This window comes from Rhodoferax sp., from assembly GCF_028688795.1.
In the GTDB taxonomy this organism is placed as follows: Bacteria; Pseudomonadota; Gammaproteobacteria; order Burkholderiales; family Burkholderiaceae_C; genus Rhodoferax.
Genome location: NZ_JAQTXM010000030.1, coordinates 1 through 56,248, shown reverse-complemented (window position 1 = coordinate 56,248; position 56,248 = coordinate 1). Strand labels below are relative to the sequence as shown.

At 56.7% G+C, this 56,248-nt stretch carries 57 protein-coding genes, 2 tRNA genes and 2 pseudogenes (1 of these 61 cut by a window edge); 37 read left to right on the top strand and 24 right to left on the bottom strand.

Annotated elements, in window-relative coordinates; genetic code table 11:
* Together hrpA and PHQ58_RS18800 are read right to left on the bottom strand one after the other, a co-directional pair.
* Positions 1–658, bottom strand: the start of a protein-coding gene (hrpA, locus tag PHQ58_RS18805) for an ATP-dependent RNA helicase HrpA (protein WP_300114093.1). It extends 3,404 nt beyond the left edge of the window; 658 of the gene's 4,062 nt are visible here — the first part of the coding sequence; its start codon is at positions 656–658; its stop codon lies off the left edge, out of view.
* 119 nt (positions 659–777) lie between these two features.
* Positions 778–2,394, bottom strand: coding sequence for a methyl-accepting chemotaxis protein (locus tag PHQ58_RS18800; RefSeq protein WP_300114091.1), 1,617 nt, complete (start codon positions 2,392–2,394; stop codon positions 778–780).
* A gap of 174 nt (positions 2,395–2,568) precedes the next feature.
* On the opposite strand from PHQ58_RS18800, the gene PHQ58_RS18795 reads away from it, so the two are divergent.
* The 5 genes from PHQ58_RS18795 (at position 2,569) to ppk2 (ending at position 9,026) form a co-directional block, all read left to right on the top strand.
* Positions 2,569–4,470, top strand: coding sequence for a PocR ligand-binding domain-containing protein (locus PHQ58_RS18795; protein ID WP_300114088.1), 1,902 nt, complete (start codon positions 2,569–2,571; stop codon positions 4,468–4,470).
* A gap of 180 nt (positions 4,471–4,650) precedes the next feature.
* Positions 4,651–5,475 (top strand): TlpA disulfide reductase family protein, encoded by an 825-nt coding sequence (locus PHQ58_RS18790; RefSeq protein WP_300114084.1) that lies wholly within the window; start codon positions 4,651–4,653, stop codon positions 5,473–5,475.
* Between the two features lie 120 nt (positions 5,476–5,595).
* Entirely contained in the window at positions 5,596–6,945 is a 1,350-nt protein-coding gene (gene argA, locus PHQ58_RS18785) for an amino-acid N-acetyltransferase (protein WP_300114081.1), read from the top strand.
* An 81-nt stretch (positions 6,946–7,026) separates the two neighbouring features.
* Positions 7,027–7,728: a mobilization protein gene (locus PHQ58_RS18780; RefSeq protein WP_300114078.1), complete on the top strand. Its 702-nt coding sequence runs from the start codon at positions 7,027–7,029 to the stop codon at positions 7,726–7,728.
* Between the two features lie 107 nt (positions 7,729–7,835).
* On the top strand, positions 7,836–9,026 hold the full coding sequence (gene ppk2, locus PHQ58_RS18775) for a polyphosphate kinase 2 (RefSeq protein ID WP_300114075.1): 1,191 nt from the start codon (positions 7,836–7,838) through the stop codon (positions 9,024–9,026).
* 85 nt (positions 9,027–9,111) lie between these two features.
* Here the strand turns inward: ppk2 and PHQ58_RS18770 are convergent, their stop codons facing one another.
* Positions 9,112–9,342, bottom strand: coding sequence for a hypothetical protein (locus tag PHQ58_RS18770; RefSeq protein ID WP_300114072.1), 231 nt, complete (start codon positions 9,340–9,342; stop codon positions 9,112–9,114).
* 85 nt (positions 9,343–9,427) lie between these two features.
* On the opposite strand from PHQ58_RS18770, the gene PHQ58_RS18765 reads away from it, so the two are divergent.
* Together PHQ58_RS18765 and mnmC are read left to right on the top strand one after the other, a co-directional pair.
* Positions 9,428–9,700, top strand: coding sequence for an oxidative damage protection protein (locus tag PHQ58_RS18765; RefSeq protein WP_300114069.1), 273 nt, complete (start codon positions 9,428–9,430; stop codon positions 9,698–9,700).
* A 15-nt stretch (positions 9,701–9,715) separates the two neighbouring features.
* Positions 9,716–11,491 (top strand): FAD-dependent 5-carboxymethylaminomethyl-2-thiouridine(34) oxidoreductase MnmC, encoded by a 1,776-nt coding sequence (gene mnmC, locus PHQ58_RS18760; RefSeq protein ID WP_300114066.1) that lies wholly within the window; start codon positions 9,716–9,718, stop codon positions 11,489–11,491.
* Between the two features lie 36 nt (positions 11,492–11,527).
* Here the strand turns inward: mnmC and PHQ58_RS18755 are convergent, their stop codons facing one another.
* From PHQ58_RS18755 to PHQ58_RS18740, 4 genes are all read right to left on the bottom strand, one after another.
* Positions 11,528–12,496 (bottom strand): ABC transporter permease, encoded by a 969-nt coding sequence (locus tag PHQ58_RS18755; RefSeq protein ID WP_300114063.1) that lies wholly within the window; start codon positions 12,494–12,496, stop codon positions 11,528–11,530.
* Positions 12,489–13,616, bottom strand: coding sequence for an ABC transporter permease (locus PHQ58_RS18750; protein WP_300114060.1), 1,128 nt, complete (start codon positions 13,614–13,616; stop codon positions 12,489–12,491). The genes PHQ58_RS18755 and PHQ58_RS18750 overlap by 8 nt, the downstream gene beginning before the upstream one ends.
* Complete coding sequence (locus PHQ58_RS18745; RefSeq protein WP_300114057.1) at positions 13,613–15,145, bottom strand: ABC transporter ATP-binding protein; 1,533 nt, start codon at positions 15,143–15,145, stop codon at positions 13,613–13,615. The genes PHQ58_RS18750 and PHQ58_RS18745 overlap by 4 nt, the downstream gene beginning before the upstream one ends.
* 87 nt (positions 15,146–15,232) lie before the next feature.
* Entirely contained in the window at positions 15,233–16,210 is a 978-nt protein-coding gene (locus tag PHQ58_RS18740; protein WP_300114054.1) for a BMP family ABC transporter substrate-binding protein, read from the bottom strand.
* Between the two features lie 135 nt (positions 16,211–16,345).
* Between PHQ58_RS18740 and PHQ58_RS18735 the strand changes: the two genes are divergently transcribed.
* Complete coding sequence (locus PHQ58_RS18735; RefSeq protein WP_300114051.1) at positions 16,346–17,278, top strand: ribokinase; 933 nt, start codon at positions 16,346–16,348, stop codon at positions 17,276–17,278.
* Between the two features lie 31 nt (positions 17,279–17,309).
* On the top strand, positions 17,310–18,314 hold the full coding sequence (locus PHQ58_RS18730; RefSeq protein WP_300114048.1) for a nucleoside hydrolase: 1,005 nt from the start codon (positions 17,310–17,312) through the stop codon (positions 18,312–18,314).
* Between the two features lie 47 nt (positions 18,315–18,361).
* Here the strand turns inward: PHQ58_RS18730 and rpiA are convergent, their stop codons facing one another.
* Positions 18,362–19,042 carry a ribose-5-phosphate isomerase RpiA gene (gene rpiA, locus PHQ58_RS18725; RefSeq protein ID WP_300114045.1) on the bottom strand — a complete coding sequence of 227 codons (681 nt, stop codon included), beginning with the start codon at positions 19,040–19,042 and terminating at the stop codon, positions 18,362–18,364.
* A 64-nt stretch (positions 19,043–19,106) separates the two neighbouring features.
* Between rpiA and PHQ58_RS18720 the strand changes: the two genes are divergently transcribed.
* Positions 19,107–20,201 (top strand): quinone-dependent dihydroorotate dehydrogenase, encoded by a 1,095-nt coding sequence (locus PHQ58_RS18720; protein ID WP_300114042.1) that lies wholly within the window; start codon positions 19,107–19,109, stop codon positions 20,199–20,201.
* 30 nt (positions 20,202–20,231) lie between these two features.
* On the opposite strand, the gene PHQ58_RS18715 is transcribed toward PHQ58_RS18720, so the two are convergent.
* Both PHQ58_RS18715 and PHQ58_RS18710 read right to left on the bottom strand, forming a co-directional pair.
* A complete protein-coding gene (locus PHQ58_RS18715; protein ID WP_300114039.1) occupies positions 20,232–21,335 on the bottom strand; it encodes an NAD(P)/FAD-dependent oxidoreductase in 1,104 nt (367 codons plus the stop codon).
* Between the two features lie 99 nt (positions 21,336–21,434).
* Positions 21,435–21,509, bottom strand: a tRNA-Val gene (locus tag PHQ58_RS18710).
* A 140-nt stretch (positions 21,510–21,649) separates the two neighbouring features.
* On the opposite strand from PHQ58_RS18710, the gene PHQ58_RS18705 reads away from it, so the two are divergent.
* The 14 genes from PHQ58_RS18705 (at position 21,650) to aroD (ending at position 30,607) form a co-directional block, all read left to right on the top strand.
* A tRNA-Asn gene (locus PHQ58_RS18705) sits at positions 21,650–21,725 on the top strand.
* Between the two features lie 159 nt (positions 21,726–21,884).
* Positions 21,885–22,058: a hypothetical protein gene (locus PHQ58_RS18700; RefSeq protein ID WP_300114036.1), complete on the top strand. Its 174-nt coding sequence runs from the start codon at positions 21,885–21,887 to the stop codon at positions 22,056–22,058.
* 93 nt (positions 22,059–22,151) lie between these two features.
* Entirely contained in the window at positions 22,152–22,517 is a 366-nt protein-coding gene (locus PHQ58_RS18695) for a glutaredoxin domain-containing protein (protein WP_300114034.1), read from the top strand.
* 32 nt (positions 22,518–22,549) lie between these two features.
* Positions 22,550–22,810: a hypothetical protein gene (locus tag PHQ58_RS18690; RefSeq protein WP_300114031.1), complete on the top strand. Its 261-nt coding sequence runs from the start codon at positions 22,550–22,552 to the stop codon at positions 22,808–22,810.
* Between the two features lie 59 nt (positions 22,811–22,869).
* Positions 22,870–23,211 (top strand): VanZ family protein, encoded by a 342-nt coding sequence (locus tag PHQ58_RS18685; RefSeq protein ID WP_300114029.1) that lies wholly within the window; start codon positions 22,870–22,872, stop codon positions 23,209–23,211.
* The gene (locus tag PHQ58_RS18680) at positions 23,189–23,443 is read left to right on the top strand and encodes a hypothetical protein (protein ID WP_300114027.1); all 255 of its coding nucleotides are present in this window, start codon (positions 23,189–23,191) and stop codon (positions 23,441–23,443) included. Before PHQ58_RS18685 ends, PHQ58_RS18680 begins: the two co-directional genes overlap by 23 nt.
* 30 nt (positions 23,444–23,473) lie before the next feature.
* Positions 23,474–23,719 carry a hypothetical protein gene (locus PHQ58_RS18675; protein ID WP_300114024.1) on the top strand — a complete coding sequence of 82 codons (246 nt, stop codon included), beginning with the start codon at positions 23,474–23,476 and terminating at the stop codon, positions 23,717–23,719.
* Between the two features lie 347 nt (positions 23,720–24,066).
* On the top strand, positions 24,067–24,258 hold the full coding sequence (locus tag PHQ58_RS18670; protein WP_300114022.1) for a hypothetical protein: 192 nt from the start codon (positions 24,067–24,069) through the stop codon (positions 24,256–24,258).
* Positions 24,259–24,270: 12 nt separating this feature from the next.
* Positions 24,271–24,594 (top strand): hypothetical protein, encoded by a 324-nt coding sequence (locus PHQ58_RS18665; RefSeq protein ID WP_300114019.1) that lies wholly within the window; start codon positions 24,271–24,273, stop codon positions 24,592–24,594.
* Between the two features lie 229 nt (positions 24,595–24,823).
* The gene (locus PHQ58_RS18660) at positions 24,824–25,261 is read left to right on the top strand and encodes a hypothetical protein (RefSeq protein WP_300114017.1); all 438 of its coding nucleotides are present in this window, start codon (positions 24,824–24,826) and stop codon (positions 25,259–25,261) included.
* A 372-nt stretch (positions 25,262–25,633) separates the two neighbouring features.
* Positions 25,634–27,421: a thiamine pyrophosphate-binding protein gene (locus tag PHQ58_RS18655; protein WP_300114014.1), complete on the top strand. Its 1,788-nt coding sequence runs from the start codon at positions 25,634–25,636 to the stop codon at positions 27,419–27,421.
* Positions 27,422–27,439: 18 nt separating this feature from the next.
* On the top strand, positions 27,440–28,243 hold the full coding sequence (locus tag PHQ58_RS18650) for a sugar phosphate isomerase/epimerase (protein WP_300114011.1): 804 nt from the start codon (positions 27,440–27,442) through the stop codon (positions 28,241–28,243).
* Between the two features lie 35 nt (positions 28,244–28,278).
* A complete protein-coding gene (locus PHQ58_RS18645) occupies positions 28,279–29,748 on the top strand; it encodes an aldehyde dehydrogenase family protein (RefSeq protein WP_300114008.1) in 1,470 nt (489 codons plus the stop codon).
* Positions 29,749–29,824: 76 nt separating this feature from the next.
* Positions 29,825–30,607, top strand: a complete 783-nt coding sequence (aroD, locus tag PHQ58_RS18640; protein ID WP_300114005.1) for a type I 3-dehydroquinate dehydratase — start codon at positions 29,825–29,827, stop codon at positions 30,605–30,607.
* Positions 30,608–30,712: 105 nt separating this feature from the next.
* Here the strand turns inward: aroD and PHQ58_RS18635 are convergent, their stop codons facing one another.
* Entirely contained in the window at positions 30,713–32,938 is a 2,226-nt protein-coding gene (locus PHQ58_RS18635) for an FUSC family membrane protein (RefSeq protein WP_300114003.1), read from the bottom strand.
* A 29-nt stretch (positions 32,939–32,967) separates the two neighbouring features.
* Positions 32,968–33,765 carry an IclR family transcriptional regulator C-terminal domain-containing protein gene (locus PHQ58_RS18630; RefSeq protein ID WP_300114000.1) on the bottom strand — a complete coding sequence of 266 codons (798 nt, stop codon included), beginning with the start codon at positions 33,763–33,765 and terminating at the stop codon, positions 32,968–32,970.
* A gap of 156 nt (positions 33,766–33,921) precedes the next feature.
* On the opposite strand from PHQ58_RS18630, the gene PHQ58_RS18625 reads away from it, so the two are divergent.
* The 7 genes from PHQ58_RS18625 to PHQ58_RS18595 all read left to right on the top strand — a co-directional run bounded on the left by PHQ58_RS18625 (position 33,922) and on the right by PHQ58_RS18595 (position 41,027).
* The gene (locus tag PHQ58_RS18625; protein ID WP_300113997.1) at positions 33,922–34,884 is read left to right on the top strand and encodes a shikimate dehydrogenase; all 963 of its coding nucleotides are present in this window, start codon (positions 33,922–33,924) and stop codon (positions 34,882–34,884) included.
* A gap of 32 nt (positions 34,885–34,916) precedes the next feature.
* Positions 34,917–35,906 carry a tripartite tricarboxylate transporter substrate binding protein gene (locus PHQ58_RS18620; protein ID WP_300113994.1) on the top strand — a complete coding sequence of 330 codons (990 nt, stop codon included), beginning with the start codon at positions 34,917–34,919 and terminating at the stop codon, positions 35,904–35,906.
* Between the two features lie 67 nt (positions 35,907–35,973).
* On the top strand, positions 35,974–36,474 hold the full coding sequence (locus tag PHQ58_RS18615) for a tripartite tricarboxylate transporter TctB family protein (RefSeq protein ID WP_300113992.1): 501 nt from the start codon (positions 35,974–35,976) through the stop codon (positions 36,472–36,474).
* Positions 36,471–37,967, top strand: coding sequence for a tripartite tricarboxylate transporter permease (locus PHQ58_RS18610; protein ID WP_300113989.1), 1,497 nt, complete (start codon positions 36,471–36,473; stop codon positions 37,965–37,967). The genes PHQ58_RS18615 and PHQ58_RS18610 overlap by 4 nt, the downstream gene beginning before the upstream one ends.
* A 54-nt stretch (positions 37,968–38,021) precedes the next feature.
* Complete coding sequence (locus PHQ58_RS18605) at positions 38,022–38,924, top strand: 4-hydroxyphenylpyruvate dioxygenase (RefSeq protein WP_300113986.1); 903 nt, start codon at positions 38,022–38,024, stop codon at positions 38,922–38,924.
* A 7-nt stretch (positions 38,925–38,931) separates the two neighbouring features.
* On the top strand, positions 38,932–39,801 hold the full coding sequence (locus PHQ58_RS18600) for a sugar phosphate isomerase/epimerase (protein WP_300113983.1): 870 nt from the start codon (positions 38,932–38,934) through the stop codon (positions 39,799–39,801).
* Between the two features lie 17 nt (positions 39,802–39,818).
* A complete protein-coding gene (locus tag PHQ58_RS18595; RefSeq protein WP_300113980.1) occupies positions 39,819–41,027 on the top strand; it encodes a lyase family protein in 1,209 nt (402 codons plus the stop codon).
* Between the two features lie 234 nt (positions 41,028–41,261).
* Here PHQ58_RS18595 and PHQ58_RS18590 read toward each other — a convergent pair whose 3' ends face one another.
* The 11 genes and pseudogenes from PHQ58_RS18590 to PHQ58_RS18540 form a co-directional block, all read right to left on the bottom strand.
* The gene (locus tag PHQ58_RS18590) at positions 41,262–42,599 is read right to left on the bottom strand and encodes a ferric reductase-like transmembrane domain-containing protein (protein WP_300113977.1); all 1,338 of its coding nucleotides are present in this window, start codon (positions 42,597–42,599) and stop codon (positions 41,262–41,264) included.
* A 132-nt stretch (positions 42,600–42,731) separates the two neighbouring features.
* Positions 42,732–43,208, bottom strand: coding sequence for a GNAT family N-acetyltransferase (locus PHQ58_RS18585; protein WP_300114128.1), 477 nt, complete (start codon positions 43,206–43,208; stop codon positions 42,732–42,734).
* Positions 43,209–43,997: pseudogene (locus PHQ58_RS18580) on the bottom strand (amidohydrolase); the annotation flags it as partial.
* Positions 43,998–44,096: 99 nt separating this feature from the next.
* Positions 44,097–44,315, bottom strand: a complete 219-nt coding sequence (locus PHQ58_RS18575; protein ID WP_367187350.1) for a hypothetical protein — start codon at positions 44,313–44,315, stop codon at positions 44,097–44,099.
* Positions 44,316–44,358: 43 nt separating this feature from the next.
* Positions 44,359–45,231: an AEC family transporter gene (locus PHQ58_RS18570; RefSeq protein ID WP_300113974.1), complete on the bottom strand. Its 873-nt coding sequence runs from the start codon at positions 45,229–45,231 to the stop codon at positions 44,359–44,361.
* 100 nt (positions 45,232–45,331) lie between these two features.
* Positions 45,332–46,255, bottom strand: a complete 924-nt coding sequence (locus tag PHQ58_RS18565; protein WP_300113971.1) for a hydroxymethylglutaryl-CoA lyase — start codon at positions 46,253–46,255, stop codon at positions 45,332–45,334.
* Positions 46,256–46,273: 18 nt separating this feature from the next.
* The gene (locus tag PHQ58_RS18560; protein WP_300113969.1) at positions 46,274–47,110 is read right to left on the bottom strand and encodes a shikimate dehydrogenase; all 837 of its coding nucleotides are present in this window, start codon (positions 47,108–47,110) and stop codon (positions 46,274–46,276) included.
* Between the two features lie 256 nt (positions 47,111–47,366).
* Positions 47,367–48,365, bottom strand: coding sequence for a TRAP transporter substrate-binding protein (locus PHQ58_RS18555; RefSeq protein WP_300113966.1), 999 nt, complete (start codon positions 48,363–48,365; stop codon positions 47,367–47,369).
* Between the two features lie 85 nt (positions 48,366–48,450).
* Complete coding sequence (locus PHQ58_RS18550) at positions 48,451–49,731, bottom strand: TRAP transporter large permease subunit (protein WP_367187348.1); 1,281 nt, start codon at positions 49,729–49,731, stop codon at positions 48,451–48,453.
* Between the two features lie 13 nt (positions 49,732–49,744).
* Positions 49,745–50,320: a TRAP transporter small permease gene (locus PHQ58_RS18545; protein WP_300113960.1), complete on the bottom strand. Its 576-nt coding sequence runs from the start codon at positions 50,318–50,320 to the stop codon at positions 49,745–49,747.
* A gap of 114 nt (positions 50,321–50,434) precedes the next feature.
* Entirely contained in the window at positions 50,435–51,145 is a 711-nt protein-coding gene (locus PHQ58_RS18540) for a TetR/AcrR family transcriptional regulator (RefSeq protein WP_300113957.1), read from the bottom strand.
* A gap of 145 nt (positions 51,146–51,290) precedes the next feature.
* On the opposite strand from PHQ58_RS18540, the gene PHQ58_RS18535 reads away from it, so the two are divergent.
* From PHQ58_RS18535 to PHQ58_RS18525, 3 genes are all read left to right on the top strand, one after another.
* A complete protein-coding gene (locus PHQ58_RS18535) occupies positions 51,291–51,629 on the top strand; it encodes a DUF3817 domain-containing protein (RefSeq protein ID WP_300113954.1) in 339 nt (112 codons plus the stop codon).
* A gap of 37 nt (positions 51,630–51,666) precedes the next feature.
* Entirely contained in the window at positions 51,667–52,104 is a 438-nt protein-coding gene (locus PHQ58_RS18530; RefSeq protein WP_300113952.1) for a rhodanese-like domain-containing protein, read from the top strand.
* Positions 52,105–52,168: 64 nt separating this feature from the next.
* The gene (locus PHQ58_RS18525; RefSeq protein WP_300113949.1) at positions 52,169–52,468 is read left to right on the top strand and encodes a flagellar basal body protein; all 300 of its coding nucleotides are present in this window, start codon (positions 52,169–52,171) and stop codon (positions 52,466–52,468) included.
* A 7-nt stretch (positions 52,469–52,475) separates the two neighbouring features.
* On the opposite strand, the pseudogene aroE reads toward PHQ58_RS18525, so the two are convergent.
* Positions 52,476–52,945, bottom strand: a pseudogene (gene aroE / locus PHQ58_RS18520) (shikimate dehydrogenase); the annotation flags it as partial.
* A 478-nt stretch (positions 52,946–53,423) separates the two neighbouring features.
* On the opposite strand from aroE, the gene PHQ58_RS18515 reads away from it, so the two are divergent.
* From PHQ58_RS18515 to PHQ58_RS18505, 3 genes are all read left to right on the top strand, one after another.
* Complete coding sequence (locus PHQ58_RS18515; RefSeq protein WP_300113946.1) at positions 53,424–54,950, top strand: site-specific integrase; 1,527 nt, start codon at positions 53,424–53,426, stop codon at positions 54,948–54,950.
* A gap of 61 nt (positions 54,951–55,011) precedes the next feature.
* Complete coding sequence (locus tag PHQ58_RS18510) at positions 55,012–55,215, top strand: hypothetical protein (RefSeq protein ID WP_300113943.1); 204 nt, start codon at positions 55,012–55,014, stop codon at positions 55,213–55,215.
* A 411-nt stretch (positions 55,216–55,626) separates the two neighbouring features.
* On the top strand, positions 55,627–55,935 hold the full coding sequence (locus tag PHQ58_RS18505) for a hypothetical protein (RefSeq protein ID WP_300113940.1): 309 nt from the start codon (positions 55,627–55,629) through the stop codon (positions 55,933–55,935).
* The last annotated feature ends 313 nt before the right edge of the window (positions 55,936–56,248 follow it).

The following is a 56,248-nucleotide window of genomic DNA, read 5'->3' as shown; positions in this document are numbered from 1 at the left end:
CTTCAAACGGGCGGTAACGCTGCTCCACCGGGAACATGCGCCCCGACACCATGATGATGGGCGCTGGCCCTTGTCGGCTGGCAAAGTGCTCAGCAAAACGGTCTGCATCAATCGTGGCCGAGGTCACCACCACTTTCAGGTCGGGCCGACGTGGCAGGATTTGCCGCAGGTAACCCAGCAAAAAGTCGATGTTCAAGCTGCGTTCATGGGCCTCATCAATGATGATGGTGTCGTAGGCTTTCAGCAGCGGGTCGGTTTGGGTTTCGGCCAGCAAAATGCCGTCGGTCATTAGCTTGACGGAGCTGTCCCGGCTCAGCCGGTCTTGAAACCGCACCTTGAAGCCGACCACATCGCCCAGCGTGGTGTGAAGCTCTTCGGCAATGCGCTTGGCCACAGAGCTTGCGGCTATGCGGCGCGGCTGGGTGTGGCCAATGAGTTTGCCCGGCGGCGCGCGCGAGCCATCCGCGTTTTGGAGTGGGTAATTGAGCTTGCCACGGCCCATGCTCAGGGCAATTTTGGGCAACTGTGTGGTTTTACCCGAGCCGGTTTCACCGCAGACGATGATGACCTGGTGCTGGGTAAGAGCCGCCATGATCTCTTCACGCTTGGCAGAGACCGGCAGGGATTCGGGGAATTCGATTTTCAGAGGTTCAGACATTGGGCGGCCATTATCGATGGCTGCTCCGGGACCGGTTGACGAGCAGCTCAAGTTATAAGCCTAATTGGCCTCTAGCCCTTTTTATATATGCGCAAGTAGCTATTTAATATGGAGCGTTTTTAACTGCCGTCAAAAGGTTTCCCACTCGTCAGTAACCGCGAATGAACGTGCTTTATAAGCTGTGGTGTCTGGTGCACACCGTCAAGTTTAAACACTGCAACTGTCTGCACCAAATCTTGCGCTTGACTGTTCAGACTGCTGGCCGCTGCTGCTGTTTCTTCAACCAAGGCGGCGTTTTGCTGGGTGGCATGATCCATTTGCGTCACAGCTTCACCAATTTGACTTACGCCCAGGCTTTGCTCGTTGCTGGCGGCACTGATTTCGCCCATGATGTCGGTTACACGCCGGATACTGCTGACTACTTCGGTCATGGTGCTGCCTGCTTGGTCTACCAAGGCTGTTCCTTGCGCCACCCGCTCGACACTGGCGTTGATGAGGGTCTTGATTTCTTTGGCGGCTTCTGCGCTGCGTCCGGCCAAGGAGCGCACTTCGCTGGCCACCACGGCAAAACCGCGCCCTTGTTCGCCTGCACGTGCGGCTTCCACGGCTGCATTGAGCGCCAAAATGTTGGTCTGAAAGGCGATTCCGTCAATCACGCTGATGATGTCAGAAATCTTGCGTGAGGCGTCGTTGATGCCCTTCATGGTGTTGACCACCTGAGCCACCACTTCGCCGCCCTGCACTGCCACGTTGGATGCACTTTGCGCTAGCTGGTTGGCCTGGCGTGCGTTGTCAGCGTTTTGTTTGACGGTTGCGCTAAGTTGCTCCATGGACGCCGCTGTCTCCTCCAACGCGCTGGCCTGACTCTCAGTGCGCGCTGACAGGTCGTTGTTGCCCTGAGCAATTTCAGCACTGGCAGTAGACACGCCTTCAGCACCCTGACGCACACTCTTCACGGTGGTGACCAGCGTCACCAGCATTGCATCTAGTGCGCCAGCAAGGCTGCTCGCCGTGTGCGGCCCAGACACCTTCATTTCGGACAAATCCCCTGCCGCCACATGGCGGGCCTCGGCTATTGCCTCGTACAGTTCCATGCCCAACTGGTTGGTGATGCTGCGCGACACCACCAAGGCCAACGCCACCAGCAGCAGCCCGCCAAGGATGACCGAGGCGATATTGACGGTGCGTGTGGTGCTGACACCAGCGTCAAACGCAGTGGTTGCAGCGTCCGCCTCTGCTTGCAGGCTGGTGGCACCCTTAGTGACAAATTCATCGTATTTGTCAATCAACTTGTCCATCTGGTCATCCACCACGGAGATCTCGCTCAGTGGTGCATCGCGCTTGGCCATGGGGAGAAAAGTTTGTGCGTAGAGCGTGCGCATCTCCACCATCGCCTTGCGGGCTTCCTGGGTCCACTGGTGCTCCTGATCCGTGTCGGCGACTTTGGCAGCAAAGTCCAGGGCTGCATCAATCTGCACCGACATGGTTTGCCACTTTTTGGCGGCCTCATCGAACTGACGATTGATATAGGTGTCGGCCACAATGCGGTAGGCCTGCGCGCCCAAAGCCGAAAAATGCTTGAGTTGGCCAGCCTCTTGCGTGCGCCGCTGCGACTCTTTTTGCAGTGCATCAAGCTTGTTCAGACTGATCCAATTGACAGCGGCCAGCATCAGCATGATCAGCACCGAAATGCCGATCAGCAGATTCAACCGTTTAGAGATTTTCCAACTATTCATCAAATTCCCTTTCAAGATTGACACGGTTTGCCATGTGGTGCAGCGACCAAAAACCATGACGGATTGGTATTTCAGCCCCAGTATCGTACTGCGCAGTTCTGCCTGGATCGATTGCCACCCAAGGTGATTTCATGTTGAGAAAGAACAAGCGCCAAAAAAAAACGTTAAGCATAAGTGGGCAAACTGGTCAAGAATTGGACTCTGGCGCACAATATTCAACAGTTAATACGGATGCACTTCCTGAAGGAAATTCACTTGAATCTGTCAGAGTTAGTAGACATCGGCGAACTTCGCGGTTTATGTGAGAACTTCACGGCAGTCACAGGCGCGGTCACTGCTGTTCTCGATCTGGAGGGGCGCGTGCTGATAGCAACTGGTTGGCAAGACATCTGCACCCAGTTTCATCGCATTAATCCGTCAACCTGCGCGCGCTGCAAGGAAAGCGACACAACGCTTGCCAGTCAATTAAACAAGGGGGCGGCCTACAACGTCTACCGATGCAAGAACGGTCTAGTCGACGTTGCTGTGCCCATCATCATTGCCGATGAACACATCGCCAACTTCTTTACAGGTCAGTTCTTCTTTGAGCCACCGGACAAGTCATTTTTTGTCCGTCAGGCCAAGGAATTTGGGTTCAATGAAAGCGACTATCTTGGTGCCATGGCGCGAGCGCCCATATTTTCCGAAAAACAAGTTCAAGCAATGATGGGGTTCTTCACTCGTCTGGCCAAAGTGATTGGGGAAATGGGGCTCGCCAAGCTCCGTTTGCAACAAGCCAATACAAAATTGCAGCAGTTCGCGGCAATCATCCAGTCATCGGACGATGCCATTGTCGGGATAACGTTGGAGGGCATCATTGAAAACTGGAACCCCGGCGCCGAGAAGATATTTGGATACACAGCGAGTGAGGCTGTCGGCCAACCACTGAAGATGTTGATTCCCCCTGAGCGGGCAGATGAAGAGGCTGAAATTGTTTCGCGAATAGCGTGTGGGGAGAGAGTGAGTCACTTTGAGACCGTTCGCCGCCGCAAGGGTGGCCAAATCATTGATGTATCAGCCGTGGTATCGCCGATACTCGATGATGTCGGCCACGTGGTGGGGGCTTCAAAAATTGCACGGGACATCACCACAGCCAAGCGAGCCGTCAAAGCCTTGCAGCATCGGCAACTCATGCTGGAGCGCACCGAAAGCATGGCGCGTTTGGCCAGTTTCGAGTGGGATGTCGATACCGATGTCGTCACCTGGTCGCCTGAGATGTTCCTGATTTTCGGCCGCGACCCAGCCTTGGGTGTTCCCAATTTGGCGGGGCAAGGCGAGTTGTACACACCTGAGTCAACGCAAATACTGTTTGATGCGGTCAGCAAAGCCGTCTCGAATGGCACGCCCTATGAAATCGAATTGATGACGGTACAGCCCGACGGGGAGCAGCGCCCCTGCTTCGTCAAGGGCTTCCCGGAGCGTGACGACAGCGGGCGAGTGGTTCGCGTGGCTGGGCTGGTACAGGACATTACCGAACGCAAACGGACCGATGACATCATCAAACAACTGGCCTATCACGACCCGCTCACCCATCTGCCTAATCGCAGATTGCTGAAAGACCGTCTGCAACAGGCCATGGCGTCCAGCAGTCGCAGCAAGAACTACGGTGCGCTGATGTTCCTTGACCTGGACAATTTCAAACCGCTCAATGATGCGTATGGGCACGAGGCAGGTGACTTGCTGTTGATAGAAGTCACCAGTCGATTAAAGAGTTGTGTGCGCGAAATGGATACTGTTGCCCGGTTCGGCGGCGACGAATTTGTTGTCATGATCAGTGAACTGGCGACGGATAAGGAAGAATCAACATCACGCGCCGAGGCCATTGCAGAAGAAATACGTGCGGCCTTGTCCCGGCCTTACTTCATCGCGATCAAGCGCGATACAGAAATTGAGCATTGCTGTACAGCCAGCATTGGCGTCACCTTGTTTATCGGCAACGACTCCAGTCAGGAAAATCTCCTGAAATGGGCTGATGACGCGATGTATCAAGCCAAAGTGGCTGGACGCAATTTGATACGTTTTTATCGCAGCAAATGATCCTGGGTTCAAAGACTGCTATTGCGATGCGCGATGCCCGATCGAAAAATGCGATGTAAGACTGACCTAGTCACGGTGGCGATCCAATTTTTCTAAAAATAGGGCTAAAACCCAATGAAAACATGCAAAGTAAGCTATATTTTATATAGCGATTAAATCCCTTACTCAAAATTTATCGCCATGCTTTCAATCTCCCTCGGCCCTTTGGCACTTCCTGTTCTGCCAATGGTCTTGATGCTGTCGGTGTGGAGTGCTGCTACCTTGGCGCGGCGCCTGTCGCCCAAGGAGTTCGGTCAATCTGCTGAAAACATGGTGTGGAGCGCGGCGGCCCTGGGCCTGATCGCAGCCCGTCTGGCGCATGTGTTGCGTTATGCCGATGCCTACTTCGTCACTCCGTGGGCCTTGGTGGATGTGCGCGATGGTGGCTGGCATGCAGCGGCAGGCTGGGCGGTTGCCGCGTTGTGGCTGGTATGGTGCGGCTGGCGGCAACCCATGATTCGACGTGCATTGGGGATGGCCGCTTTGGGCGCTGGCCTGATCTGGATGGCAGGCCTGGCCATGGTGTGGTTGGCTGACGGCAAACCGGCGCACCAATCAGCGCCCGATGTGATGCTGACCGAGTTCAACGGCGCACGCATGCTCAGCCTGCCCCAGCTCATCGCAGGCAAACCAACGGTGGTCAATTTATGGGCCACTTGGTGCGGGCCGTGCCGCGCCGAGATGCCTACGTTGGCCGCCGCCCAGCAAAACACACCTGACGTGGCGTTTGTTTTTGTGAACCAGGGCGAGCCCCCTGCCAAAGTGGCGGCGTATTTGCAGCGCTCCGGCTTAACCTTGACCAATGTGTGGCTCGACCCGGCCAGCCAATTGGGACCGGCCTCTGGTTCCCGGGGCTTGCCCACCACCTTGTTTTTTGATGCCACGGGCAAGCGCGTGGATGCCCACTTTGGCATGCTCAATGCAGCCGCCTTGCAAGTGCAATTGGAACGTTTGCGCGGGCGTTGAATGGCGAAAGCGCGGGCGGGTTGTTGGGTTTACAAGCCTTGCTGGCTGTACTGCTGCGACTGATACACTTTTTGCACCTACTTCACCCGCTCTACTTGCACTCCCTCCCTGATTCGCCCCATGTCATCCATTTTCAACTTCACCTTTGTCCCTTGGTTTCGCTCGGTGGCACCTTACATTCACAAATTTCGCAACCAAACTTTTGTGGTGGGTGTGTGTGGTGAGGCCATTGCGGCTGGCAAATTGCCCAATCTGGCGCAAGACTTGGCTCTGATTCAGAGCATGGGGGTGAAAGTGGTGCTGGTGCACGGCTTTCGCCCGCAAGTAAACGAGCAGCTCAAGGCGAAGGGCCACACCCCGCGTTATGCCAGCGGCATTCGCATCACTGACGAGGTGGCACTGGACTGCGCGCAGGAGGCTGCCGGCCAGTTGCGTTACGAAATCGAGGCAGCGTTCAGCCAGGGCCTGCCCAACACACCCATGGCCGGCGCCACAGTGCGGGTGATCTCAGGCAATTTTTTAACGGCACGCCCGGTCGGCATTGTGGATGGCGTGGACTTTCAGCACTCGGGTGTGGTGCGCAAGATCGACACGGCGGGCATCATGCGCTCGCTCGACATGGGCGCGCTGGTGTTGATGTCGCCGTTTGGTTTTTCGCCCACTGGCGAGGCCTTCAACCTGACCATGGAAGAAGTCGCCACCTCGGTCGCCACCGCCCTGCAAGCCGACAAATTGATTTTTGTGACTGAAATACCGGGCATTCCGACGGATGTGAGTCAGCCCGTGAGCGAAGACAACCCGATTGACACCGAGCTGCCACTGGCCGCGGCCGAAAAACTGCTGGCCGACTTGCCCAATGCGAATGTGCCCAGCGACACCGGCTTTTATTTACAGCACTGCGTAAAGGCCTGCAAAGGCGGCGTGGAGCGCAGCCACATCATTCCGTTTGCGGTGGATGGCTCGATCTTGCTGGAGGTCTATGTGCACGATGGTATTGGCACCATGGTGGTGGACGAAAAACTGGAAAGCCTGCGCGAGGCCAGCGTGGACGATGTCGGCGGCATTTTGCAACTGATTGAACCCTTTGAGAAAGACGGCACCTTGGTCAAGCGCAGCCGCACCGAAATAGAGCGCGATGTTGGCCTGTACACCGTGATCGAGCATGACGGTGTGATTTTTGCCTGTGCGGCGCTGTACGCCTACCCGGAAGCACGCACCGCCGAAATGGCTGCGCTCACCGTGTCGCCCCAAGTGCAAAGCCAGGGCGACGGAGAACGGGTACTCAAACGCATTGAACAGCGCGCCAAGGCCGCCGGCCTTGACAGCATTTTTGTGCTGACCACGCGCACCATGCACTGGTTCATCAAGCGCGGGTTTGTGCAGGTTGACCCTGAATGGTTGCCCGAAGCGCGAAAACGCAAATACAACTGGGACCGCAAAAGCCAGGTGCTGGTCAAGAAACTTAGCTGATCCACAATTTAGATTTGTGCACGGGTCTTGCTAGGTTGTGCGCGCAACAGCAAAAATTTCAATCAATTCAACAGGAAATTCATGAGCTCTCTAAATTTCATCGGCGGCGAAAAAGGTGGCGTGGGCAAATCCGTGGTGGCGCGGCTGCTAGCCCAGTATTTCATTGACCAGGACAAAGCCTTCATTGGCTTCGATACCGACCGTTCACACACGTCGTTTACCCGCTTTTACGCGGATTACGCGTCCCCTGTGTTGGTGGACAGTTTTGAAGGTCTGGACCAGCTGGTGAGCGTGTTTGAGACCGCGCTTGATGGTGAATTTCCGCGTGTGGTGGTTGATTTGGCAGCCCAGACGGCAGCGCCCCTGGCACGCTGGATCAAAGACTCGGATTTGCTGGCGTTGCTGGCTGACATGGGCATCACCGTGAATTTTTGGCACGTGGCTGACGCGGGTAAAGACTCGGTGGACCTGCTCGGCCGCCTCTTGGAAACCTATGGTGCCGGGCCAAACTACGTGGTTGTTAAGAACCTGGGCCGAGGCACCGATTTTTCACAGCTTGACAATTCTGCGGCCATGGCCAAAGCACTTGACCTGGGTGCCAGAGTTATCACATTGGGCCAATTGCACGAGGCCAGCATGCGCAAAATTGACCGTCAAAACACCAGTTTTTGGAGCGCAATTCACAACCGCCTGGAAGTCGATGCACTGGGCCTGCTTGAGCGTCAACGCGTCAAACTCTGGCTAAAACGGAGCTACGAGGCGCTCGACGGCTTGCCGCTCTGACCCATCGGAGGACAGATTTGATAAAACAATGCTGATTTGATGCAAATCAAGCAGGTGGCAGTAGACCAGGCACAAAATTCATTGCAGCCACTTTTTAAAAAATTGACATGACTGAACAAAAAACCAAGGCCCCCTCACCTGCTTCCAGCACCGCCACATCGGTGAATGCAATTCCTGCGCCGAGAAAAAAAGCCCCGGCCAAATCTGTGGCAAGCCCAGTGCGTCGCACAAAACGTGGCGACACGCTCGGTGCGAAAACCACTGGTGGCCTGGCGCGACGGGTGATTCAGGCCAGCGTAGATGCAGCTCAAAGCAGCCAGGCCAGTGCCATCAAAGACATTTTGGCCAGTTCGTCCAGCAAGATGGATGCCCTTAAAACCTTGCTTGAAGGCAGTTCACCTGACGACGCGGCGGCCATACGGCAAATGCTGCTGGAGGGGCAAGCCCAGCCGCAGGACAAAGGCATCAGGCCTGATGACGAGCTCGCCAGCGACTGGCGCACTGGCGGTTACCCTTACAAAAACCTGATGTCGCGCAAGCGCTACGAGACTCAAAAATACAAGTTGCAGGTTGAACTGCTCAAGTTACAAAGCTGGGCCAAGGAAACCGGTCAACGCGTGGTGATTTTGTTTGAAGGTCGCGATGCCGCTGGCAAAGGTGGCGCCATTCGTCGTTTCATGGAACATCTGAACCCACGCGGCGCCCGCGTGGTGGCTCTCGAGAAGCCCTCAGACGCCGAGCGTGGCCAGTGGTACTTTCAACGTTATGTACAACATTTGCCCACTGCAGGCGAAATTGTGCTTTTTGACCGGTCCTGGTACAACCGTGCCGGCGTCGAGCGGGTGATGGGGTTTTGCACAGAAAAAGAATACCAGCAGTTCATTCACCAAGCGCCGCTGTTTGAGCGCCAACTGGTGCAAAGTGGTGTGTTTCTGATCAAGTTCTGGTTTTCGGTGAGCCGAAAAGAGCAGCGTCGCCGCTTTAAAGAGCGGGAACTTCACCCGTTGAAGCAATGGAAACTCAGTCCGATTGATTTGGCATCCCTGGACAAGTGGGACGACTACACCAAGGCCAAGGAAGCCATGTTTTTTGAGACCGACACGGCCGATACGCCTTGGACCGTTATCAAGTCAGACTGCAAAAAGCGCGCACGCCTGAACGCCATGCGTTATGTGCTGCACAAACTGCCGTACACCAACAAGGAGTTACCCAACATTGGCACGCTAGATACGCTCTTGGTCGGGCGTGCCCACGTGGTGTATGAGCGCGGCGAACACCCAGGCAGCGCCCTGCTCTAGGCATCTGCAGCGCATTGGGTCGCCATTTAACGTGAAATTAGGGTGGTTGCTGGCCCTTGAAGGCCAGCACCAACCGAGGCACGGACTATTTCGAGGCTTCGTCCAGCGCTTTGCAGGACGGCGCGCACACCGCCTGCGATTTGCCCAGTATCTTCTTGGACACCATCTGGGAGCGAGCCCGGTGTTTGCCGCACAAGAAGCACGACATGGTGGCGGCACCAAACGAAGTGGCCGCCGTGAAGGGTGAACCCGACACTTTGGATTTGTAACGTAGGCCGTCGGCCACGATTTTAGTTTTGGTATCTGCTTTTGCCATAGGGGTGGATTTTACTTCAGTGCGCGCGCTGTTGGAAAAGCTTGCTAAAGTTCAACCTTTTTGTACATTGAGTCAAAGGGTATTTATGGCGCGCACTGTGAAATGCATCAAACTTGGCATCGAGACTGACGGGCTTGATTTCCCACCCTACCCCGGCGAGCTTGGCAAACGCCTATGGGAAAGTGTGAGTAAACAAGCCTGGGCCGACTGGCTTAAACATCAGACCATGCTGGTCAATGAAAACCGGCTGAATCTGGCCGATGCACGCGCCCGTCAGTATCTGGCGCGCCAAATGGAGAACCATTTCTTTGGCAGTGGCGCAGATGCTGCACAGGGCTACGTGCCACCGAAAGCCTGACGCGTGATGTGATCCATGGGATATCCATGGCATCAACTGCCGGCTTGGCGCGTTCTTGACACCGACTTTGGTTCCGGGCAAACGTTTTTATCGACCTGGAATGCGTGGCAACAAGATGCTGGGCGTCCTCGCACGCTGCACTACGTGGCGCTGTGTGAGCAGCCTTGTGGCGCACAGGACCTGATAGCTGGCTGCGCTACCATGCCAGCGCTTGCCACTTTGGCTCGGGAGTTGGCTGCGCAGTGGTTTGGGCTGCTGCCAGGTTTTCATCGTTTTTCGTTGGCACGCGGCCAAGTGGTGCTCACTCTCTGCGTGGGGGAGCCATTGGGCATGCTGCGAGCACAGCAATTTGAAGCCGATGCGGTCGAGCTGTGCGCAAAGCAATTAGGCACCGCCGATTCTTCCTGGTTTTTAAAGGCTTTGGCACGCTGCTGTCGCCGTGGCACGACGCTTTACCTGCGCGGCCAGAATGACGAAAGTTCAGCAGATGAGACTGAGTTGCGTGCCACCTTGACCCGAAACGGGTTCACGTTCACGTCAAATGACACACGCGATTGGCAAAGTGCCCCAGCTCAACCCCGTGGCCACTTTGATCCGCCGTGGGTCTTGAAACACAGCCGACAAGGCGCAGCTCTGGCGGCCTTGCCGATTGAGCGATGTGCTGTTATTGGCGCGGGCCTGGCTGGTGCCAGCGTGGCAGCCGCGCTGGCCAGACGTGGCTGGCAGGTACATGTGCTTGACCTTGCGAGCGAGCCCGCTGCGGGTGCGTCTGGCCTGCCGGTAGGTTTGGTGGTGCCCCATGTGTCGAGTGACGACTGCACGCTGTCCCGCCTGTCGCGCGCTGGCGCACGGTTGATGCTGCAACAGGCCTGCCAACTGCTTGAGATCAATCAAGACTGGGCGCCCAGCGGCGTGCTTGAGCGCCAAGTGGGGGGCACACCCAAACTGCCGCAGGTGTGGCCACCATCGGGCGAACAATGGTGCGAGGACTTTTCCGATTCAGACATCGCTGGGCAGCTTGGGCCGGGCATCTGGCATCAGCAAGGCGCATGGATCAAGCCTGCAGCCCTGGTCAATGCCTGGCTTCTCCAGCCTGGTGTCACCTTCCAGCCACACGCTGAAGTGACCGATATACGCCACGCCGATGGCATCTGGGAACTGCTGGATGCAACAGGTACGGCGCTTTGCCGCGCTGAACGCGTGGTATTTGCGAATGCCTGCGGTGCCTTTCATTTGCTACATAAAATGAAGCTACTAAAGCCTGATTTATATGGGCTGTGGGAGCATTTACCTGCTACGCAAGGCATGCGTGGCTTGCTCAATTGGGACTTTCATCAAGGTCCCATTGACGCAAGCTTTCCACCCTTCCCTGTCAACGGCTCAGGCAGTGTGGTGCCGCGCATTCCAGTTGGTGGTGAGCTGGCCTGGTTCATGGGATCGTCATACCAACCGCAATCGCAGCCTGAGCGCAGCGACATGATCAACCAGGCCAACAACTTCAAACACCTTGAACAATTGCTGCCACCGTTGGCGCGGCATCTGGCGCCTGCGTTTGCCACGAACACGCTTAAGACCTGGAAAAACACCCGCTGCGTCACCGCAGACCGCTTGCCTGCCGTGGGGCCATTGCAGGTAGCTGAGCAACCCGGCCTTTGGTTGTGCGCCGGCATGGGCTCAAGAGGTTTGAGTTTTTCAGTGTTATGCGCTGAGTTGCTGGCAGCCAGGTTTGGTGCGGAACCCTTGCCCATCGAGGCCAAATTGGCCCGCTCACTGGAGGCGCTGCGCGCCTGAAAATCCCGCCGGCTGCTGCAAATCAGCTGTCGTAGTTCACCGCTCTTTGGTGTAGGGAACACCCAGTGCTTTGGGGGCCATTGCCCGGCCCATCAGGCCTGCCAGCAACACCACCGTCAGCACGTAAGGCAGGGCCTGGATGATTTGTACCGGCACCTCACCCACGCCAGGCAATTGAACCCCTTGAAGGCGAATGGCGGCAGCGTCCAGAAAACCAAACAACAGGCAGGCCCACAAAGCCTTCACTGGGTGCCAGCGACCAAAAATAAGAGCGGCCAGCGCCATGAAGCCACGGCCTGCCGTCATATTTTGTGAAAAACTAGCACTTTGCGCGAGCACCAGGTAGCTGCCAGCCAGGCCACACAGCATCCCATTCAAAGTCAGCGCGGTGTAACGCAGGCGCATGACGGACACGCCAGCGGCGTCCACCATCTGCGGGTTCTCGCCGACCGCGCGCAAGCGCAAGCCAAAGCGCGTTCGAAACAACAACCACCAAACCAGTGGCACCAGCAACAGTGCGAGGTACACCAGCGCGTTGTGCCCCAAAATGCCGTCACCCAGCACCGTTCCCAAAACCGGCAGATTGCGCGCCGCCTCAGCCAAGCCAGGCATCAGGGCCGAAATACGGACATTAGGGCTCACAGGCGGCGTTTGTCCACCCTGATGAAACCAGGCGGCACCCAGCACAGCGGTGAGGCCTAGTGCAATGATATTAATAGCAACACCAGACACCACCTGGTCACCCTTGTGGCTCACGCACGCTAGCCCATGCACCCACGACATGCCCATAGCCACGGCCATTGCCGCGAGCAAAGCCAGCGTCGTGGAGTGAAACGCCGCGCCGACCGCCCCGGCGGCAAAGGCCGCCAGCAGCATCTTGCCCTCAAGACCAATGTCCACCACGCCCGAACGCTCTGACAACAGCCCGGCAAGCGCACAGAAAATCAGCGGCGTAGACACCCGCAACGTTGAGGCCAGCATGGAACCGATCAGCGCCTCATCCATGTGCAGCTTTCGATGTCGCCGCGCTGGCAAACGGCTTGCTGAACCAGCCCAACACGCGCGCTAATATCGGCGCAATCACGTAAGTCATGGCACCGGAAAAAAGCACAATAAAGCCTTGCAACATCACCACCATGTCGCGACTGAAACCACGCACTTCAAACGCCACCTCTGCACCCCCCTGAAACAAAGCCCCAAAAAGCAGACTGGCCAGCACAATGCCAAGCGGGTGATTGCGTCCCATCAAGGCCACGGCAATGCCGGTAAAACCCGCGCCACTGACAAACTCCAGCAGCAGCTTGCCACTAACCCCGGCAATTTCATTCATACCCACCAGGCCTGCCAACGCGCCGGAGATGGACATCGCCACCAGCACCTGATGGCGCGCATTGATACCGGCATATTCAGCCGCGCCAGGGCTGGAGCCAACTGCGCGCAATCGGTAACCGGCACGCGTGCGCCACAAGAAGAGGTAAATCAGCACAGCAGCCAAAGCGGCCAGCAAGACACTGAGGTTCAAGGGCGAAGCGGGCCAAGCCACGCCTACCCAAGCCAGCGCCTGATGCATGCCAGGCAATTTGGCTGACTCAGAAAAACTGGCGCTTTCGACCGACATGACACCGTTCGGGCGCAAATGGTTGACCAGCAAATACACCAGCACGCTGCTGGCGATAAAGTTAAACATGATGGTGGTGATCACCACATGGCTGCCCCTATAGGCCTGCAAATAGGCTGGTACCGCAGCCCACGCCAGGCCAAAAAGTGCACCCGCGATCATCATGAGTGGCAGCATTAACCAAGCCGGCAACGATGCCGATAACCACAGCGCCACCAGCCCGGTGCCCAGACCACCCATGACAGCCTGCCCTTCCCCACCGATGTTAAACAGCCCGCCATGGAACGCCACAGCCACCGCCAACCCAGTAAAGACAAACGTGGTGGCGTAGTACAGGGTGTAGCTGAAACCCCGGGCGGTGCCGAATGCACCTTGAAGCAGCACCTGAATCACCAGCAGCGGGTCTTGCCCAACCAGCGCGACAACGCCACCCGCGGCCAGCAAGGCCACCCCCAGACTTACCAAAGGCAGCAGCACCAAATCAGCCCAGCGCGGCAAACTTGTCATGTGTTGCCCCCGGTCATCAAAAGGCCCAAAGCGGCCTCCGAGCACTGCGCGATGGGGAGTTCACCCGCCACGCGGCCTTGGTTCATCACGATCACCCGGTCTGCCAAGGCCAAGATTTCATCAAGCTCGCTTGACACCACAAGTACCGCGCAGCCGGCTTGGCGCATGGCACGCAGTTGAGCGTAAATAAATTCAATCGCCCCGATGTCTACCCCGCGCGTGGGTTGCCCGACCAGCAAGACTTGCGGTGAACGGCCCAGTTCGCGTGCTAGCACCAGCTTTTGCTGGTTACCGCCCGAAAACTTGCTGCTAAGCAGCTCAGGGTCGCGCGGGCGTACGTCAAAACGGTCCATCATGTCGGCGGTCGCTTGGCGCATGTGGTCGTGGTTCATCCAGCCACGGGTGGCGTAGCCCGGCAAGTTGTCGTAGCCCAAGGCGGCGGACTCCCAGGCGGCAAAAGCCATCACCAAGGCGCGTGCCTGCCGGTCTTCAGGCACATGCGCTAGCCCGAGTGCCCGGGCTGCGCCAGGGTCAAGCCAATGCGGGCTCTCAAAATGACTGTTGAGCAACTGCAGTTGCCCGCGTTCGGGCGTCAGCAAGCCCGAAAGTACGTCCATCAACTCGCTCTGTCCGTTGCCTGACACCCCCGCAACGCCCACAATTTCACCGGCGTGTAAGGCCACGCTCACATCCTTCAAGCGCTGCACGCCCATGCTGTCTGTTACTGACAGTTGACTGGCCTGCAGCAACACCTCCCCGACCGCCGCAGCCGCATCGTCAGCACGCCCCATGTTCACATGGCGCCCCACCATGGCTTGGGCCAGGCCCTCAATCGAGGCGGATGCAATCGGCACATCCTGTACCACCCGACCCGCACGCATGACCGTCACCACATCGCACAAAGCCATGACTTCCTTGAGCTTGTGGGTGATCAAAATGAGGGTGGTGCCTTGTTCGCGCAGGCGATTGAGCACGGCAAACAGCTGCGTCGTCTCCGCAGGTGTCAACACCGCCGTGGGCTCGTCCAGAATCAGAATCCTGGCACCCCGGTACAAGGCTTTGAGAATTTCAAGCCGCTGGCGGTCTCCCACCGGCAAATCAGCCACCAGTGCATCGAGTTGGATGTGCAGCCCGGTGGCCTGCATCAAGGCATTGAGCTTGTTGCGGACTTGTTCTTTGGCCCGTTGCAGCAGCCAATGCGGCTCCGCACCCAGCATCACGTTTTCCAGTGCGCTGAGGGTATCAACCAGCATGAAGTGCTGGTGCACCATGCCAATACCCAGTGCAATGGCATCGTCGGCATTACGGATATTGGCGGGCTTGCCTAACACGTCAATCTGCCCACTGTCGGCCTGGTAGAAGCCATACAGAATAGACATCAAGGTGCTTTTGCCAGCACCGTTTTCGCCCACGATGCCGTGCACTGTGCCCACCGCCACACTCAAAGAGACACCTGCATTGGCTGCCACAGCACCAAACTGCTTGCAGATGCCGGTCATGCGTACCGCAGGCGCTGGGTTGTCAGGCATGCTTGAAGGAATTTATAAGAGAAATAGGGCTCTAGCCCTTACTGTATATGCGTGAGCAGCTATATAAAAAATAGCTAACTAACACCATCAATATTTACAGGCGTTGTCGGCCATGTAGTCGGCCACCTTGATCTTGCCGCTGATGATGTCGGCTTTCATGGCATCGACCTTTTTCTTCATGTCAGCACTTACCATTTTGGCGTTATGCGCATCCATGGCGAAGTCAACGCCGTCTTCCTTCAGCCCCAACACCGCGATACCTGGCTTATATGATTTGGCTGCGTTGTACACCGCTACATCGACGCGTTTGACCATGGAGGTCAGCATGGTGCCCGGCTGCACATGGTTCTGGTTGCTGTCAACCCCAATGGCCAGTTTTTTGCTGTCTTTGGCCGCCTGATAGACACCCATGCCAGTGCCGCCCGCTGCTGCAAACACCACGTCAGCTCCCTTTGCAAACTGCGCCTTGGCCAACTCGCCGCCGCGGGCCGGGTCGTTCCAGGCCGAGCCGGTGGTGCCGGTCATGTTGGCAAACACTTCTGTTTTGGGGTTGGCAAACTTGGCGCCCTGCTCATAACCACACTGAAACTTGCGAATCAGCGGAATGTCCATGCCACCGACAAAGCCAACCTTGCCGGTCTTGCTCGCCATGGCCGCCATGGCACCCACCAAAAAGCTGCCCTCCTGTTCCTTGAAAACCACCGACTGCACGTTAGGCAGATTCACCACCATGTCGATGATGGCGAAATTGAGCTTGGGGAATTCTTTGGCCAGCTTTTCAATGGCAGAGGCCTGACCAAACCCGATACCAATGATCGGGCTGGCGCCCTTCTCTGCCATGCGGCGCAGGGCCTGTTCACGCTGAGACTCGTTGGAGATTTCAAATTCAAGGTAATTCTTGCCGGTCTCCTTCTTCCACTTCTCCATGCCGTTGTAGGCCGCTTCATTGAAAGACTTGTCAAATTTGCCACCCATGTCAAACACCACGGCAGGCTCGGCCCACAGCGCAGAACTGGCCAGCATTGCACAGGCCAGCAAGCTCAGACGAAGGGTTTTTGTGGTCATGGCAAATCTCTTTTCAAAATTAAAAAAGTAATGGGCAGGTGAGCCGGAATCAAACCAGCGCCAACTATGCCACGATTATTTTCAGCCACAGCGGCCGCGACATAATCGCCGCGTCATCTCTTGGAAAACACGCTCATGATTTTGGTTGCCGGCTCTGCCAATCTGGATTTCGTCATTCGCGCCCATCACATTCCCGCACCTGGTGAAACCGTGTTGGGACAAGCATTCAAAACCTACCCGGGTGGCAAGGGTGCCAACCAAGCCGTGGCTTGCGCCAAGGCCGGTGGCGCAGCAACCCGCATGTTGCTGGCGCTTGGCAACGACCCTTATGCCGAGCCTCTCCGGGCATCGTTGATGGCTGCGAACGTCGCGCTTTATGAAGTCCTAGCCCCCGATATACAGACGGGTTGTGCTTTCATTTGTGTAGCAGACAACGCGGACAACGCCATCACAGTCGCACCCGGCGCAAACCTGTGCCTGCACAGTCACCATCTGCCTGACCTGACCGGTTTCAACTACTTGCTGATGCAGCTTGAGATTGAACTCGCCACCGTCACTGCCTATGCACATTCCGCCAAGGCCCGGGGCGTCAAAGTGGTGCTCAATGCCGCGCCAGCCCAGCCCATGCCGGCCGAGCTGCTGGCAGATGTGGATGTGTTGATCGTCAACGAGGGAGAACTCGCCGCATTGGTGCCCTACCCCGTCAGCATCGTGACCAATCTGGCGCAAATCGCAGTGCCCTGTGTGGTGGTCACCTTGGGACAGCGCGGCTGCGTGGCCCGCCTGGGCAACAACTTCTTTGTGCAGCCAGCGTTCGATGTGATCGCAGTGGACACCACCGGTGCCGGCGACACGTTCAGCGGCGTGCTGGTGGCCGCTTTGAGCCAGGGCAACGCCATCAACCTTGCCATGCAGCGCGCCAGTGCTGCGGCGGCGCTGGCTTGTACGGCGCACGGCGCACAGTCGAGCATTCCGGCCGCTGAGGAGGTGAGTGCTTTTCTGGCGCAACATGCTCAACCGATTGCAGCAGATGAAGCCGCTTTGCGGGCCTACTGTGGACTCAGTTAAGTTTCACCCCTGGACCCAACCCTAGCCAACAATGATCCCAACGCCACCCAGAAAAGTTATTTTTGACACCGACCCAGGCGTGGATGACGCCATGGCGCTGTATTACGCCCTGGCTCACCCGTGCATCGATGTGGTGGGCATCACCACCACGTTTGGCAATGTGTTTGTAGAACAAGCGGCAGCCAACGTGCTGTACCTGTGCGCCTTGGCCGGGCGCAGCATTCCGGTAACGCTGGGTGCCAGCCACCCTTTGTTCAAAAATGCCGAGTCACCACCCGCGTTCATTCATGGCGCGGATGGCTTGGGCAACTTGCCGAGGCGCAGCAATACGCCAGGTCGGCCCGATCCGGGATCATCAGCCCAATTCATCGTTGACACAGTGCGTGCCAGCCCTGGCGAGATCACGTTGGTGGCCGTTGGGCCGCTCGGCAATTTGGCACTGGCCCTGCAGCTGGCCCCTGAATTGCCGACGCTGGTTCGCGAGGTGATTCTGATGGGCGGTACCGTTCTGGAATCTGGCAACGTTTCCCCAGTCGCCGAGGCCAACATCTGGAACGACCCACATGCCGCAGATGCGGTGTTTACTGCTGGCTGGCCTTTGACCATGGTGGGGCTGGATGTGACGCACCAAGTGATCTTGCCATTGAGTCTGTTCAAGACGATTGCCAACCACCACCAGCACGTAGCCACTGACACCCTTTACCATGCGGTTCAGTTTTACAGCGCGTTTTACAGCCAACACGACGCGCTGGTAGGAAAGGTCAACGGTTGTTATGGGCACGATGTGCTGGCCTTTGTGGTGCTGACCAACCCGGAACTTTTCACCCTGCAAAGCGGTCGTGTGCGGGTGGCTGTCGACGGGCTGGCGCAGGGCCAGACGATGATGCAGCGGAAGAATGTGGTCTACCCGCAGCACGGCTGGCACGACGATATTCCACACACCCAGGTTTGCCTGCAGGTTCAGGCAGACGCTTGCAAGGCTGTGGTGACGTCTACATTGATGCGGGACTGGTTGCAAACACCCCTGACAAGCTGACGCACCAATCCCCCTGAAAATTCAGCGCTAAGCGCGCCGTGGTGTTGTTAAAACGTGAGCGTCTTGACACCGCTGGCTGTTCCCAAAAGGCAAACCTGAGCCTTCTGGTGGGCAAACACACCGACCGTCACCACGCCAGGCCATTGGCTAACAGCGGTCTCAAAAGCCAGCGGATCGGCAATTTGCAGGCCGGTGACATCCACAATATGCTGACCGTTGTCAGTCACCAACGGGATGCCATTGCTCAATCGCAACTGCGCTGCGCCGCCCAGAGCGCGAAACTGTTTGATGACACGCTGTGTCGCCATCGGAATCACTTCTACCGGTAGCGGGAACTTGCCCAAGGTCTCAACCAGTTTGGACTCATCTGCAATACACACAAACTGGCGCGATTGGGCAGCGATGATTTTCTCACGGGTCAGCGCAGCACCACCCCCTTTGATCATGAACCCATGGCCATCAATCTCGTCTGCGCCGTCGATATACACAGACAACTCATCCACCTCATTGGAATCAAACACAGCAATGCCCAGCGCTTTAAGGCGCTCAGTGCTGGCGTTGGAACTTGACACTGCGCCCTTGATTTCACCCTTCATGCTGGCTAGGGCATCGATGAACTTGTTCACGGTGGAGCCTGTGCCCACACCGACAATTTCACCTGGCACCACGTATTTAAGCGCGGCGTGGCCCACCAGAGTTTTCAAATCATCTTGGGAAAGTGTGGACATGGTTCGGGCCTTTCAGTGTGCATGGTGGAAAATCACCATTATTTATGATTGACGGAATTATCCAATGGCTCTTGTTCCCTACGCGTTGACCCGCCCGTTTTTATTTGGCATGGACCCCGAGGCCGCGCATGAGTTGACCCTGAACACCATCGCGCGCACGCAGCACTCGGTGCTGAGCCGGGCCTATCGTGCACCCCGCGTCAGCGACCCAATTACTTTGGCTGGCCTGACGTTTCCCAATCGCGTGGGGCTTGCCGCAGGGCTGGACAAGAACGCGCGCTGCATCGACGGCTTGGGTGCCATGGGGTTTGGCTTTGTAGAAGTCGGCACGGTGACGCCATTGGCCCAAAGCGGCAACCCCAAACCGCGCATGTTTCGTCTGCCCAAGGCACAAGGGCTGATCAACCGGCTGGGCTTCAACAACGATGGCCTGGCGGCGTTTGTTGCCAACGTCAAGCGCTCTCGCCTTTACCAGCACCGCGTCGCGCATCCTGATGAGCCTGCGGCGCTGCTGCTGGGTTTGAATATTGGCAAAAACGCGGCCACACCCATCGAGCGTGCCACAGAAGATTACCTGACCTGTCTGGACGGTGTTTACCCCTATGCGGACTATGTGACGGTCAATATCTCCAGTCCCAACACAAAAAATTTGCGTAGCCTGCAAAACGACGACGCCCTGGATGCCTTGTTGAGCGCCATCTCCGAGCGGCGTGAAGCGTTGGCACAAACACATGGCAAGCGCGTGCCTATTTTTCTGAAAATTGCCCCGGACCTGGACGAAGCGCAAATCGCCGTGATTGCCCAAACCCTGAAACGCTACGGGCTGGACGCCCAAGGCAACGTGAACAACGCGTGGGGGGTGGTGGCCACCAACACCACTTTGAGCCGTGATGCGGTGAAAGGCATGGAACATGCCGACGAGGCGGGCGGACTCTCTGGCGCGCCAGTGCTGGTCATGAGTAACCGGGTGATTGCCAATTTGCGCGCGGCTTTGGGCGCAGACTTTCCCATCATTGGCGTGGGCGGCATCATGAGCGCACAAGATGCGTTGAGCAAAATTCGTGCGGGTGCCAACGTGGTGCAGATCTACAGTGGTTTGATTTATCAAGGGCCTGAATTGGTATCAGAGACTGCGTCTTTGATAAAAAACACCTTCTAGCCCTTATGGATATTGCGCAAGCCGCTATCTTTATTGAACATTTAGCAAGGTCAATACTTCTTGACCAATGGCAAGCGCACTGGTCAGACCGGGGGATTCAATGCCAAAGAGGTTCACCAAACCGGCATGTCCGTGGTGTTGTGGCCCTTGAATCAAGAAGTCTCTCGCGGGCTCGTTGGGGCCGCTGATCTTGGGCCGGATGCCTGCATAGGCAGGCAGCAAAGCGCCGTCTTTCAAACCTGGCCAGTACTTGCGTACCTCGCTGTAGAAGGCATCGCCGCGCGCTGAGTCGACACACAGGTCGTTGCTTGAGTCAACCCACTGCACATCAGGGCCGAACCTGGCTTGGCCTGCCAAGTCCAGCGTCAAGTGCACGCCCAGCCCAGCGGCTTCAGGCACAGGGTAAACAAGATGTGAAAACGGTGCCCTGCCCGCCAATGCAAAGTAATTACCTTTGGCAAAAAACGCCTGCGGGACATGTTCAGTCTGTAACCCGAGAAACTGATGGGCAAGCAATGGGGCTTGCAGTCCGGCCGCATTGACCAGCACCTTGCAGCGCAATGTGGTGCCGTCATTGGTCAGCAGTTCAATCGCACTTTTAGTAATCGTGGCTTGTGCCAATGCGCAACGAAGCACAACCATGCCATCCGCGTTCTCCAAATCAGCTTGCAGTGCCAACATGAGGGCATGGCTATCGACAATTCCGGTGCTGGGCGACAGCAGAGCAGCATCACACACCAACTCAGGTTCAATGCTGCGGGCTTCGTCTCGCTCAAGCCGCACCAGATCTGTCACGCCATTTCTTTGAGCCTTGTCTGCAATACCTGTCAATTGCCCGACCTGCTCGGTGCCGCACGCCACGATGAGCTTGCCGCAGCGCTTGTAGGCAATGCCTTTCTCTTCGCAATAAGCGTAGAGCAGTTTATTGCCCGTCACACACAAACGCGCTTTGAGGGAGTTGGCCGCATAGTAGATACCAGCGTGAATCACCTCGCTGTTGCGCGAACTGGTACCCGAGCCAATGGTATCAGCGGCTTCCAGAACCAAAACGGCTCTTCCAGCCAAGGCCAAAGCCCGGGCAACCGCCAAACCAACCACGCCTGCCCCCACCACCACGCAATCAACTTCATCCATAGCCGATTTACCTTTTGCAACCAAATAGCCGCGACAACAAGCAGACGAAAAAAAGGACTGGGCATTTCTGCCAAGTCCTTTTTTTTTACTGGGTATCTGTGGTGGGCGGTGGAGGCTTCGAACCTCCGACCCTTGCAGTGTGAATGCAATGCTCTACCCCTGAGCTAACCGCCCTATTTCCTCTGCAGGAAAGCCTAAAATTATGCCACAAGTTTTTAGATTTTTCAAAGGGCAATGAAAGTTGACCCAAGTTATTATTTCTCAACGACGTTGGTTAAAACCAGTAAAAAACCGTTCTATAATTTTGATCTTGTTCCTCGATAGCTCAGTTGGTAGAGCGCCGGACTGTTAATCCGTAGGTCCCTGGTTCGAGCCCAGGTCGAGGAGCCAAAAAATTGGACCCCCAAGTGTGCAAATGCTTGGGGGTTTTGTATTTCTGGCGTGTCATTGTGACGCAACGCCGTGTGCAGCAGACCTGTCTGATTCGCAATAATCTGACGCTTGCGTTCTGCATTGGTTCAGTTGAAAAATTTCTGCTCATTCGTTTAGATGAAATCATCTCTTATTAACCCGCTGCGCTTGCTCGCAGGAATCAGCTTGGTTCTGACCCTGCAAGCCTGCGCTGTGGTGGCTGTGGCCGACGCAGCGGTCACAGTGGTAGCCACCGGGGTGAAGGTCACGGCAAAGGCTGTGGGGGCTGTCGCCAGTGCTGTTATTCCTTGATTGAACGAAAAAATTCTGCTGACTTTGCCAAACCGTCGTTCCTGGCGAGTTTCGCTTCCACACGGCAAATCCTCAACACTTCTGGAGTTTTCCATGCCACGCCCGATTCTTGACGAGAGATACATTCACCCTGCGATCCGCAGCAAAGTTGCAGGGCATCAGCAGGCCATCGTGCAAGAGGTGATCGCGGCGATCAAAGACAATGATGTGGTGGTGGTGGGAATGGGCTTCAACCCTTTTCCCAAGCAGGCATGCAAAGCGCTGGACATGATCAAGCAGCCATATAAGTATTTGGAATATGGCAACTATTTCAATACCTGGCGTAAACGTAATGCGCTCAAAATGTGGACAGGTTGGCCGACTTTTCCGATGGTGTTTGTTAAAGGCACGCTGATTGGCGGCACTGATGATTTAAAAGCGATGATCAACAGCGGCGAGTTCAAGAGAATAGTGGCCTAAACATTGCCCCCTCAACAAAGCATGGCAGCAACGTGAATTTACTCAAACGACTTCTTTCTCGTGGTCTCCCCCCGTCACCAGAGCAGCGTGCCAGGGACCTGATCAAGGCCATCGACGCGGGGGGCATCCCTCTGAACCCTGCGGTGGTCAACGACATTGCCAGAAAGTTGGGGCTTGACGTGTTAACCACCGCACCAATGGACGAGACCATTGAACGTATTCGTGTCGCCAATGGGGTAGCCAAAAAGGCTGCTGGGGGCGTCGCTGGTGGTGGTGTTCCCGGTGTGGATTGATTGCTTTAATGCCCATGACACGCTTGCACGCCTTATGGCGATGGTCTTTTTGGTCACTGGTGTTGGTCACGCTGTGGTTATCGCTCATTCCAGGCGAGCAAGTCCCTTCGGCCTTTCATTTTTGGGACAAAGCGCAGCATGCATTTGGGTTTGCTGCTCTGGCGTTTCTGGGCCTGCTGGCTTATCCTGGGCATATCCGTTTGGTCATGTTGGGCTTGGCGCTGTTTGGGGCCGGTATAGAGTGCGCTCAGTGGCTGACTGGCTGGCGACAAGGCGATTGGCAGGACTGGGTTGCTGACTGTATTGGATTGGTAGTAGGCGCGGTGGCTTGGCGTTTTGTACGCTGGGCCTCTCCCCGTTTGAAACGGTTATTTAAAAATGAAAGAAAAAATGTTCGATAAAAGCGGTCAGTGGATCCAACTTGAAACCTTCGACGAGTTCGACAACGGTCTATCTGAGCTTATTGACCTGTGGTCAAGTACCGCAACCCAAGCGGTCAAAGAATCAGCACTCGCTCACTACAAAGAAGACTTGGAGGGCGTTGCACTCAATTGGGCTAACAACCGCGCAAAGCTGAAAAAATACGCTGTCATTGGTAAGGAGTTGGCTGAGTTTGAAGAAGCGCTGAAGTAAGACCGAGAAAATGCCGCGGTAAAGCGTTCCATGAATGAACTCAGGCAGATTCAATCTCTCGGGTTGGTACTGCCCTCCCCTGCATACATCTTGGGTGCCATCCTGTTTGGCATCATCGGCTGGGTTGCGTTTCGACGCGGTCGAAAAGAATCAATCGCAGCACTTACATGGAGTGGTATTGCCCTGATGCTGTACCCGTATGGCGTGTCGGAAACTTTGTTGCTTTGGTTTGTCGGAATTGCGGTTTCTGGCTTGGTTTATGTCAAGTGGAACTGATCGACACGGGCAAGTGCAGTTGCACTGCCGCCAGCAACAATAAAAAAGGCAAGGCTCATGAAGAACCTTACCTTTTCCGAGTGCTTCCTCAAGTATGGGAAGCGTCATGACGGCAAGCCGTCAGTCAGGTGTGAGCGTAAATATGGTCCATCGTCATGTATGAAACTCCTTCACCGAGGTTGGATCCCGGTCGCAGGGAAATTTTGCGCCAGATTTTCTGAGTAGTCAATAACTTTACTTGCGCCAGTACCAAGGACATAGGCTCAAGGCTTTGGGAGACTAAATCTTCAGCTCTGTGAGCATCAATGCTCAGATGCCGGCCATATTCGTGCACTACCATTGTCAACATGGAAATTATTGAAATCAGAGCAACCAAGGTCGAGGATTTACCGACAGTGGCCGAAATGTTTGGCCTTTCCCGGCAGTTTTACTGGCGACCTTCAGATCGAAGTCTCGCGTTGCGGTTCCTGTCGGATAGGCTTGGCGTTTGCCGCGCTGGCCTTCTCCCCGTCGACATGCAATTTGAATTTGCGAATTAATGAAAGAAAAAAATGTTTGATAAAACCGGCAAGTGGATCCACCTTGAGACGTTTGACGATTTTGACAATGGCCTGTCAGAGCTCATTGACATCTGGTCCAGCACCGCAAAGGCGGCGACCAAAGACGTCAAAGAATCAGCACTCGCGCACTTCAAAGAAGACTTGGAGGGCGCCATGCTCAACTGGGCCGAAAACCGGGCCAAGTCAAAAAAATACGCGGCTATTGGCAAAGAGCTGGCTGAGTTTGAAGCGGTGCTGGGCAGGGATTCGGTTGATGCACCTGAAGCCGAAAACAACACCCTTGTAACAGCAGCCAAGGCCAAGAAGAAAGCCTGAGCACCCACCCCCGAATCAGGGTGCTATTTTCAAGATAGTGGCCACGCTCAGAGACAAGCACTTGGGTGATCAGCCCGGGTGCTTTTTTTACGCCTGTATGGCAGGTGTTTGGCCACCACTTTGGCCATTTTCGCAGAGCAAGCCAAGTTGAAATCTGGTTTTTTTTAATGCTGCCGTACAGCTAATTCATGCAGCAAAGATGATCGTTGTCAACGTCATGATTTGATTCTTGGCATTTGATACAAGGTATGCATCACGGCATGACTTGCGCAATAAAGAGATAAAAACCATGTTCTCCATCTTTCACCCTGTACCCCGGATAAGTGCCGTTTGCTATGGCTTTGTTGCCTCTTGTTGCGCGGCGGCAAGCTTAGCGGCTTCTCCGAATATTCTGCGAAATCTGGGTGCGATCGGCGACACCTACAGCTTTCGTGTTGTCACCGATGATGTCGAGCAGGTGCCGAACAGTGTCTTCGCAGCCAGTAATGCAGTCCCACAGGCCAAGCTGTCGCATATTTCCGGCGGTAGCTATCTCGGTAATGCAGCAACGATGCCTCGCGACGGACGCACGACCAGGGTTGGCGATGTCGATCAACGCACCCCGGGTGAGGCTTACAGCTACGCTCGCGACATTGAGAACAAGCTTTGGTGGGCAGCGCCGGGTTGAGTTTTGGTCGCCCTTGATTTTTTTATCAGTCTATTTGCCGAAATCAATCCCGAGCCCAGCGCAGTTAACCCAGTGCTCGCTGCCTCGTGCACCACCAAAAACACGCTCGCTTTCTCCAATTCTGCCTTGATCAGAAAATCTTCTTCAGTGCTGGCGTCCGGTTTTGCATGTGTGATCGCGATAAGGACAAACCCTTATTACGATCGTTCATCGTGTTTATTTGAGCGATAAACGAACTCAAATGAACGAAATAGTACAACCAAAATTTGTCTGAATGGATAAAGTCACGGCACTTTCCAAGATTCATCTTCCATTGCGATGAGTTGGACCGCCTTCATTTCCAACACTGCACGCCTACATCAGGAGACAAAAATGCAAGATCTGATTTCCCACCAACTCGTCAAATACCTCGAAGACCGAGGCGTTGAGCACATCTTCGGTCTGTGTGGTCACACCAACATTGCTGTGCTGACAGCGCTGGAAAAAAGTAGCATCAAGTTCATTAACACGCGCCACGAACAAGTGGCTGCCCACGCCGCTGACGGTTACGCCCGTGCCAAGAAAACAACAGCAGTGGTGCTCAGCCACCTTGGCCCCGGCCTGACAAACGCGTCTACTGGTGTGGCCAATGCGGCGCTGGATTCGATCCCGATGGTGGTGATTGCCGGTGACGTGCCCAGCCACTACTACGGCAAGGGGCCGCACCAAGAGGTGAACCTGCACTCGGATGCCTCGCAATCGGAAATGTACCGTCCGTTTTGCAAGCGCGTCTGGCGCGTCGAGCGTCCCGAACTGTTCCCCGAGATCATCGAAAAAGCCTTCCAGCTGGCAGAGACTGGCCGCCCCGGCCCGGTGCTGGTGTCGGTACCCATGGACATCTTCTCCAAGCCCGTGGACGTGCAACTCTTTGCCAAATTGCGCCTGCACACCAAAAAGCTGCACACGCCCAGCATCGATGATGAGGTGGCCACACAGATCATCGAGGCCCTGGTGGCAGCCAAGCGTCCGCAACTCCACGTAGGCGGCGGCGTCGTGTTAGCCAACGCCACAGACGAGCTGGCAGAGTTTGTGAACCACATGAGCCTGCCGGTGTCGCACAGCCTGATGGGCAAAGGCGTCTTGCCTGACGACCACCCTTTCATTCTGGGTATGACCGGTTTTTGGGGCACCAAGTTCATCAACGACAAATGCCTGAACGCTGACCTGGTGTTTGGCCTGGGCACACGTTTTGCTGAAGCAGACTGCAGCTCGTGGGAAAACGAGTACACCTTCGACTTCACCAAATCGAAGCTGATCCACATCGACATTGACCCCAGCGAGATCGGCCGCAACTACCCTGTGCAAATCGGTGCCGTGGCCGACCTGAAACAAGCGCTCAAGGTGCTGAACCGTGTTGCCAAGAAACTTTACCCAGCAGGCTTCAAAAACGACACGTTGAAAGCTGAAATGGCAGCTAACCGCACCGCTTTCAAGGCCGGCTTGGTGGCTGCCCAGCAAAATGATGCGTTCCCGATGCGCCCCGAGCGCATCCTGGCAGATGCCCGAACCGTGCTGCCGCGCGACGTCATCATCACCACCGACGTGGGCTGGAACAAGAATGGCGTGGGCCAACAATTTGACATCTTCACCCCCGGAAGCATCCTGACCCCCGGCGGCTTTGCCACCATGGGTTTTGGTGCACCGGCAGCTATCGGCGCCAAGATTGCCTGTCCAGACCGCGTGGTGGTGTCGCTGGTGGGGGATGGTGGTTTCGGCCAGAACCCGGCCATGCTCGCCACCGCGGTTGAAAGCAACGTGCCGGTCATCTGGGTCATCATGAACAACTGCGCCTTTGGCACCATTGCCGGCTTGCAGTTGGCGCACTACGGCACCACGGTGGGCACGCTGTTCCTCAAAGACGGCGTACCCTTCCAGGCTGACTTTGCAGCCATTGCCCGGGCTTATGGCGCAGAAGGTGTTCGCGTCACATCCGCCGACGAATTCAAGCCCGCGCTAGAAAAAGCCATGGCTTCCAACAAACCATTTGTCATCGACGTGGCAATGCAAAACGCACCGGTCGAGACCGCCGGCCACTGGAACATCATGGACATCTACTCGCCCGGCAAGAAGGTGCACCACGCCGACACCGGCACTCTGCAAAACATAGCACGTAACACCTGATTAACGGGGGCTAAACGCATGAAACACCAATATTCATTAGCCCACCTCACCGCCATGGCACTGCCACCGGTGGATTTAATCGAGGCGGCGGCAAAAACCGGCTACGCGTATGTGGGCCTGCGTCTGAGCCGAGTGACCGATGCCGAACCGCTCTACCCGATCATCACCAGCAAGACAGCCATGGCTGCCACCAAAGCCAAGCTGGCCGACACCGGCGTGAAGGTGTGGGACATCGAGCTGGCCCGCATGGACCCCACGCACGATGCGCAGAGCTACTACCCCATGCTGGACGCCACGGCTGAGCTGGGTGCAAAGCACGTCATTTGCCAACTGCCCGACCCGGACCGCGAACGCGCCCACACACGCTTTGCCACCATGTGCGATTACGCCAAACCGCTGGGCATCACCGTCAGCCTGGAATTTCCGTGGTGGACCGAAACCGGCAACCTGGAAACCGCCACCACAGCGCTCAACACGGTGGACCGGTCCAACGCGGGCATGTTGATCGACATGCTGCATTTCTTCCGCTCCAAATCCAGCCATTCGGCTTTAAGAGCCTTGCCACGCGAATGGTTCCACTTTGCCCACGTGTGCGACGGCCCCAAAACGATCTCCCCTGGCATCGACAGCATCCTGCACGAGGCGCGCAGCCACCGCTACTTTCCTGGTGATGGTGACTTCGGTGTGAAAGACATTCTGGCTTGCCTGCCGGACAACATCACCTACACGCTGGAGATCCCCGGCGATGCGCTGGCGGCTGAAATCGGCTTTGAAGAATACGCCCGCCGTGCCCTGCAAACTGCACAGAAAAACTTGGACTGATTTTTTAACTCACTCACACTCACCGGAGGCAAACCATGAGCAACATCCCCCCAGAACTCAAAAAAACCGAGATCAACACCGAGCAGCGCGAAGAACTCGACACCGCCTTTGCTAAGGCCCGCGCGGCCTTGGCCATCATCGAAACTTATGATCAAGCCCGTGTTGACCGCCTGTGCCAAGCCGTGGCTTGGGCCGTGTCCAACAAGAAGACCTTCACCCGCCTGGTCGCTGAAGGCATTGCCGAGAGCCGCCTGGGTGACCCGGACAGCCGCATGGGCAAACGCATGAAAATTCGTGGCATTTTGCGTGATGCGCTGCGCCAGAAGAGTGTCGGCATCATCGAAGAAATCCCCGAAAAAGGCATCGTCAAATACGGCAAGCCCGCTGGCGTGGTGGCGTGTATCGTGCCCACCACCAACCCGGACCTGACGCCCGCTGGCAACGCCATTTACGCCATCAAGGCGCGCGACGCCGTCATCTTCTCGCCCCACCCGCGCGCCAAAAAAACCAGTTTCGAGACCGTTCGCCTGATGCGTGAAGCGCTGGAAAAAGAAGGCGCACCGCCCGACCTGCTGCAATGCCTCACCAAGGTCAACATCCCGATGTCGCAAGCCCTGATGGCTGAAGCCGACCTGGTGATCGCCACCGGCGGACAACCCATGGTGCGTGCCGCCTACAGCTCGGGCACCCCGGCTTACGGCGTGGGCGCAGGCAACTCGACCATGGTGATTGATGAGACCGCCAACATCGAAGAAGCGGCCATGAACACCCGTTTGAGCAAAACCTCTGACTTTGGCTCGGGCTGCTCGGCCGACGGCAACCTGATCATTCAGGAAAGCATTTTTGACGCGCTGCTGGCCCAACTGGTCAAAGAAGGTGGCTACGTCGCCAATGACACCGAGAAAGCAGCGCTGCGCAAAGCCATGTGGGACGACGAAAACCACCGCCTGGCCGACACCGTGGCCGTGGCACCGCAAAAACTGGCCGAGGCAGCCGGTTTCAGCATTCCGGCAGACCGCAAGTTCATCATCGTGCACGGCGACGGCATTGGCAAAGAGTACCCCTACTCTGGCGAAAAGCTCACCACGCTGCTGGCGGTTTACAAATATGGCACGTTTGACGAAGCGTTGAACATGATGCGCGGCATCTACAACGTGGGCGGCAAGGGCCATTCCTGCGGCATCTACTCGTTTAACCAGGACCACATCCACCAACTCGCCATGTCCGCACCGGTGAGCCGCATGATGGTGCGCCAGCCGCAATCTAAAGCCAACGCCGGCGCCTTCAACAACGGCATGCCCATGACCAGCAGCCTGGGCTGCGGCACTTGGGGTGGCAACGTGATCAGCGAAAACGTGAGCCTGAAGCACTACATGAACACCACCTGGGTCTCGGTGCCGATCAAAGAAGACCGCCCGTCTGACAAAGAGTTGTTCGGCGAGTTCTACGACCCGGCTCTGGAGATGGGCGAATTCACCGCTGAAGACATGGCCAGCGCCTGCTGAATCAGCCCTGACATGACGTAAAGTGCCTGCCGTGCGCTCTTGCAGCGCTGGCAGGCTTTTTTATTTAGGAGACCCTATGCACACCAACAAACCTATCGAATTGAACGGTCAACCCATCGCCGGCGGCAAGTTCCCGCTGATCTGCACCCCGCTGGTCGGGCGCACGCTTGAAAAAATCATGGCCGAGCTGGCTGTGGTGCTGCCAAAAAAACCTGACGTGCTGGAATGGCGTGTTGATTTTTTTGAGCAAATTGGCGATGCAGCCTCTGTCATTGCTGCTGCAGTAGCTATTAAAAATGAAGCAGGTGAGATCCCGTTGCTGTTCACCCGCCGCTCCATCATTGAGGGTGGTGAAAAAATCGCGCTGAATGAAGCTCAGGTGATTGCTCTTTACACCGCCGTGTGCGAGAGCAAAACCATCGACTTGATCGACTACGAAATGGCTAACGACGCGGCCAACATCGCCCAGGTGCGCACAGCAGCCAAGGCCAACGGCATCAAGTTGGTGCTGTCGTTTCACAACTTCTCTTACACGCCGGGGTTGGAGACGCTCACCAGCAAATTCCTCACCGCTGAGCAACTTGGCGCTGATGTGGCTAAAGTGGCCGTGATGCCGCGTGACTTGGACGACGTGCTCACCTTGCTCACAGCCACACGTGCGGCCAGCAAAAAGTTGCGCGTTCCACTCATCAGCATGGCGATGGGTCCTCTGGGGGCGATCACCCGCATGGTGGGCGGCGTGTTTGGCTCGTCCTTGAGCTTTGCAGTAGGCGCATCCAGCTCTGCCCCAGGCCAGGTGCCGATTGAAGACCTGAACACCGTGCTGTCGATCTTTCAGAAGTCGATGGGCGCCAAGTAAATTTATAAATTTTAGGCTTCTAGCCCTTTCATATAAAGCGCAAGTAGCTATAAATTACATAGTAAATATTCCGTGTGCACGGCCACAGTCCACACAGGGTTGAGCTCACTCAAGTGGCCTGCGATCTGCCTTCGCAGCAACCTCATTCAATACCTGATCAGCATTGCAGCGCACCTGCCCTGCGATGCCTTCGGCCAGTTGCAGCCGCCGCAATAGCCAGGGGCTGAGGTCACCATCAAAAGGGTCGCTCAGACCCGACCAGGACAGCGGTGTGGCAGGCTGCGGGCCAAGTGGCAGTCCCAGGTCGCGCGCCGTTAAAGCAGTTTCGATGGCTTGCGCGGTCTGCTTCAAGGGCGCATCAATCTCTTGATGCGTCAAGCGACCGCGCAGCAGCAGCAGCATGGTCTTGACCGTGGTCAGTTGTGCGAGTAACTGGTAACTGTAGGCCAACAGGCGCCCCAGTGGCTCCAGCGGTGGGCGCATGGCGCGTGGCTCGGACAAGGAGCGCTGGGTGGCCTGCACCAATGCCGAGAGGCTGTCGTAAGCCTCCCGCCGCGCCAGACGCCATTGGATTTCAGGCTCGTTGTCAACCGCCTGCAACTGCCACAAGCTCAAGCCCACCCGCGCGTGTCGTGCCTGCGCTGCCAGCGCGCGCTTCACCAACGCCGCCATCTGGCTGCGCTCCCATGAAGGCAAAACGTAGCTGAAAGCCCAGGCAATGGCAACGCCCATCAGGGTATCGAACATGCGCTCCACCACATCAAAAACCGGGCTCGGGCCGGCATTGAGCATTTGCACTTGCAGCAGGCCCAGCACCGTCGCGGCCACTGCCGTCACAAGGTATTTTTTGATTGCAAAGGCATGGGCCAAGGCCTGCGCCAGCGTCACCACCACCAGCAAGACCAGTGGCGGCGTATGCGCATACAGCAGCAGGCCCGCCAAAACACAGCCAATCAGCGTGCCGATGGCCCGGCTGTTGCGCCGCTCCAGGGTTTGGGCCAGGCTACCGCGCAACACCACCACAATGGTCAGCAAAATCCAATAATCATGCGTGCCCCAAGGCAAGGCCAGCGACACGGCATACGCTGTGCCAATGGCCAGCGCCGCCCGAATGGCGTGGCGCAGCGGGGGCGCATTCCAGCGCCACAGAGCGTAAAACGGCTGCCAGGTCCACACCGTAGGGCTGACAAACAGTTGCCAGTTGGTGCGCACCAGACCCCCATCGGGTTCAACATCGCCACGCGCCAGCGCAATCAGGCGCAAGGCATCGTCATTCATGTGGCCGACCCGGCTGGCCATCCCCATGGCCAATATCGCGGGATTTGGCGCAGCAGCGTCATCTGCTGCGGCCGTGTTGTCGTGGCGCCACTGAAGACTCGCCAGCTGCGGGCGGTGACTTTCAAACTTCAAAGGCATGCGGGCAAGGATCAGGGCATCGGCCAGGGCATCGACCTCATCAGCCAGCCGCTGCAGGATGTCGCGCAGCCCGCTCAGCACCGGTTCATGGCCGGGGTGGGATTTCAGTGTGTCCAGATCGAGCTCGCAAACCAGCAAATGGTCACGTATCTCCAGCACCAGCACGAGCATATTGGCCAGCCGTTGGCGCTGCGCGGATCGCGGCGACTCCAGCAAAATGTCGCGGGCGGCCTGCAATTGGTCAGCCAATGCCGCCTGTTGCTTGAGCAAGGTGCCGATCAAGGGCGCACGCACAAGCAGATCGCTTGTCTCGATGGGCATGAATTGCTGCGCCTGGGTGCGCATGAGATGCGCCAGCGCCAGCAGGGTGTCGGCCAGCATTTGCACGCGATAGCGTGTGTTGAGCGCGGCATTGGCCAGCGTCGCCCAGAGCAGATACAACGCTGAACCCAACGTGAAATAGAGGCAGGTGGTCAAGTTGGTGGCACTGTTGGTGTGGTCTGGCACCGCCAGCGAGAACACCATGGCAAACATGACCGAGATCGAAATCGGCAGCCCCCGCTTGCCCCAGGCGCCCGCCAGAAACGCCAAAAAGCTGGCCGGTACCAGCAGCAGGCCCAACCAGATGGGCGAGGCATGCAGCGCCTGCACCGCCCAAAAAAGTGGTAACCCAAGCAAAAACGCTGGCAACAGTTGCCAAAATTTGCCACGTTTTGGCGCTGGTTGGTCTGGCGGAATACACACCACCACGCCCACCGAGGCAGCCGCCGCGGCGAAGGGCCCCAGCAGCAGATGGATGCCGCCCGCGATCAGCAACAAACCCAGCGCCGCCGACAGACCGTTGGTCACGTAGTGGCTAAGCGCGATGCGCAAGGCATCACGTTTGTAAATCTCAAAACGGGCTGTTGGCGACATGGACAAAACGGCGCTAGGTGACCTGAGTTTCAAATCAAATTACGCATCGCCCGAGCGGTTTCCATCAGCACTGGCAGCACGCGTTGCACGGCATCTTCGGTGCTTTCATGCCCCATGGGCATGGTCACATTCAGGGCGCCCACCAAATCGCCCTTGCGGTCAATCAGCGGTACGGCCACGCCCCGGTAGGTCAGCTCCAGTTGCTGCTCCGACACGGCCCAGCCGCGCTGGCGGATGCGCGCTAGCTCAAGGCGCAAGCGTTCTTTGTTGTTGATGGTGTGGGTGGTGTAAGCCTTGAGTTCGTGGTTGGCCAACCAGGTTTCCAGCCAAACGGGGTCGCGTAGCGCCAACATCAGCAGGCCTGCGGCGGTCACCTGTGCTTGCACGCGCGAGCCCAACACCACGCCGGTGTTCATGGCACGCGTAGAACCATTGCGGGCGATGTAGACCACATCATCACCGTCCATCACACTCACATAAGCAATCTCTTGCGTGCCTGAAGTGACCCGTTGCAAAAACGGCTGCACGATGCGCGGTAGCCTGGCCGACTCCAGGTACGACTGGCCCAGGCGCAGGACACGCGGCGTGAGCCAAAACAGCTTGCCGTCCGTGGCCACGTAGCCCATGTAATTCAGGGTCAGCAGGTAGCGCCGGGCGGCAGTGCGCGTGATGCCGCAGCGCACACCGGTCTGACTGGCCGTCATGCGCGGGTTCGCATCATCAAAGGCCTCGATGACGGACAGACCTTTTTCCAGGCCAGCAATCCAGTCGCGCTTGTCCAGTGTGGCACCAGGCGAAACTTTCGAGGTTAGATCAAGTCCAGTCATACGGTCAACTTTATCGAACGAACACTGCGCAAACCTAAGTAGTTACCCGCAAAGTGTGCGTTGATCGACCATTTAAATTCATTAAACGTACAAACATCAAAGAATTTCTTTTTTATTACAGGCCCAACTGGCTAAAGTTCACCCAGAAACACAATTATGAACGATCAACGCAACTCCCCTACCGCAGCAGCGGCCAAGCCCTCAGTGAGCGGCAGCACGGACATCTACCTGATTCTGGGCGATCCGGTTGAGCAAGTACTGGCGCCGGAGACATTCAACCCGCTGTTTGCGCGTTTTGGCCATGACGCCTTGTTGGTGCCGGTTCAAGTGGCACCGGAAAATCTGGAGGCCTTCGTCAAGACAGCTTTTTTGGCCAAGAACATCAAGGGCATGTGGATCACCATTCCGCACAAGGTGCCGGTGATGAACGTGCTTGACCGCTACAGCGACCTGGCACGTCAGTCGGGCGCGGTGAACGCCATTCGGCGCAATGCGGACGGCTCATTGGAAGGCGGGCTGTTTGATGGCGAAGGCTTGGTTGATTCGCTCAACTACTTCAACATGGCGTTTGCCGGCAAAAAGGTGCTGATCCTCGGGGCTGGTGGTGCGGCAGCAGCCATTGGTGCCTCATTGGTGCAGCCCCGCCCGACCGGCCAGGTTTTGGAAGTTGCGTTGTTTGACCCAACCCCTGGCAAGGCACTGGAAGTGGCTCAGCGCTTATCCATCAGCCACTCAGCTCGGGTTCGAGCCGCAGCCAGCAACAACCCCGAAGGCTTTGATCTGGTGATCAATGCATCGCCCCTGGGGCTGAACTCCACAGATTCCCTGCCCTGTGATGTATCGCGCATGGCTCCGCACGCCGCTGTGATCGACATTGTGATGAAGAACTACCCCACGCCCTTGGTAAACGCCACGCGAGCCCGCGGCTTGCACGCTGAACCAGGGTTTGAAATGTTGATTCAGCAAGCGCACCTGTACATGGACTTTTTTGGCTTCACTGACATTGCCACTGCGCTGCGTCACGACACAACCTGCATCCGTGAGCAGATTTACCCTGCCAAGCTGCAGGAAGAACTTGCCCAGGCCCAGGCCAATTTTTTGCAACCCCGTGCGGCATGAGCCCACATTTTTAAACCAGAGGAGACTTTTCCATGAACTTTCGCCGTCAATTGCTGGGTGCCACCGCCCTCGCCCTGATTTCGACTTTGGGCCATGCCCAGACCTACCCCGACCGTGAACTGTCCGGCATCATCCAATGGGGTGCTGGTGGCGCCACTGACGTTGTCGCGCGCTCACTGGCGCCGTTGGCTGAAGAAGCCCTGGGCAAAAAAATTGTGCTGCAAAACAAGGCAGGTGGTGTGGGTGCCATTGCCACCAACTTTGTCAACCAGCAAGCCTCTGATGGCTACACGCTTCTGATTGGTGCGGAGAATCCGCAACTGCACCCCATCCTGGGCATCAGCGACCTGGACTACAGCAAGTTTTACCCGGTCAACATCATTGGCCGCGGCAACGTGCTGGCCGTGACCACGGTGGACAAACCCTGGAAGAACTTCAAAGACCTGCTGAACGACGTGCAAGCCAACCCCGGCAAAATCAAACAAGGCTCCACCGGCACCGGCGGCCTGCCGTTCACCGTGAGTTCCATGATCTCCACCGTGACCAAGTTCCCCACCACTGCGGTGCCCTTTGCCGGTGACGGTCCGGGCGTGACGGCTTTGCTGGGCGGCCATGTGGACTTCATGTTTGTGGGTGTGGGAGCGGCTGCTGAGCACATCAAGGCCGGTCGTCTCAAAGCCTTGGCCAGCATCAGCGCTGAAGCGTTTGAAGGCACACCACCCATCACCGACGCGCTGCCAGGCCTTGGCAAATACCTACCCTGGGGTCCGTTCTATGGCGTGTTCGTGAAGAAAGACACCCCGGATGCGGCCAAAGCCAAGTTGACAGCTGCCTTCAAAAAAGCCGCAAGCGACCCAAAATTCGTGGCCTTCATGAAAGACCGTGGCAACGTGATGATGAACATCTCTGGTGCTGAAGCGGAAGCGTTCCTGAAGAAATGGCAGTCAGTCACATCCTGGACATATCAGGATGTGGGCGTCGCCAAGGTTGACCCAGCCACTCTGGGCATTGCAAAACCATAAGGGCTTGAACTCGGGCAGGCCATGCGCCAGCCCGATGCTTCCCGATCAAGAATAAACAGGAGACACCATGCTTTCGTTACGTCGCCGACTCCCTGGGGAGTTCGTCTTTGCCCTGCTGCTGATCGTTTTCAGCCTTTTCATGCTGTGGCAGGCCTACAGCATTTCCAAGTTTGAATCGCTCACCTCGGCAGGTGCCTTTCCCATGTTTGCGGCGACGGTGATGTTGATCTCTGGCTTGATTGCGGCGGGGGAAACCGCACGGATGACACCCCAACCGGGGGCTGACGGCGAGTCGGTTTGGCGCCAATTTGTGCGTCAGATCACGCCTGGCATGCTGGTGCAGTTTGTGGTTGCCATTGCCGCCTACATGTTTTTGTTAGAGCGGTTGGGCTTTGTGCTGTCCTCATATGTGTTTCTGGTGGTTTCCATGTGGCTGCTGGGCAGCCGCAAGCTGATCCTTAACCTGTGGGTCAGCGCGTTGAGCCTGGCCGTGGTGTACGCCATATTTCAAACCATTTTTGCTGTGGTGCTGCCCTCTGGCACCTGGCTGGCCGGAGTTTTCAAATGAGTGAGGCCCTCGCCTATTTCTTCATGTCCTGGGTGGACATCAAACTGTTGGGGCTGATTGCCGCTGGCACGTTTGCGGGCATCTATATTGGCGCTATTCCGGGCCTCTCGGTCACCATGGCGGTGTCGATCCTGATCTCGTTCACATTCAAGTGGGACATCAATTCAGCACTGGCCGTGATTGCCGGCATCTACCTGGGCGGTGTGTACGGCGGCTCGCGCAGTGCCATCTTGCTCAACATCCCTGGCGCGCCCTCGGCCATTGCCACCGGACTGGATGGCTACCCACTGGCCAAACGGGGTTTGGCGGGCCAAGCCATTGGGCTGACCACGGTGATGTCAGTATTTGGCGGCTTTGTCGGCATTTTGGTGCTGGCCATTGCCGCGCCCGCCGTGGCCACCCTGGCACTCAAATTTGCACCGCGTGACTATTTGATGCTGGCCATTTGGGGCATTTTGCTTGTGGGCAGCTTGTCCGGTGGATCTCTGGCGAAAGGGATTTTTGCCGGTGCGGTCGGCGTGTTGATTGGCTCGGTGGGTCTGGACCCCATGACGGCTGAACCCCGCTTCACCTTTGGCAGCCTGCAGCTGACCGCCGGCATTTCTTATGTGGCAGCCATGATCGGTTTTTTTGGCGTGGCCGAGGTGCTGGTGCAGTTGCATGAAATGCATCTCAAAGCCGTCAAGCAAAACGTCGACAAGATCATTCCTGAATGGAGTCTGGTCAAGAAATACTTGCCACTGGCCACCCGTACCTCGGGCATTGGTGTGGTGGTGGGGGCTTTGCCTGGCGCGGGGGGCGACATTGCCGCGCTGATGGCTTATGACCACGCCAAACGCACGGTCAAGAACCCATCCAGCCCGTTTGGCGAAGGCGCTTATGAGGGCTTGGTGGCACCGGAGTCGGCCAACAACGCTGCCGTGCCAGGTGCTTACATCCCGATGATGACGCTGGGCATTCCAGGTGATGCCGTGACCGCCGTGATCATTGGGGCCATGTACATCCATGGCCTTAAACCCGGCCCGATGCTGATGATCGAAACGCCGCACCTGTTCTGGTTTCAGGTGGGTGCGTTGACTCTGGCCAACTGCTTCTTGCTGGTGTTTGGCCTGACCGGCATCAAGATTTTTGCCAAGATAGTCGAAACGCCCAAGCCACTACTGTTACCGCTGATCTTGATGCTGTCGGCCGTGGGCGCCTACGCCATCAACAACAACCCGGCTGATGTCTACTGGATGCTTGGGTTTGGTGTGGTGGGCTACACCTTCAAGATGTATGGCTTTCAGGTTGGACCCATCATTTTGGGCATGATTCTGGGCCCGCTGATGGACTCGTCTTACCGTCAGGCCATGATCTCAGCTGAGGGCAATGTAGGGCAGTTTCTTGGTGAATTTTTCACCGCCCCCCTGTCAGCGATCATTCTGGCAGCCCTGACGTTCACGATCCTGAGCCAGACCAAGTGGTGGAAAAATCGGCGTGGTTATGCGGCCTGATGGTGCATGCTGCATCGGCATAATGGCTTTGATTCAACCCCGAGGGATAAAACCATGACGGCAACCCATCTTTCCACACCTACTGTGGCTCTTGACCGCGAACAAATCGTTGAGGGGCTCAATCCCCTGGGCCTGGATGGCATTGAGTTCATCGAATACGCCACGGCCAAACCGCAAGCCTTAGGGCAGGTGCTGGAAAACATGGGTTTCAAACCGGTGGCGCGGCACCGCTCGCGCGAGGTGCTGCTGTACCGCCAGGGCGCCATCAACATCATCGTCAACGCCCACGCCAAGGGCGCGCCATTGAGTGACAAGCCTGTGATTTCCGCCATTGCACTGCGCGTGCGTGATGCAGCTGCCGCTTACAAACGCGCGCTTGACCGGGGCGCTTGGGGCGTGCCCACCCATGTCGAGGTGATGGAGCTCAACATTCCAGCGATTCACGGGGTCGGAAAAAGCCGCATCTATTTCATTGACCGGCACAAGCAGTTTTCAATTTACGACGTGGATTTCACCCCCATTCCTGGGGTGAATCAGCACCCACCAGCTACCGCCGGGCTGCACTTTTTTGGGGTGGTGCAATACATTGGCAACGACCGCTCAGACGACTGGACCGAGTTTTACCGCGAGTTGTTTGGTTTTACAGAACTGCCTGCCGAGCAGCGTTTTGGCATTCTGCCCAAAGGGCGCATTCTGCGCAGCCCCTGCCCGCCCGAGTCACGCTTTTACATCCAACTGATTGAGCCAGAAGCCGGCGTGCTGGACGTGGAGGACGACGAAGGCTTGCAGCGCGTTGGCCTTGGAAGTGCCGACGTGCTGGCCACGGTGGCTGAACTCGGCGCGCGGGGTGTCGAGTTTGTGGCCTCAAAAAGTGTGCAGACCAGCGAGCGCGGGGCCTTGACCAAGACCTGGCTAGGTGGGGTCAGCTTTGAAATCGTTCACGACGTTAGGGGCTGAGAGCACCATGAACAGTGCCATCATGAATGATTTTGCGGTAGACAGCCGATCTTTATCGGGCGCGCTGCAAGCCAAACTGAGCGCTGTGCGCGCAGCCGGGTTCTCACAGATCACCCTGTGCGCACAAGACATCGTTAACCACCCTGGCGGAGTGGATGCAGGCGTTGCAGCGGTTCGCGCCAGTGGCTTGCATGTGATGGCGTTTCAAGCGCCCGTCAACCTTGAGGGCACAACCGGCCCCATGCAGCACTACAAGCTTGATGTGGTGAAGGCCATGCTCGGCATGTGCGCCGCGCTGCGTTGCCGTCTGCTGGTGCTGCCATCTTCCAGCCTGAGTGGTGGCTCTGACGCAGTCCAACGGGTGTGCGACTTGCGCCGGCTTGCCGTGCTGGCCATTCCCATGTCGATCAAGATCGGCTACCAAGGCTGGCAAGGTGGCAGCTTGGTGAAGGACTATTTGCAGGCCTGGGACTTGGTGTGTGCGGCAGACATGCCTAACCTGGGGCTGTGTCTGGACAGCTATGGGTTGCTGACCAGCAACACGCCGATAGAAGCGCTGCTGGAAGACCTGGACATGCTTGACCCTGACAAACTTTTTTTGGTGCAGTTGGCTGACCGATTGGGCGCTGACCCAGAGCCATGGCGGGTCTTCCCGGGTGACGGCGACCAAAGCGATAAATTGGCCAGCATCGTGAGCACCCTGCACACCCTGGGCTACCGGGGCGGCTACAGCCTGGCGGCGTTCAATACCGACTACGCGAGCCTGCCACCCCAGCATGTGGCGCAGCTGGCAAAAGCCTGCGTCCTGTGGCTTGGGCAGGACGTGCTTCAACGCTCCGTGCCCCTGCCCAACCAGATCCGCCTGCGACGCGCTTAAGCCCCAATGACCTTGCCATGAGTTGCCTGTTCGAGAGCTTTTTATCCACCCCTGAAGTCACAGAGCTTTTGAGCGATCGCGCCGTGGTTGGGGCCATGCTGCGTTTTGAGGCCGCGCTGGTGCGCGCGCAAGCTATTGCCGGCCTGATACCGCAAGCAGCCGCGCAGTCCATCATGGGTACCTGCAAGGTCGAGCTGTTTGACGTGCCCAAGCTGGTACGCGAAAGTGCTCAGAGTCGCAGCCTGGCCAAGCCACTCGTCAGCAGCCTGCGCGAAACCGTGTCACTTTTCAACCCCCAGGCGGCAAGCTTTGTGCACGTGGGCTGCAGCGACCAGGACCTGGTGGACACCGCGCTGTCGTTGGTTGTGCGCGACGTGCTCAAACTCATTGAAACCGACCTTGGGCAAACCATTCAAACGCTGCTGAAAATGGCGGTTCAGCATGCGGCGGATGCCATGCTGGCACGCAGCCAGCCGCCATGGTCTGCACTCACCAGCTTTGGCCTCATGTGCAGCCAATGGGCGGCCCCACTGGTGCGTAGCCAACGCCGCTTGCAATCGGCTTGCAGCTGCGCACTTAGCCTGAGCTTGAGCCTGCGGCAGGTTAGCGAACCCCAGGCCCTGGCGGCATTGCAAGACAAGGGCCCGCAGCTCATCACCTTGATGGCCGCCGACCTGCAACTTAATGCACCCGATTTTGTTGGTGATTCAGCGCAGGATGAATCCGTGGCACTGGCTTGTGAGCTGGGCGTGCTGGTAGGCAGTCTTGGCAAAATTGCTGCTGACATCGCGCATCTGGCGGCGTTTGACATCGGTGAACTGATGCAAGCCACCGCACCCCTCGCCTCAGCACCCGGTGCCAGGCCGGCGCCGCCCTTAGACATCGCTAATTTGTGCATGGTCGCGCAGGCAGCCGCACAGCGGGTGCCACAACAAGTGGCCGTTTTACTGGCCATGTTGTCACAAGCCCATGGCAGCGCCGTCGACCATTCGCAAGCCCAATTGGCGCCATGGCCCGCGCTGCTCACGGCCAGCCAAGGCATTTGCCACGTCGTGACCCAACTGGTGACAGGCTTGCAACCTGACACCCAGCGCATGCGCAGCAATCTGGAGGCCGTGCGCGCCGGGTTGCCCGGGAAGAGTGCCAAAGCGCGGTTTTCTGGTGAGATGGCAACACAAGCTGTGGCGCTGGCGCACACCCAGGTTGCTGCTTTGCGCGCCCTGTAAGCGCCGTTACCATGGACGCAAGCTGGTGGGGCTACCGCTGCATGGCTTGGCGCGACAGGTGCTACCGATCACATTTGCCAAACTGGTGCTGACCACGGTGGCAGCGTTTTATTACTTTAAGCGGGTTGATCTGGTTGACGCAACTGGAGCAGATAAATGCTATTTAATAAATAGCTGCTTGCGCTTATTTAACATGGTCTAGAGGCTTATTTATTATATAAATCGCCAATCGCGCTAGCGCATCTCAAACAACTCCTGGTGAAAACGCGCCTCTGGCAGGCCCATGGTTTTGAAGCTCTCTTTGAGCGCCTGGCCAAAGCGGGCCGGGCCGCAAAACCAGATGTCCGAGGCACGCCAGTCAGGCACCCGGGCGACGATGTGTGCCGCATCCAGGTGACCATCTTGCGGGCTGTGCAGCAGGTGCAGATTCACATCAGCCGCTTTGGCATCCTGCGCCATCAAGGCCATCACCTGCGGGTCAAGCACCGATGTGGCGTGAAACAAATCCACAGTTTTGCCATCGGGCATGAGCGCCAGGGCTTTCATGCGCGCCACAAACGGCGTGATGCCAATGCCACCCGCCACCCAGATCTGGCGGGCTTGTGTACTTTGAAAATCAAAGCGTCCGTAAGGCCCTTCGACCTTCACTTTGTCTTTGAGCCGGACGGTGTCGGCCAGCGTGTTGGTGTAGTCGCCCAGCGCCTTGATGATGAATGTCAGACGCCCGTTGTTGGCCCAAGCCGATGAAATGGTGTAAGGGTGCGCGCCCTCTTTTTCATGCAGCGTCACAAAGGCAAACTGGCCCGCCGAATGCCCGGCCCAAGGCCCTTGCAAGGCCACGTCCACTTCCACCACCTGCAACGCGGTGTGCTGGCGAATGCCCACCACCTCGCCTGCAAGCTGGCGGCGCTTGGCGGTGCGCCCCAACAGCACCAGCACGGCGGCCACGCTGCCAGAGAGCATCAACACCGCCATCACCAGCCCCAGCACACTACCCCAGGCTTCAAACTTCAGCAACACCACCGCGTGCCATACCAGCACCAGGTAAGTCACCGCCAGCAGGTGGTGCACTTTCAGAAAGTAGCGGTACGGAAAACGCTTGATCAGCGCCAGCACCATCAGCAGCGCTGCGGCATAAAACGCCCATTCAGCCAGCCCTTCAGCCAGGCCGCGCTGGTCCATGAAAAACTGCCGAATCACTTCATCTGCTGGCAAGACGGCGCGCGGGCCCCGCACCGGGCGTTCCAGCCAACCCCAGCCAACCAGCCATTTGGGGCCGTTGGCCGCCAGCCAATGCATCACCGACAGCGCCAGCCCAGCAATGCCCAGCCATTTGTGCAGACGGTACATCTTGTCCAACCCACCCAAGGCGGACTCAAACCACACCGGCCGCACCGCCAGCAGCATCGCCACGCTCATGATGCCGATGCCCAGAACGCCGCTGAATTGCACCAGCACATTGCGCCAGTCAAAAACGCCCGACAGATTGGCCCACACCGTGGTGTCCGTCAGGAACCACAGGCTGGCCAGGCCGAAGAGGAAAAGCCAGAAAAATTGTTTGATGCGTTTCATACCAAGTCACCTTAGGGTTTACCCTGATGATTCTAGAAACACCGTATGAAGCCCTGGTAAAGCACGCGCAAGCGTTTGGCAAAACTTGCGGGTGACAACCGCATTCCGCGCCATTAACTGGAAGTCAACGGGTCAGAGATCAAGCCCCAGAAACTTGGCACCGGGAATGGGGTTGAACGCCACAGGTGTGGCAGGCTGAAAGCCAATGGACTCGTAAATATGTGTCGCAGCCTTGAACTCTGGCAACACATCCAGACACATGCGCGTGTAACCCGCGTTTCTGGCTTCTTCCAGCATGCGCAAGACCACCCGGCGACCCAGCCCATCGCCACGCCCTTCTGGCCGGACGTATACCCGTTTTAATTCACAGGTATGGGCATCCACCTTGCGAAGTGCCGCACAGCCAATCACCCCTGCTTCTCCCCAGGCCAGCAAAAGCCGCCCTTCTGGATGGGCGTACTTGCCCGGCAGGCTGCTGAATTCAGCGCAATAATTTTGAAACTCAAGACTGACACTGGCGCTTGCGATGTACTCCTGAAAGATGGCTGTGACCGCCTCAAGGTCTTCCGGAAAACGTGCGGGTCTGATGTCAGCGCCAAACCCGAACAGCCGCTGTGGTGTGTCACTCAGGATGGCTTGACGGTGGGCTGCATGCGGCACCAGTTGCTCAAACAGCGCCAGCAACGGCCCGTAATCGATCCGCTCAGGTGCCCGCAAAAACGGCCAGTCTGAGCCCCATACCAGGTGTTTTGGCGTGTACACCTGCAACAACGCGTGAAAATACGGCCAGGCATCGGACCAGGGATAGGCCTGGCGGGAACATTTCACCATGCTGGACAACTTGACGGCACATCGCCCCGTGTCTGCCAGCGCCAGCAGCGCGGCAAAACCGGCCTGCCCGACGCCTGCCTTTGGGTCGGGGCGGCCACAGTGGTCAAACAGCAACTTTGCGCCGCTGTCCACCAACATGGGTTTCAAGTCCACCAACTGATCGCCCTGCACTTGCACCTGCGCCCACAGGCCGAGCTCACGCAGGCGCGCCAGCAGCGGGCCGGTGTCACCGTAAAAGTCCACCCCCAGCAGCGCCACGTTCATGGCCACACCGACCACGCCCTGGGCTTGCAAGTCTTGCAGCTCCCCAAAGCTGGCGTCATTGCGCACCACGGCCACGCCTTTGAAGCGGCCCGCACCGACCTTTATCGCACCCAGCAAGCAGCGGTTGTCCAGCCCGTAGCCTGAATTGGGGCCCACCAGCAGCGCATGTCGGACGCCATGGGCATCCATCACCTGCTTCAAATGAGCCGCCGTACCGGTCTCGCCGCCCGCAGGGGTGTACCAAGTGTCCGGCGCATAGGGGAAGCGGGCAGGGTCAAAGATGTGGACGTGGCAGTCGATCATGGGGCGTGAAACAGGTTGTCAGAGTTTATAAAAACAATAGCTTCTTGCGCTCATTCCATAAGGGCTAGAGGCCAGAAAAGCATATATAAAGTACGGTGACTACGGACTGGTTCGGGTGGCCGTAAAACGCTGCTCCATCTCCCGGCGCATCTGTTTGCGCAGTTCGGCTGCTGCATGGCGGCGAATTTCATCCGGGGTGATGGGGGCAAGCGGCGTCACGTGCGCGGGCTTTTTATCATCATCCACCGCCACCATGGTGAAGAAGCAGCTGTTCCCAATTAACACCGTCATGGACAGTTGGTGAATCGGCAAATCCATGGACAGTGCTCCTGAGAAAAAAGTGAATGCGCGGGTCAACCCGCTACAGCCGCAAGGCCAGGGCCAGCGGGATAAAAAACAAGGCCGCAACATTGCCGATGATGACAATGCTGGCCACCTTCTCGGGCTCTTGTTTATAACGCTCGGCAAAGATGAAGCACGACACGGCCGGTGGCAGCGCACCAAACACAAACAGCATGGCTTGTTCGGTCGGGGTCAGCGGCATGGCAAGCCCCAACACCCATGCCACGAGCATACCCGTGAGGGGTGTCACGCACGCGCCCACCATGCCAATGCGCCAGGCACTTAAGTGCGCCGTGGCCAGGCGCACCCCAAGCGAAAAAATCATCAGCCCAATTGAAATGTCGCCCAGCAACTTGACCGCCACCATCAACGGTGGCCACATCGTCAAGCCACTCAGACTGACAAAAATACCTGCCCCAGCTGCCAGCAGCAGAGGTTCGCGCCAAAGCATGGACGCATTGAAGCGGCCGCTCAGCAGCCAGATGCCCAGGCTGAACTGCAACACCGTCACCACCAGCATTAACACCACGGCCGCCCCCAGCGCCTGTTCACCAAAGGTCAGCAGCATCAACGGCAAACCCATGTTGCCCACGTTGTTGAACATCGACGGGGGCACCAGTGTTTTGGGGTCGATGCCGGCCAGCCGGGCAAACCCCCATGTGAGCAAGCCAGAACCCAGCACCACCCCGGTGCTGCCCAAGGCAATGGGGATGTTGTCCGCCAGATTGAAGGTTTTGCCCGCCAGCGCCGAAAAAAACAGCGCGGGCAAAAACACCGTGATGTTGAGCGTGTTGGCCGCCGCCATGTCCGGCTGGCGTTTGCGTCCGTAAACAAAGCCGATCATCACAATGATGAAGATCGGGAAAACAATGCTGAGGATGCGCAGGAACATTTTTATATGAAAAATTGGCCTATAGCCCATGACCTATAAGCGTAGCCAGCTACTCAATTAATAGTGAAATTAATTGGAATCTGACCCCAATTAATCACTATTAAATCCAGCCCTTGGGTAACCCAGCCAAAGGAGTCATGCCGTAGATGGGCTCACCCGGCAAACCGGCCATCAAAGGTTCACGTGCAGCAATGAGTTTTTCAATGTCGACGCCGGTTTTGATGCCCATGGCCTCAAACATGAACACCAGGTCTTCGGTGACCACATTACCGGAGGCACCCGGTGCGTAGGGGCAGCCACCCAAACCGCCCAAGGATGAATCAAAGGTACGCACACCCACGTCATAGGCCGCCAGGCAATTCGCCAACCCCAAGCCACGGGTGTTGTGCATGTGGGCAGCGCCGGTCTTGTCGCCAATGGCGGCACGTACCTTATTGAACAAGCGGCGCACCTGGGCCGGGTTGGCCATGCCGGTGGTGTCCGACAGGCCAGCTTCGTCCACACCGGCGGCCACCACTTGGCTTGCCATCCAGACCACGTCGTCATCGGTCACCTCGCCTTGAATGGTGCAGCCAAAGGCGGTGGACAGACCGGCTTCGATCTTCACACCGGGGGCGATCTCATCGCGCAGGCGCACGATGGCGCGCACTTCTTCCACCATTTCTTTGCGGCTTTTGCGCACGTTGGCCAGGGAATGCGCCTCGCTGGCGCTGCACGGAATGGTGAGTTTGTGCACGCCCGAGCGCAAGGCGCCTTCGGCACCACGCAAGTTTGGCACCAGCGCCATGATGGTCACGCCCTTGTGTTGCAAGGCATGCTGCACCACCTCGGCTGCATCGGCCATTTGCGGCAACAGCTTGGCCGGCACAAACGAGCAAACCTCGATCTCGCGCAGGCCAGCGGCCACCAGCGCATCAATCCATTTAAATTTGTCAGTTGTGGGCATGGTGGCCTTGACGGATTGCAGGCCGTCGCGCGGGCCCACTTCAGAGATCAGGACATCAGAAATGGTAAAAGTGCGCATGGTCGGGTGTTCAATGGGTTAAAAAGTTGCTTGAGCCGCTGCGCGCAGCTCATCAGGGGTGGGGACGGGGTAGCCAAAATACTCCAGATAGGCCGGAATTTGCTCGTAAAGCATGTCGGCACCCATCTGGATGCGGCAACCGCGCACTTGGGCGGCTTTCAAAAAGGCCGTCATGTCGGTCTTCATGACCACTTCACCGACAAAGGTGGTCGCATTCACGCGCGACATGTCCACCGGCAGCGGATCGCCCTCGTTCATGCCCATGGGGGTGGCGTTCACCAGCAGTTCGTAGCCAGCAGGGTCGTTGGAACCGGTGCGAATCGTCATGCTGGGGTAGTGCTGCATCAGGCGATTGGCCAGGCCTTTGGCCGACGCGTCATTCACGTCATACAAATCCATTTCAAGCACACCGGCTGCCGCCAGCGAGGCGGCAATGGCGCAACCCACACCACCCGCCCCCACCACCAGCGCGCGCCGGCCTTTGGGGTCAAATCCCTTGCGCTTGAGGCCACGCACAAACCCCTCGCCATCAAACATGTCACCTTGCAGGCGGCCGTCTGGCAGTCGACGCACGGCGTTGCACGAGCCGGCAATCAGCGCCGTGGGCAACACCTCATCCAGCATGCCAACGGTGGCCACCTTGTGCGGCATGGTGATGAGTGCGCCGCGCACGTTTTCCAGGTGAAACACCGAGCGCAAAAAGCGCGGGTAAGGTTCACTCTTGCAGGCCATCGGCACCACAACGGCATTGATGCCCACCTTGGCAAACCAGGGGTTGTAAATCAGCGGCGCCCGAAAGGCATGGGTGGGGTAGCCGATGTGGGCGATGATTTCGGTGTTGCCGTCGATGGTCATGATAATTTATATAAAAATGGGCTCTAGCCCTTATGAATGTTGCGTGAATAGCTATGTTTTTTATTTAAAAGTTTGCTTCGCCTTAGCCACCAAGACACCGGCGCGCAAATTGTGGGTAACGCCGTGCAGCATGAGATCTTTCATGGGGATTCCTTTGAGTGGATCGAGGTCACACTGAGGTCAGGGCCGGCGCGCGACCCTGAGCACAGTGCAGGCACCCCTATCAGGTGCCTGTTGGTTGTGCAAGATGACGTGCTTATTTGCGCATTGCCGCCAGTTGGTCTTGCACTTCTTTCACGGTTTCCTGACCGACGTTGACCGAGTATTTGGCGATCACTGGGGTCATCTTGTTACGCAGCTTGGCCATCTCTGGCGCGGACAGTTCGGTGACTTGCATGCCGTTTTTCTTCAGGTTGTCCAGAATGCTGGCGGCCAGGCCACGCGACTGTTCACGCTCGTACTTGGCCGACTCGGTGGCTGCGTCCTGAATGATCTTCTTTTCGGATGCGCTGAGGGTGTCCCAGAACTTCTTGCTGATGACCACCGACTGCGGGTTGTACTGATGGTTGGTCAGCACCAGGTTTTTCTGCACTTCGTACATCTTGGCTGAATTGATGGTCGGCAAGGGGTTTTCCTGACCATCCACGGCGCGTTGTTCCATGGCGGCGTACAGCTCAGGGAATGGCAGTGGCGTGGGGTTAGCACCCATTGCTTTCACCCAGTCCACGTTGATCGGGTTGGGGATCACACGCAGCTTCAGGCCTTCGAGGTCTTCCACCTTGAGGATTGGGCGCTTGCTGTTGGTGATGTGGCGAAAGCCCAACTCGTAATACGCCAAGCCCACAATGCCTTTGGCATCCAGCATGCCGTGCAGTTTCTTACCGACCGGGCCGTCCACCACCGCATCGGCTTCCTTGAAGTTGCCGAACATGAACGGAAAGTCGTAAATGGCGAATTCCTTGGCCAGGCTGGCAAAAATGCCCGAGTTCATCGACGCCATTTCAAGCGTGCCACCTTGCAAAGAAGACACATTGGCCTGGTCGCTGCCGAGCGTGCCGCCGGCAAACACCTTCACCACCATCTTGCCGCCCGACTTGGCAGCCACCAGTTCGGCAAACCTGTCCATGCCCAACACGATGGGGTGGCCTTTGGCGTTTTGGTTGGCAAATTTGATGACCTTTTCTTGCGCGCTGGCCATGCCGACAGCGGCGACGGCTGCAACAGCTAGGACGGATTTGATAAACAGACGTTTCATGCGTGTCTCCAGTGACGGTGTATTCGGGCCGCCGTTATAAAAGCTGTTGCGGCGGCGAACCCAGCACCGCAGCAGCTGGTAAAAATTACTTGTAGAAGAATTCCAAAGGAACCATCACAATGGACGGGAACAACACCAGCAAAAACAACACGATGAGGTCGGCGATCAGGAACGGCATGACCCCGCGCGCCACCTCGTCCATCTTCATCTTGCCCACGCCAGCCACCACATTCAGCACCGTGCCCACCGGCGGCGTCACCAGGCCAATGACACCCACCAGCACAAACAGCACGCCAAAGTACACCGGGTCAATGCCCGCAGCAATCACCACCGGTACCATCACCGGCGCAAGAATCAAAATGGTGGGGGTCAGGTCCATCACCATGCCGACCAGCAGCAGCACCAGCATCAAAATGCACAGCAAGGTGGTGGGGCTCTGCATGAAGGGCTCCAGGATGCCAATGAGCTGGCCTGGCAAGTCAGCCACGGCAATCAGCCAGGCACTCACTGCGGCGGCAGCCACCATGAACATGATGATGGAGGTGATTTTGGACGAGGCCAAGAACACCTCGTACAGCTGCTTCAGGCTCAGTTCACGGTAGACCACGGTGGCCACAAAAAAGGCATACACAGCTGCCACCACTGCAGCTTCGGTCGGGGTGAACACACCAAATTTCAGACCGACCAACACAATCAGCGGCAACACCAAGGCCCAGGTCGATTCTTTGAATGCCTTCGCCAGGTCAGCGCGCGTGGCCCTGGGTGGGGTCACCACGGCTTCGGTTCGCGCCGTCAGCCACCAGGCAATCGCACAGGCAATGCCCATCATGAGGCCAGGCACAATGCCTGCCATAAAAAGTTTGCCGATCGACACGTTGGCGGTGACACCAAAGATCACGAAAGGGATGGACGGTGGAATGATGGGCGCGATGATGCCTGCAGATGCAATCAGACCACCCGAGCGGGCTTTTTGGTGACCAGCACGCACCATCATCGGCAACAACAGGGCAGTCAACGCGGCGGTGTCCGCCACGGCCGAGCCCGACAGCGACGCCATCAGGCAGGCGGCAATGATGACCACATAACCCAGGCCGCCGCGCACATGGCCCACCAGCGCAATGGCCAGGTTCACAATGCGCCGCGACAAGCCGCCGACGTTCATGATTTCACCGGCCAGCATGAAGAAGGGCACGGCCAGCAGCGGAAAGCTGTTGGCGCCTTCCAACACGTTTTGCGCCAGAATTTGCGAGTCAAAGTTACCCAGGTGCACCATCAGGGCAACACCCGAGAGCAGCAGGGAATACGCAATCGGTATACCGAGTGCTATGGCGCCGATCAAGGCAGCTAGGAAAATGGCAATGGTCATTGTGAGCTCCGTGTCAGTGAGTGGCGGACGACTTGTTGAGCCGCTCTTCAGCGACACGTGCATTGATTTCGAACTGCTCCTGCTCGGCGGCGTGGTGTGCCTTGCGGATCTGCGTGGGGGTCATTTCGCCCCGCAGCGTGTACCACAGGTCACTGAGCAGCATGAGCCCGGTGGAGACAGAGAACACCACACCGGTGCTGTACACCCAAGCCATGGAGTATTCAGTCACAGGGGCCATTACGTCCCAATTGATCTTGGTTTGCGCCAAGCTGCCAGTGAACAGCAGCCAGGTCACCCAAAGCATCAAAAACTGGGCCACGACAGCACCCATTTTTTGCCACTTGGGGGACAGTTTTTCCATCACCATGTCGCTGCCCATGTGGCCCTGCTCATGCACCGCAATGCTGGCCCCCAGAAAGATCAACCACAAAAACAACCAGCGGGAGAGTTCCTCAGACACCGCAATGCCGGAGTTGAAGGCATAACGCATCACCACGTTGCCAAACACCATCAGCACCATGGCAACCAGGCAGATGACGATGAGCACCGACAGCAACTGGCAGTAGCGGGTGATTAATTTTTGAACCATATTCGTCTCCAGATCATTCGGATAAGATAATGTACGAACTGGTTAGTTTTCTGCAAATCGGTGTTTACCCTAGGTTTATAAAGATATTTTTCAGCGTCGCGGGAGAAGGCGAAATCAGGGCGCACGCACGTAGCGCAGCACCATGTCGATCACGCTGCTGCGTCGCATGGCGGCCGTGTCGGGAGCTGTGGCGTCTTGCTTGAAGATGAGACCAAAGGTGTGACGGTTGGACACATTAAAAAACGTCAATGCCGATATTGAGGCGTGAATGTCCACTGGGTCTAGCCCGGCACGAAATACGCCGGATGCCACACCCCGTTCATAGAGCTCGGAAATGGCCGAAATAGCCGGCACATTGAGGTCCTGAATGTTCTTGCTCTGCGCGATGTACGCGCCACGCTGCATGTTCTCTGACATCACCAGGCGAATGAAGTTCTCGTTGCTGTGGTGATGGTCAAAGGTGAAACCAACGAGCCGTTGGAGTGCTTCCTCTGGCGGCAAATCGGCCAAATGCAAGCCTGACTCGATGGCACGCATGCGCCCATACATGTCCTCCAGCACGGCGCGATACAAACCCTCTTTGCTGCTGAAGTAGTAGTAAATCATGCGCTTGCTGGTCTTGGTGGCGGCCGCAATCTCGTCGATACGCGCGCCGTCCAGGCCCTTCTCGGCAAACTCGACCGTGGCAACTTCCAGAATACCCGCCATGGTTCGGTCGGGGTCGTTGGTGCGGCTCGGCACTGTGGCAGGTGCCTTGGCGCTAGCGACCTTGACCGTCTTTGTTTTCTGGATTTTTCTGGATGGCAAATGTACGGTTTGGTTCATCCGCAAAGTATAGAACTGCGCGTTGCCTGCGTGTGCGCACACGGTATGCATTCAATGACCGACAGCGCTGGCGGGGTAGCTGCCTCACGCCCATCAACACATTTATCTTTGCTTATATGATCTGCGCTCAAAAACCGGAATTTTGATGAACAACAGCTTATTGAACTTGCGCTGGCTGCGCTGGGCATCTTTGTCCGAAGGTGCGACCTTGCTTTTGCTTGTGTGTCTGGCCGTGCCGTTGAAGCGCCTGGCCGGCCTGCCTGAATTCGTCACCGTGCTGGGCCCGGTGCACGGTGCGGCGTTTTTGATTTACGTAGCCATGGTGGTGCGAGCCGGGTCGGCGGGCTTGCTCAGCGCGACGGAAACCACGCGCATGATGCTGGTAGCGTTCATCCCATTTGGCGCGTTCTTCATGACCGGTATGTTCAAACGCAAAGCCGCTGCACTAGCTCGCTCAAACACGACAGAACCGGTCCGCCAATGATCGCCGGACCCACTTTGACTTTTTTCAAACACAAACCATGACCACACCCAACGCCACCCATGCAAATGCGCAACCTGCCTGCACGTTTTCGCGCCGCCACTTGTCCGTCCTGGTGTTATGCCTTGGCATGACGGCTTGCAGCGAAGCCGCAAACGCCAATGACTCGGTCTCGCTGGATGTGGCGCGGACAGAATTTGAAGCCGGACGCGCCACCTTGATCGACATTCGCGAACCTAACGAACACGCCACCGGGGTGGCAAAAGGCGCGCAACTGCTGCCCATGCGACAAATTGGTGCCCGGTTGGCGGAAATCCCGACGGCCACCGACAAACCTGTGCTGCTGATCTGCAACACCCAGAACCGCTCCAGCGCCACGCTCTCTGCTTTGCGCGAAAAGGGCTACAAGCATGTGAAGTTTGTGCAGGGCGGCATGAGTGAATGGGTGCGCCGAGGCTGGCCAGTGGTGAAGCCCTGAGGCGCACCCAGGTAAGCCTTTGTGCTCAAATTGCACCCACATCAACACTAAACAGGCGGTTTTTATGGTGTCTATTTCATCTATCGCGCTCTCAGGCATGAATGCGGCTCAAGCAACACTGAATTCGTCCGCGCACAACATAGCCAACATGAACACCGCTGGCTTTCGGCGTCAGGAGGTGTTTCAAACCGCCCAGTCCGAAGGTGGCGTGTCAGCGTCATTGACCGCCGCCGCTGCCCCAGGGCCTTCACTGGTAACTGATGTGGTGGCACAGTTGCAGGCAAAAAACTCGTTTTTGGCCAACCTGGCAGTTTTCAAGACGAGTGACAAGATGGCCGGCACATTGCTTGACAAGAGCGCCTGAGCCCAACTCACACCAAGGGCACGGTTAGCGCCAGCATCACTGCCCGAGTGTCCGGTCGCACACCACGCCACCACTTGAATGCCTCGGCAGCCTGCTCAGCCAACATGCCCACACCATCGGCCAATTGGCTCACACCTAAGTTTTTGGCCAGCCGCAAAAACGGCGTCAAGCCCTTGCCGTAGGCCAACTCATACGCCAGGCTGCATTTGGCAAACACCGAAGCGGACACCGGCGGGAACTCGCCCCGCAGGCTGGCCGAGGTGGCATTGAACACCAGGTCAAAGGTCAAACCGGCCAGCGCGGCATAACTGTGGCTGCGCACCCTGCCCTGTAGCGCGCCCAGGCGGGCTAGGTCAAACGCTTTTTGCAAGGTGCGGTTGGCAATCACCAGCTCCTGAGGCGCCTGCTCCAAAAACGGCAGCAACGCACCCCGCGCGGCGCCACCCACCCCAACAACAACACGCGTTTGCCCTTCATGGCGCATTTGAGGTTGTGCGATCACATTCAGCCGATACAGCGATAAGTGTCAACACTACCCATCACGCTTTTGTCGGTTTCAGAAAATCTTCTATTGAGAGTTTTAGTTTTTTGTTGTGTGTTGCGTAATTTCCAACAACAACACAGCGAAAACTGCTGGGTGGGTAAATGGGTGGGTAAATTGCAGCCCAAACGCCAGCAAAGAAAAAGGACTTAGCCCATTTCTAAGCTAAGTCCTTGATTTTATTGGTCGGTGTGAAAGGATTCGAACCTTCGACCCCTTGCACCCCATATTATTAATTGCCGATCTTTGACGGACGACGCTGGACAACGCAAGACAAACATTTATCAATTAAATCAACAACTTAAAATACTTTGTTGTCCATTGTCGTCCAGTGCGATACACTGACTTCCAGAAATTGGTTTACCCCTTGGTTTACCCCTTGGATTCCCCCTTCTTCTGTACCATCAGGAAAATATGAAGCGCACCATAGACCAGTTACCGACCGCCAAAAACAAAGCAATAAGCCTTAGCGTAGCTCCCATAGCTGAGACCCAAACGGACAAAAAGACGCATTCGAAGTCGGGGTTAAAGTGGGATCCGAAGAGGCTGGCAGCGATCCCTGCCGAATGGGGTGGCGATCAAATCCAGGATGGTGATGGCCTTGTTGGTGAAATCCGGGTCGCCAAGAGCAACGCGGTATCGATCAGATACCGATATGCATTTAAGTGGAAAAACAAGAACACTTGGTTCCAGTGCGGCACCTGGCCTAAAAAATCATTGGCTGATATTCGTAAGAGCCGCGACGATGCGCAAGCCCTGCTGTCAACCGGGGTGAACCCTACGGATCACAAAAATGCCGAAAAAATTACCAATCAAACACAGATAGAAGAAATCATTGCGCAAGCTGCGACTGCAGATAACGAAAACAAAACGTTTTTTGACATGTACACGGATTGGAAAAAAAACGGAGTGAAAAGAAAAGACGGCAATTCCGAGATCGAAAGATCATTTGAAAAAGACGTCCTTCCAAAACTGAAGAATATCCCCGTCAAAAATCTTACGGAAAAAAATTTACGGGAAGTTCTGAGTGCGATGGCCGACCGCGATGTAGGTCGATCAACAGAGCAAAGATACAACGACTTAGCGCAACTTTTTAATTGGGCGCAAAAGCGTCCACCATATCGAAAATTATTGGTCGAAGGCAATCCCTTGGATCTGATCGACATTGACATCATCTTGCCCAATGATTATGACCCCGATGCAGTACGCGAGAGGATCCTTTATCCACGCGATATTCGTCAGCTAAGAGAGGTCTTTATAGCAATGGGCACGACTTATGACGAAACCCCTGCCGGCCAAAAGTATGGTGTGCCGCGGCCGATGAAAAAGGAAAATCAGATCGCTCTCTGGATCTGCCTTGCAACAATGTGCCGGATTGGCGAATTGTTGATGACAAAATGGAAGGATGTGGACCTAAAAGATGGAATATGGACTGTCCCAAAGGAAAATGTCAAGGGTTCAATACGCAACCAAAAGAGCCAGACTGTGGCCCTTTCATCCTTTGGCTTGAAACAATTTAAGGAGTTGCACGCACTTACAGGTGTGACACCGTATTGCTTCCCAAACACGAAAAAGAATAATCACGTTGACTTGAAGACGGTTTCCAAGATCGTCGGTGACTGTCAAACCATGTTTAAGAAGCAAAATAAGCCACTGAAAGGCAGACGAAACGATAACAGTCTTGTTTTGAATAGTGGTCAAGACGGCAACTGGACTCCCCACGATCTTCGTCGGACAGGCTCTACTATGTTGCAAGCCATGGGTGAGGACACCAACATGATCGATAGGTGCCAAAACCACAAAATCGACGAACCCAAAACGCGGGCGCACTACATGCACTACAAGTACCGTCTTCCGAAGAGAAAAATATGGGAGCGTCTTGGACTGGAAATTGAAAATATTTTTGCCGGCAAACCTGACTGGCAAGATCAATATCTATAGCGAGCAGCGACCAAAGTTGCACTGCATGTCATTGCAACTTATTGATATCGATTTCTAGTGAATGCAGGCGCTTGATGATCTGAGTAAACGCAGGGGGCACCCCAATAAACATGCCGGCATCGATCATGCGTTGAAAGTCTTGCGCTTGGGACGCAAGTCCTGCTTCGTCTGGAAGCAGGCGCAATTGACCAACCAGACAGTCATCGTGGTTGGCGTAACTGGTACTGTAAAAACCTTTTTGTGTGAGTACAGTCAGCTATCGTGATGGACTTACCCGCTGATTTGATCAAGTTACGTGAGGGACGAGTGCCCGGTGCCATCGTCCAACTTGATCAAATCGGGTTAAAGATGAATTGGTCATGGGTGACACTGCCTGGTTGAGCACCACTTCACAGGATTTATCCATGATTGCCAATGTCATTGAGGAGCCCAGTTTTTTTCAGTTTCTTGCAGTCATCGACGCTGACTTGGCAAGTCGGACACGGATACGGGCTGCGGCTTCTGTGGTGGCGTTCTTCACAGCGCTTGCTACCCCCGCAAACCGCGAAGTGGGTCAGTGGAATTGGAGACGACGGCCCCGACAATGCGCCAGAGTTTTTGTTGCGACAAATGCAGACGGCGAACAACTCCAGAATCGGTGCTCTTTCTCGGGCGACGTGTCTATCCTGGGTTCATTATGGTTTTGCTGAGTGTCATGCAGTCCGGCGTTACGGACACTCTGATTAACGAATTGCAGTTGCACTTGGGGGTGGCGCGTCGAAAATTGCAACGGTGGCGGCACTGGTGGCGCGAGATATTCGTGGCAACCCCATTCTGGAATTTAGGCAGAGGCCGTTTTATGCCGCCAATCGAACATGCCGCGTTGCCAATGAGCCTGCTGGATCGTTTCAGCGGGAGGGATGCCCAATCGTCGTTGGTGCGGTGCCTGCAATTTCTGGCACAACTTTCAAGACCTGGCGTGATCACGCTGAATGATGGTCGTTGAGCACCCTCAGAGAGTGTCGCACCTCAGAAATGGTCACACAAAGTGATGCTGGCGGCACAAAAATGGAGCACTGGAGCCTGTGTTTCTTCTTCCGGTAAAGACCCATTGCAGCCGGCCACGACAGTCAGCTTACAGGCTGCCCAATCCATTGCCCATCAAAAGCCTTTCGTGGCGGACTTCAAAGTGCCCTTATGCACAGTTCCCAGTTATCAACAGTTGGGGTTCATTGTTGACCGCATTCACTGTGAACAGCCGAATTTGACGGGTTGATTAACTTTACATAATTTCTGGATTGGCGCATGAGTGGTGGCTT

Bases quoted from the DNA above. Each gene is read 5' to 3' on its own strand.
- PHQ58_RS18800 (WP_300114091.1), bottom strand. From the start codon at position 2,394: ATGAATAGTTGGAAAATCTCTAAACGGTTGAATCTGCTGATCGGCATT.
- PHQ58_RS18790 (WP_300114084.1), top strand. From the start codon at position 4,651: ATGCTTTCAATCTCCCTCGGCCCTTTGGCACTTCCTGTTCTGCCAATG.
- argA (WP_300114081.1), top strand. From the start codon at position 5,596: ATGTCATCCATTTTCAACTTCACCTTTGTCCCTTGGTTTCGCTCGGTG.
- PHQ58_RS18780 (WP_300114078.1), top strand. From the start codon at position 7,027: ATGAGCTCTCTAAATTTCATCGGCGGCGAAAAAGGTGGCGTGGGCAAA.
- ppk2 (WP_300114075.1), top strand. From the start codon at position 7,836: ATGACTGAACAAAAAACCAAGGCCCCCTCACCTGCTTCCAGCACCGCC.
- PHQ58_RS18770 (WP_300114072.1), bottom strand. From the start codon at position 9,342: ATGGCAAAAGCAGATACCAAAACTAAAATCGTGGCCGACGGCCTACGT.
- PHQ58_RS18765 (WP_300114069.1), top strand. From the start codon at position 9,428: ATGGCGCGCACTGTGAAATGCATCAAACTTGGCATCGAGACTGACGGG.
- mnmC (WP_300114066.1), top strand. From the start codon at position 9,716: ATGGGATATCCATGGCATCAACTGCCGGCTTGGCGCGTTCTTGACACC.
- PHQ58_RS18755 (WP_300114063.1), bottom strand. From the start codon at position 12,496: ATGGATGAGGCGCTGATCGGTTCCATGCTGGCCTCAACGTTGCGGGTG.
- PHQ58_RS18750 (WP_300114060.1), bottom strand. From the start codon at position 13,616: ATGACAAGTTTGCCGCGCTGGGCTGATTTGGTGCTGCTGCCTTTGGTA.
- PHQ58_RS18745 (WP_300114057.1), bottom strand. From the start codon at position 15,145: ATGCCTGACAACCCAGCGCCTGCGGTACGCATGACCGGCATCTGCAAG.
- PHQ58_RS18740 (WP_300114054.1), bottom strand. From the start codon at position 16,210: ATGACCACAAAAACCCTTCGTCTGAGCTTGCTGGCCTGTGCAATGCTG.
- PHQ58_RS18735 (WP_300114051.1), top strand. From the start codon at position 16,346: ATGATTTTGGTTGCCGGCTCTGCCAATCTGGATTTCGTCATTCGCGCC.
- PHQ58_RS18730 (WP_300114048.1), top strand. From the start codon at position 17,310: ATGATCCCAACGCCACCCAGAAAAGTTATTTTTGACACCGACCCAGGC.
- rpiA (WP_300114045.1), bottom strand. From the start codon at position 19,042: ATGTCCACACTTTCCCAAGATGATTTGAAAACTCTGGTGGGCCACGCC.
- PHQ58_RS18720 (WP_300114042.1), top strand. From the start codon at position 19,107: ATGGCTCTTGTTCCCTACGCGTTGACCCGCCCGTTTTTATTTGGCATG.
- PHQ58_RS18715 (WP_300114039.1), bottom strand. From the start codon at position 21,335: ATGGATGAAGTTGATTGCGTGGTGGTGGGGGCAGGCGTGGTTGGTTTG.
- PHQ58_RS18700 (WP_300114036.1), top strand. From the start codon at position 21,885: ATGAAATCATCTCTTATTAACCCGCTGCGCTTGCTCGCAGGAATCAGC.
- PHQ58_RS18695 (WP_300114034.1), top strand. From the start codon at position 22,152: ATGCCACGCCCGATTCTTGACGAGAGATACATTCACCCTGCGATCCGC.
- PHQ58_RS18680 (WP_300114027.1), top strand. From the start codon at position 23,189: ATGAAAGAAAAAATGTTCGATAAAAGCGGTCAGTGGATCCAACTTGAA.
- PHQ58_RS18675 (WP_300114024.1), top strand. From the start codon at position 23,474: ATGAATGAACTCAGGCAGATTCAATCTCTCGGGTTGGTACTGCCCTCC.
- PHQ58_RS18670 (WP_300114022.1), top strand. From the start codon at position 24,067: ATGGAAATTATTGAAATCAGAGCAACCAAGGTCGAGGATTTACCGACA.
- PHQ58_RS18665 (WP_300114019.1), top strand. From the start codon at position 24,271: ATGTTTGATAAAACCGGCAAGTGGATCCACCTTGAGACGTTTGACGAT.
- PHQ58_RS18655 (WP_300114014.1), top strand. From the start codon at position 25,634: ATGCAAGATCTGATTTCCCACCAACTCGTCAAATACCTCGAAGACCGA.
- PHQ58_RS18650 (WP_300114011.1), top strand. From the start codon at position 27,440: ATGAAACACCAATATTCATTAGCCCACCTCACCGCCATGGCACTGCCA.
- PHQ58_RS18645 (WP_300114008.1), top strand. From the start codon at position 28,279: ATGAGCAACATCCCCCCAGAACTCAAAAAAACCGAGATCAACACCGAG.
- aroD (WP_300114005.1), top strand. From the start codon at position 29,825: ATGCACACCAACAAACCTATCGAATTGAACGGTCAACCCATCGCCGGC.
- PHQ58_RS18635 (WP_300114003.1), bottom strand. From the start codon at position 32,938: ATGTCGCCAACAGCCCGTTTTGAGATTTACAAACGTGATGCCTTGCGC.
- PHQ58_RS18630 (WP_300114000.1), bottom strand. From the start codon at position 33,765: ATGACTGGACTTGATCTAACCTCGAAAGTTTCGCCTGGTGCCACACTG.
- PHQ58_RS18625 (WP_300113997.1), top strand. From the start codon at position 33,922: ATGAACGATCAACGCAACTCCCCTACCGCAGCAGCGGCCAAGCCCTCA.
- PHQ58_RS18620 (WP_300113994.1), top strand. From the start codon at position 34,917: ATGAACTTTCGCCGTCAATTGCTGGGTGCCACCGCCCTCGCCCTGATT.
- PHQ58_RS18615 (WP_300113992.1), top strand. From the start codon at position 35,974: ATGCTTTCGTTACGTCGCCGACTCCCTGGGGAGTTCGTCTTTGCCCTG.
- PHQ58_RS18610 (WP_300113989.1), top strand. From the start codon at position 36,471: ATGAGTGAGGCCCTCGCCTATTTCTTCATGTCCTGGGTGGACATCAAA.
- PHQ58_RS18605 (WP_300113986.1), top strand. From the start codon at position 38,022: ATGACGGCAACCCATCTTTCCACACCTACTGTGGCTCTTGACCGCGAA.
- PHQ58_RS18600 (WP_300113983.1), top strand. From the start codon at position 38,932: ATGAACAGTGCCATCATGAATGATTTTGCGGTAGACAGCCGATCTTTA.
- PHQ58_RS18595 (WP_300113980.1), top strand. From the start codon at position 39,819: ATGAGTTGCCTGTTCGAGAGCTTTTTATCCACCCCTGAAGTCACAGAG.
- PHQ58_RS18590 (WP_300113977.1), bottom strand. From the start codon at position 42,599: ATGAAACGCATCAAACAATTTTTCTGGCTTTTCCTCTTCGGCCTGGCC.
- PHQ58_RS18575 (WP_367187350.1), bottom strand. From the start codon at position 44,315: ATGGATTTGCCGATTCACCAACTGTCCATGACGGTGTTAATTGGGAAC.
- PHQ58_RS18570 (WP_300113974.1), bottom strand. From the start codon at position 45,231: ATGTTCCTGCGCATCCTCAGCATTGTTTTCCCGATCTTCATCATTGTG.
- PHQ58_RS18565 (WP_300113971.1), bottom strand. From the start codon at position 46,255: ATGCGCACTTTTACCATTTCTGATGTCCTGATCTCTGAAGTGGGCCCG.
- PHQ58_RS18560 (WP_300113969.1), bottom strand. From the start codon at position 47,110: ATGACCATCGACGGCAACACCGAAATCATCGCCCACATCGGCTACCCC.
- PHQ58_RS18555 (WP_300113966.1), bottom strand. From the start codon at position 48,365: ATGAAACGTCTGTTTATCAAATCCGTCCTAGCTGTTGCAGCCGTCGCC.
- PHQ58_RS18550 (WP_367187348.1), bottom strand. From the start codon at position 49,731: ATGACCATTGCCATTTTCCTAGCTGCCTTGATCGGCGCCATAGCACTC.
- PHQ58_RS18545 (WP_300113960.1), bottom strand. From the start codon at position 50,320: ATGGTTCAAAAATTAATCACCCGCTACTGCCAGTTGCTGTCGGTGCTC.
- PHQ58_RS18540 (WP_300113957.1), bottom strand. From the start codon at position 51,145: ATGAACCAAACCGTACATTTGCCATCCAGAAAAATCCAGAAAACAAAG.
- PHQ58_RS18535 (WP_300113954.1), top strand. From the start codon at position 51,291: ATGAACAACAGCTTATTGAACTTGCGCTGGCTGCGCTGGGCATCTTTG.
- PHQ58_RS18530 (WP_300113952.1), top strand. From the start codon at position 51,667: ATGACCACACCCAACGCCACCCATGCAAATGCGCAACCTGCCTGCACG.
- PHQ58_RS18525 (WP_300113949.1), top strand. From the start codon at position 52,169: ATGGTGTCTATTTCATCTATCGCGCTCTCAGGCATGAATGCGGCTCAA.
- PHQ58_RS18515 (WP_300113946.1), top strand. From the start codon at position 53,424: ATGAAGCGCACCATAGACCAGTTACCGACCGCCAAAAACAAAGCAATA.
- PHQ58_RS18510 (WP_300113943.1), top strand. From the start codon at position 55,012: ATGCAGGCGCTTGATGATCTGAGTAAACGCAGGGGGCACCCCAATAAA.
- PHQ58_RS18505 (WP_300113940.1), top strand. From the start codon at position 55,627: ATGGTTTTGCTGAGTGTCATGCAGTCCGGCGTTACGGACACTCTGATT.